Origin of the sequence: Spirosoma endbachense, from assembly GCF_010233585.1 — a bacterium.
GTDB lineage: Bacteria > Bacteroidota > Bacteroidia > Cytophagales > Spirosomataceae > Spirosoma > Spirosoma endbachense.
This window is the reverse complement of record NZ_CP045997.1, coordinates 2,755,424-2,813,094: the sequence shown is the minus strand read 5'-3', so window position 1 is coordinate 2,813,094 and position 57,671 is coordinate 2,755,424. Positions and strand designations below refer to the sequence as shown.

The 57,671-nt window shown below is 47.1% G+C and carries 48 protein-coding genes, 2 tRNA genes and 1 pseudogene (1 of these 51 cut by a window edge); 31 read left to right on the top strand and 20 right to left on the bottom strand.

Annotated features, from left to right (window positions below; translation table 11 throughout):
• Positions 1-517, bottom strand: partial view of a glycerol kinase GlpK gene (glpK, locus tag GJR95_RS11145; protein ID WP_162385933.1) — the 5' portion only. 983 nt of this gene lie to the left of the window's left edge; only the first 517 of its 1,500 coding nucleotides appear in the window; its start codon is at positions 515-517; its stop codon lies beyond the left edge, outside the window.
• 199 nt (positions 518-716) lie between these two features.
• Here glpK and GJR95_RS11140 point away from each other — a divergent pair, with 199 nt between their 5' ends.
• On the top strand, positions 717-2,717 hold the full coding sequence (locus GJR95_RS11140) for an OmpA family protein (protein WP_162385932.1): 2,001 nt from the start codon (positions 717-719) through the stop codon (positions 2,715-2,717).
• A gap of 105 nt (positions 2,718-2,822) precedes the next feature.
• A complete protein-coding gene (locus GJR95_RS11135) occupies positions 2,823-3,629 on the top strand; it encodes a tryptophan-rich sensory protein (protein WP_162385931.1) in 807 nt (268 codons plus the stop codon).
• Between the two features lie 36 nt (positions 3,630-3,665).
• Here the strand turns inward: GJR95_RS11135 and GJR95_RS11130 are convergent, their stop codons facing one another.
• Together GJR95_RS11130 and GJR95_RS11125 are read right to left on the bottom strand one after the other, a co-directional pair.
• A complete protein-coding gene (locus GJR95_RS11130; protein WP_162385930.1) occupies positions 3,666-5,087 on the bottom strand; it encodes a T9SS type A sorting domain-containing protein in 1,422 nt (473 codons plus the stop codon).
• Positions 5,088-5,424: 337 nt separating this feature from the next.
• Positions 5,425-5,862 carry a peptidylprolyl isomerase gene (locus GJR95_RS11125; RefSeq protein WP_162385929.1) on the bottom strand — a complete coding sequence of 146 codons (438 nt, stop codon included), beginning with the start codon at positions 5,860-5,862 and terminating at the stop codon, positions 5,425-5,427.
• A 172-nt stretch (positions 5,863-6,034) separates the two neighbouring features.
• On the opposite strand from GJR95_RS11125, the gene GJR95_RS11120 reads away from it, so the two are divergent.
• The 9 genes from GJR95_RS11120 to GJR95_RS11080 all read left to right on the top strand — a co-directional run bounded on the left by GJR95_RS11120 (position 6,035) and on the right by GJR95_RS11080 (position 17,355).
• A complete protein-coding gene (locus GJR95_RS11120) occupies positions 6,035-6,955 on the top strand; it encodes a bifunctional helix-turn-helix transcriptional regulator/GNAT family N-acetyltransferase (RefSeq protein WP_162385928.1) in 921 nt (306 codons plus the stop codon).
• A 255-nt stretch (positions 6,956-7,210) separates the two neighbouring features.
• Entirely contained in the window at positions 7,211-8,143 is a 933-nt protein-coding gene (locus GJR95_RS11115; protein WP_162385927.1) for a helix-turn-helix domain-containing protein, read from the top strand.
• A 169-nt stretch (positions 8,144-8,312) separates the two neighbouring features.
• On the top strand, positions 8,313-11,489 hold the full coding sequence (locus tag GJR95_RS11110) for an efflux RND transporter permease subunit (RefSeq protein ID WP_162385926.1): 3,177 nt from the start codon (positions 8,313-8,315) through the stop codon (positions 11,487-11,489).
• A 2-nt stretch (positions 11,490-11,491) separates the two neighbouring features.
• Complete coding sequence (locus GJR95_RS11105) at positions 11,492-11,815, top strand: DUF952 domain-containing protein (RefSeq protein WP_162385925.1); 324 nt, start codon at positions 11,492-11,494, stop codon at positions 11,813-11,815.
• Complete coding sequence (locus tag GJR95_RS11100; protein ID WP_162385924.1) at positions 11,812-12,912, top strand: efflux RND transporter periplasmic adaptor subunit; 1,101 nt, start codon at positions 11,812-11,814, stop codon at positions 12,910-12,912. Before GJR95_RS11105 ends, GJR95_RS11100 begins: the two co-directional genes overlap by 4 nt.
• Positions 12,909-14,396, top strand: a complete 1,488-nt coding sequence (locus tag GJR95_RS11095) for an efflux transporter outer membrane subunit (protein WP_232541152.1) — start codon at positions 12,909-12,911, stop codon at positions 14,394-14,396. Before GJR95_RS11100 ends, GJR95_RS11095 begins: the two co-directional genes overlap by 4 nt.
• Positions 14,397-14,589: 193 nt before the next feature.
• Positions 14,590-15,675 carry a mannose-1-phosphate guanylyltransferase gene (locus GJR95_RS11090; protein ID WP_162385923.1) on the top strand — a complete coding sequence of 362 codons (1,086 nt, stop codon included), beginning with the start codon at positions 14,590-14,592 and terminating at the stop codon, positions 15,673-15,675.
• 159 nt (positions 15,676-15,834) lie between these two features.
• On the top strand, positions 15,835-16,371 hold the full coding sequence (locus GJR95_RS11085) for a hypothetical protein (protein ID WP_162385922.1): 537 nt from the start codon (positions 15,835-15,837) through the stop codon (positions 16,369-16,371).
• Between the two features lie 69 nt (positions 16,372-16,440).
• Positions 16,441-17,355, top strand: a complete 915-nt coding sequence (locus GJR95_RS11080) for a serine hydrolase (protein ID WP_162385921.1) — start codon at positions 16,441-16,443, stop codon at positions 17,353-17,355.
• A 6-nt stretch (positions 17,356-17,361) separates the two neighbouring features.
• Here GJR95_RS11080 and bla read toward each other — a convergent pair whose 3' ends face one another.
• The 5 genes from bla to GJR95_RS11055 all read right to left on the bottom strand — a co-directional run bounded on the left by bla (position 17,362) and on the right by GJR95_RS11055 (position 21,342).
• Positions 17,362-18,111, bottom strand: a complete 750-nt coding sequence (gene bla / locus GJR95_RS11075; protein ID WP_162385920.1) for a subclass B1 metallo-beta-lactamase — start codon at positions 18,109-18,111, stop codon at positions 17,362-17,364.
• A gap of 91 nt (positions 18,112-18,202) precedes the next feature.
• Complete coding sequence (locus GJR95_RS11070) at positions 18,203-19,087, bottom strand: cyclase family protein (protein ID WP_162385919.1); 885 nt, start codon at positions 19,085-19,087, stop codon at positions 18,203-18,205.
• A 50-nt stretch (positions 19,088-19,137) separates the two neighbouring features.
• On the bottom strand, positions 19,138-19,653 hold the full coding sequence (locus GJR95_RS11065) for a DinB family protein (protein WP_162385918.1): 516 nt from the start codon (positions 19,651-19,653) through the stop codon (positions 19,138-19,140).
• 54 nt (positions 19,654-19,707) lie between these two features.
• The gene (thiL, locus tag GJR95_RS11060; protein ID WP_162385917.1) at positions 19,708-20,739 is read right to left on the bottom strand and encodes a thiamine-phosphate kinase; all 1,032 of its coding nucleotides are present in this window, start codon (positions 20,737-20,739) and stop codon (positions 19,708-19,710) included.
• A 153-nt stretch (positions 20,740-20,892) separates the two neighbouring features.
• Entirely contained in the window at positions 20,893-21,342 is a 450-nt protein-coding gene (locus GJR95_RS11055; RefSeq protein WP_162385916.1) for a hypothetical protein, read from the bottom strand.
• 107 nt (positions 21,343-21,449) lie between these two features.
• On the opposite strand from GJR95_RS11055, the gene GJR95_RS11050 reads away from it, so the two are divergent.
• The 3 genes from GJR95_RS11050 (at position 21,450) to GJR95_RS11040 (ending at position 23,813) form a co-directional block, all read left to right on the top strand.
• A complete protein-coding gene (locus GJR95_RS11050; RefSeq protein ID WP_162385915.1) occupies positions 21,450-21,701 on the top strand; it encodes a cytochrome b5 domain-containing protein in 252 nt (83 codons plus the stop codon).
• A gap of 58 nt (positions 21,702-21,759) precedes the next feature.
• Positions 21,760-22,614: a BadF/BadG/BcrA/BcrD ATPase family protein gene (locus tag GJR95_RS11045; RefSeq protein ID WP_162385914.1), complete on the top strand. Its 855-nt coding sequence runs from the start codon at positions 21,760-21,762 to the stop codon at positions 22,612-22,614.
• A gap of 128 nt (positions 22,615-22,742) precedes the next feature.
• A complete protein-coding gene (locus GJR95_RS11040; protein ID WP_162385913.1) occupies positions 22,743-23,813 on the top strand; it encodes a ferredoxin--NADP reductase in 1,071 nt (356 codons plus the stop codon).
• A 58-nt stretch (positions 23,814-23,871) separates the two neighbouring features.
• Here the strand turns inward: GJR95_RS11040 and GJR95_RS11035 are convergent, their stop codons facing one another.
• Complete coding sequence (locus GJR95_RS11035; RefSeq protein ID WP_162385912.1) at positions 23,872-26,082, bottom strand: M56 family metallopeptidase; 2,211 nt, start codon at positions 26,080-26,082, stop codon at positions 23,872-23,874.
• A 30-nt stretch (positions 26,083-26,112) separates the two neighbouring features.
• Positions 26,113-26,493: a BlaI/MecI/CopY family transcriptional regulator gene (locus tag GJR95_RS11030; protein WP_162385911.1), complete on the bottom strand. Its 381-nt coding sequence runs from the start codon at positions 26,491-26,493 to the stop codon at positions 26,113-26,115.
• Between the two features lie 216 nt (positions 26,494-26,709).
• Here GJR95_RS11030 and GJR95_RS11025 point away from each other — a divergent pair, with 216 nt between their 5' ends.
• The 8 genes from GJR95_RS11025 to GJR95_RS10990 all read left to right on the top strand — a co-directional run bounded on the left by GJR95_RS11025 (position 26,710) and on the right by GJR95_RS10990 (position 35,677).
• On the top strand, positions 26,710-28,458 hold the full coding sequence (locus GJR95_RS11025) for a M3 family oligoendopeptidase (protein ID WP_162385910.1): 1,749 nt from the start codon (positions 26,710-26,712) through the stop codon (positions 28,456-28,458).
• Between the two features lie 96 nt (positions 28,459-28,554).
• Positions 28,555-28,833, top strand: coding sequence for a hypothetical protein (locus tag GJR95_RS11020; protein ID WP_162385909.1), 279 nt, complete (start codon positions 28,555-28,557; stop codon positions 28,831-28,833).
• A 243-nt stretch (positions 28,834-29,076) separates the two neighbouring features.
• Positions 29,077-30,150 carry an NAD-dependent epimerase/dehydratase family protein gene (locus tag GJR95_RS11015; RefSeq protein WP_162385908.1) on the top strand — a complete coding sequence of 358 codons (1,074 nt, stop codon included), beginning with the start codon at positions 29,077-29,079 and terminating at the stop codon, positions 30,148-30,150.
• 57 nt (positions 30,151-30,207) lie between these two features.
• Complete coding sequence (locus GJR95_RS11010) at positions 30,208-31,887, top strand: hypothetical protein (RefSeq protein ID WP_162385907.1); 1,680 nt, start codon at positions 30,208-30,210, stop codon at positions 31,885-31,887.
• A gap of 72 nt (positions 31,888-31,959) precedes the next feature.
• Positions 31,960-32,892 (top strand): glycoside hydrolase family protein, encoded by a 933-nt coding sequence (locus GJR95_RS11005; protein WP_162385906.1) that lies wholly within the window; start codon positions 31,960-31,962, stop codon positions 32,890-32,892.
• 71 nt (positions 32,893-32,963) lie between these two features.
• Entirely contained in the window at positions 32,964-33,788 is an 825-nt protein-coding gene (locus GJR95_RS11000) for a hypothetical protein (RefSeq protein ID WP_162385905.1), read from the top strand.
• Between the two features lie 81 nt (positions 33,789-33,869).
• Positions 33,870-34,826, top strand: coding sequence for a glycosyltransferase family 2 protein (locus GJR95_RS10995; RefSeq protein ID WP_162385904.1), 957 nt, complete (start codon positions 33,870-33,872; stop codon positions 34,824-34,826).
• Between the two features lie 80 nt (positions 34,827-34,906).
• Complete coding sequence (locus tag GJR95_RS10990) at positions 34,907-35,677, top strand: glycosyltransferase family 2 protein (protein ID WP_162385903.1); 771 nt, start codon at positions 34,907-34,909, stop codon at positions 35,675-35,677.
• A gap of 54 nt (positions 35,678-35,731) precedes the next feature.
• Here GJR95_RS10990 and GJR95_RS10985 read toward each other — a convergent pair whose 3' ends face one another.
• Positions 35,732-36,178 (bottom strand): hypothetical protein, encoded by a 447-nt coding sequence (locus GJR95_RS10985; protein WP_162385902.1) that lies wholly within the window; start codon positions 36,176-36,178, stop codon positions 35,732-35,734.
• A gap of 52 nt (positions 36,179-36,230) precedes the next feature.
• On the opposite strand from GJR95_RS10985, the gene GJR95_RS10980 reads away from it, so the two are divergent.
• Positions 36,231-37,202: a YheT family hydrolase gene (locus GJR95_RS10980; RefSeq protein ID WP_162385901.1), complete on the top strand. Its 972-nt coding sequence runs from the start codon at positions 36,231-36,233 to the stop codon at positions 37,200-37,202.
• Between the two features lie 114 nt (positions 37,203-37,316).
• Here GJR95_RS10980 and GJR95_RS10975 read toward each other — a convergent pair whose 3' ends face one another.
• The 7 genes from GJR95_RS10975 to GJR95_RS10945 form a co-directional block, all read right to left on the bottom strand.
• Positions 37,317-38,195 carry a MerR family transcriptional regulator gene (locus GJR95_RS10975; RefSeq protein ID WP_162385900.1) on the bottom strand — a complete coding sequence of 293 codons (879 nt, stop codon included), beginning with the start codon at positions 38,193-38,195 and terminating at the stop codon, positions 37,317-37,319.
• 189 nt (positions 38,196-38,384) lie between these two features.
• Positions 38,385-39,032, bottom strand: a complete 648-nt coding sequence (locus tag GJR95_RS10970; protein WP_232541151.1) for a carotenoid biosynthesis protein — start codon at positions 39,030-39,032, stop codon at positions 38,385-38,387.
• An 85-nt stretch (positions 39,033-39,117) separates the two neighbouring features.
• Positions 39,118-39,193, bottom strand: a tRNA-His gene (locus GJR95_RS10965).
• 96 nt (positions 39,194-39,289) lie between these two features.
• Entirely contained in the window at positions 39,290-39,904 is a 615-nt protein-coding gene (locus GJR95_RS10960; protein WP_162385898.1) for a superoxide dismutase, read from the bottom strand.
• A gap of 58 nt (positions 39,905-39,962) precedes the next feature.
• Positions 39,963-40,400, bottom strand: a complete 438-nt coding sequence (locus tag GJR95_RS10955) for a nucleoside deaminase (RefSeq protein WP_162391663.1) — start codon at positions 40,398-40,400, stop codon at positions 39,963-39,965.
• Positions 40,401-40,515: 115 nt separating this feature from the next.
• Positions 40,516-44,184, bottom strand: a complete 3,669-nt coding sequence (locus tag GJR95_RS10950; protein WP_162385897.1) for an Ig-like domain-containing protein — start codon at positions 44,182-44,184, stop codon at positions 40,516-40,518.
• 161 nt (positions 44,185-44,345) lie between these two features.
• Positions 44,346-47,411, bottom strand: a complete 3,066-nt coding sequence (locus tag GJR95_RS10945; RefSeq protein WP_162385896.1) for a glycoside hydrolase family 3 N-terminal domain-containing protein — start codon at positions 47,409-47,411, stop codon at positions 44,346-44,348.
• A gap of 276 nt (positions 47,412-47,687) precedes the next feature.
• Between GJR95_RS10945 and GJR95_RS10940 the strand changes: the two genes are divergently transcribed.
• Positions 47,688-48,188, top strand: coding sequence for a rhodanese-like domain-containing protein (locus GJR95_RS10940; RefSeq protein ID WP_162385895.1), 501 nt, complete (start codon positions 47,688-47,690; stop codon positions 48,186-48,188).
• Position 48,189: 1 nt separating this feature from the next.
• Here GJR95_RS10940 and GJR95_RS10935 read toward each other — a convergent pair whose 3' ends face one another.
• Both GJR95_RS10935 and GJR95_RS10930 read right to left on the bottom strand, forming a co-directional pair.
• A complete protein-coding gene (locus tag GJR95_RS10935; protein ID WP_162385894.1) occupies positions 48,190-48,438 on the bottom strand; it encodes a hypothetical protein in 249 nt (82 codons plus the stop codon).
• Positions 48,439-48,648: 210 nt separating this feature from the next.
• Positions 48,649-49,479: a T9SS type A sorting domain-containing protein gene (locus GJR95_RS10930; protein ID WP_162385893.1), complete on the bottom strand. Its 831-nt coding sequence runs from the start codon at positions 49,477-49,479 to the stop codon at positions 48,649-48,651.
• 212 nt (positions 49,480-49,691) lie between these two features.
• On the opposite strand from GJR95_RS10930, the gene GJR95_RS10925 reads away from it, so the two are divergent.
• The 7 genes and pseudogenes from GJR95_RS10925 to GJR95_RS10890 all read left to right on the top strand — a co-directional run bounded on the left by GJR95_RS10925 (position 49,692) and on the right by GJR95_RS10890 (position 57,566).
• The gene (locus GJR95_RS10925; RefSeq protein ID WP_162385892.1) at positions 49,692-51,596 is read left to right on the top strand and encodes a sensor histidine kinase; all 1,905 of its coding nucleotides are present in this window, start codon (positions 49,692-49,694) and stop codon (positions 51,594-51,596) included.
• 60 nt (positions 51,597-51,656) lie between these two features.
• Positions 51,657-52,355 (top strand): response regulator transcription factor, encoded by a 699-nt coding sequence (locus GJR95_RS10920; RefSeq protein ID WP_162385891.1) that lies wholly within the window; start codon positions 51,657-51,659, stop codon positions 52,353-52,355.
• A gap of 105 nt (positions 52,356-52,460) precedes the next feature.
• On the top strand, positions 52,461-53,432 hold the full coding sequence (gene hemB / locus GJR95_RS10915; protein WP_162385890.1) for a porphobilinogen synthase: 972 nt from the start codon (positions 52,461-52,463) through the stop codon (positions 53,430-53,432).
• Positions 53,429-54,766 (top strand): dihydroorotase, encoded by a 1,338-nt coding sequence (locus tag GJR95_RS10910; protein WP_162385889.1) that lies wholly within the window; start codon positions 53,429-53,431, stop codon positions 54,764-54,766. Before hemB ends, GJR95_RS10910 begins: the two co-directional genes overlap by 4 nt.
• A gap of 82 nt (positions 54,767-54,848) precedes the next feature.
• A tRNA-Leu gene (locus GJR95_RS10905) sits at positions 54,849-54,932 on the top strand.
• Between the two features lie 278 nt (positions 54,933-55,210).
• Positions 55,211-56,590, top strand: a pseudogene (locus tag GJR95_RS10900) (N-6 DNA methylase).
• Between the two features lie 7 nt (positions 56,591-56,597).
• A complete protein-coding gene (locus GJR95_RS10890) occupies positions 56,598-57,566 on the top strand; it encodes a restriction endonuclease subunit S (protein WP_162385888.1) in 969 nt (322 codons plus the stop codon).
• Positions 57,567-57,671 lie beyond the last annotated feature (105 nt).

The window sequence follows — 57,671 nt, the reverse complement described above, 5'->3', positions numbered from 1 at the left end:
TCAAATTCCAGACGACGAAGGTATCCATGTTGCCGAAAAGCGCATCGCCCCGTTCGGCATCGTCTCTTAAATCGGGCACATTGTCCAACAGCCACTTCAATTTCAGGCCACTGAAATAAGTGGCCAGTGGCAAACCGGTTTGAGACCGAAAGCGGTCTTGACCTCCTGCTTTGGCAAATTCGATAACCAGATCGGCCGTTCGCATATCCTGCCAGACGATGGCATTGTAGTAGGGTTTGCCCGTCCGGCGATTCCAGACAACGGTCGTTTCGCGCTGGTTTGTGATACCAACGGCTACAATGTCGTGCACGGAGAGTTTCGCCTTGATGCGAGCCAATGCAATGACTTCCAGAGTATTACGCCAGATTTCTTCTGGATCGTGTTCAACCCAGCCAGGTTGTGGATAGATCTGCTTGTGTTCTTTTTGAGCCAGCGATACAATCTGGCCCTGCCGGTCGAACACAATGCAGCGGGTGCTGGTTGTGCCCTGGTCAATGGCGGCTACATAAGTGGGCATAAGGATAGGAATAGTCAAAAACACATAAATGCATTCGGGTCGGCAATTTACTGGTAATGGTTTGTAACTTGCCATTGCGATAGGGCAAGTTTTTCCTTCTTAAACAATCCTCAATAAATACAGATTGTATTCGTTAAAAGTAAGACTCGCCCAAATTTGCCTATCTTGGGCGCGAAAATGCCTTTGCTTCATTATCTATATGAGAATCAATACGTTGTCTGTTTTGCTGGTAGCGCTGGGGTTGGCTACCGGACTGGCGGGCTGCAATTCAGCCATGCAGGCGTACAAAAAAGGCGTTCGTCATTACGACGCTGGGGAGTACAATCTAGCCTTAACTCAATTCGAGAAGGCAGCCAAAGGAAGCATTGATCCGGCCCGATTGAATTACTATGTGGCCGAATCCTATCGCCTGTCGAATCGGTTTGGCGATGCTGTTCCGTTCTATCAGAAAGCCATCGAAGCCAAAACCGCCGAACCCGAAGCCCGCTTCAATTATGCCTACGCATTAAAGTCACAGGGTAACTATCCAGCTGCCTTAGAGCAGTTGCAGCAGTACGTAGCCAATGCACCCAGAACCACTGCTAAACCTATACTCGATAAGGCAAAGCGCGAAATCGAAACGCTGAAGGCCATCGACATAATCGCGAAAAACAAGTCGCTCATTACCCTGAAGAACATGGGTAATCTTAACTCGCCGGGAACGGAATTTGCGCCCGTTGTGCGAGGAGAGGAATTGGTTTATACAGCTTCGAAAAAGGAGCAGGTTTATAAAAACAATGGCTTGCCCATGCTGGGTCTTTATAAAGCCAAGCTAAATCAAAATCCTGATGAGACCGGAAATCTTGTATCGACAGGGCAGCCTGAGTTGTTTAGCAACAACGTATTTCAGGGTGATGTGAATGAAGGAACGCCCGCTTTCTCGAAAGATGGCAAAACCATGATTCTGGCTCGCGGTAATAATGGCAAACGCAAAGGCGGTCAGGATGTTGATCTGTTTATCAGCCGGTTGGGCGACAACAGCACCTGGAGCCAGCCACTTCGGTTGCCCATCAGCGATTCGACTGCCTGGGATGGCTCTCCCGCTTTCTCGGCAGATGGAAAAACGCTCTACTTTGCATCGAACCGGGCTGGCGGAGCCGGAGGTATTGATCTGTATCGAACCAGCATCGACGCTTCGGGCCGATTCAGCCGTCCGGTCAATATGGGTCGTGACATTAATACACCCGGTGATGAGATGTTCCCGTACGTTGGTCAGAACGCCAAATTGTATTTTTCTTCTGACGGGCATCCTGGACTCGGCAAATTAGATGTATTTGTCGCAACGCGTTCGGGCGGAGTTACACGGGTCGAGAACATGGGGCAACCGATCAACTCACCCGCCGACGATTTTGGCCTGATTTATACCGACCCGACTAAAGGGTTTCTGGCATCGAACCGAACAGGTGGCAAGGGTGACGATGACATTTATTTCTTTCAGGAGGGGCCTGCTGCCGATACGACGACTATTGTACAGAACAAACGCAATGGACCTAAAATGGTACGCTACTTCCTGGCTGGAACCGTTTCAGCAAATGAAACCCCTATTGCCCCGCTCGATTCGGCGCGGGTTCGTATTCTGGACGATGCTACGGGGCAACCCATTGCCGAAGTGACAACGGGCCAGCCGGGCACGTTTGGCAAATATCCATTGCAGGAAGGCAAAGACTACACCATACTGGCAGAACGCAAAGGCTATCTGACCCGCCGGGAGCAGTTTACGATGCAGGGCAAGAGTATCCCGGATATTTTCCTGACTAAACCCGAAACCGATACCACATTCAACGTGGCAATTCTGCTCGACAAGGCGACGCTTAACAAAACGTTCGTGCTGGAAAATATTTATTACGATCTCGATAAGTACAACATCCGGCCGGATGCCGCCGAGGAACTCGATAAGCTAGTCACAATTCTGAAGGACAACCCGACGCTAAAGATTGAGTTAAGCTCACATACCGACGTGCGGGCACCGGATGCATACAACATGAAGCTATCGCAGAACCGGGCCAAGTCAGCCGTAGACTATATCGTATCGAAAGGGATCGATGCAAGCCGGATGGTTGCGAAGGGGTACGGCGAAACCCAACTGATTGTTAAAACCGCCAAAACTGAAGAAGAACATCAGCGTAACCGCCGGACGGAGTTTAAGATCCTGGAAATGTAGACGGGTAAGCCTGTCATTCAGTTAAAAGGGTAATTGATAAGCAACGCCATAACAATTTGGCCAGTTTGCCAATTACCCTTTTAACTGTTTAACCATTTACTCGCCATGAACGATAAACTTCGCCAATTTCTCGTCGTTTTCAGCATCATCTCGCTGATTGTGATGAACTACCTATCCAATACAGGCGCGTTTGGAGGGAGAACCAACGCCAATATATCCGATAAATATCACACGATGATTACGCCTGCGGGTTATGCCTTTTCGATCTGGGGAATCATTTTCCTGGGTCTACTGGCATTCGCAATCTTTCAGGCGCTACCTGCACAGCGAACAAATCCGCGCTTTCGGTCAATCGGCGGGTGGGTTATTCTGAATGCGTTCTGCAATGCAATCTGGAGTCCGCTGTTCAACAATGAACGGATTGGCCTGGCCTTGATCGTTATTCTGGTTATGCTGTTCTCGCTGGTTGTTATCGAGCAACAACTCCTTGAACGTCGGCACGAGTCACTGCTACCTACTGACCCCGATGCAACATTGCCTGAATCAGCAGCCTCTCCCGCAGAAACCTGGATAGCCCGTATTCCGTTTTCAATTTACTTCGGCTGGCTGACTGTTGCTACAATCCTTACTGTCGCGGTTTATCTGAAAGCGACGGATTTTAGCCTGATGGGGCTAAGCGAACAAACATGGGCCATCTCGATACTATTCGTTGGACTGCTTGTTGGAGCATTGGTATTTAACCGGTACCGGAGTGTGGCCTATATTCTGGTGTTTGCCTGGGCTTACGTGGCTATTGCCGTGGAGCAGTCAGGAAATGGGCAACTACCGCTAGTGGCCGGGGCTGGGGCAATTGTAGCGGTAGTGCTGGCGATTATAGGATTGATCTCCCGAAAAACTCCCTCGTATAGCTGAGCCGTGGCCATCAGGTTGCCTATTCGATGAATGAGGCTAATTGATCATCAACTTGGTAAAATGACGTTTTCCATTGATGTAGGCTATTATAAAATAGATGCCTGCTGACGGTTGCATTTTGGGCTGTATCAGCAATTCCTGTTTGTTAATACGCGATTGATTGACAGGAATTTCTACACCTAACACATCAACCAGATGCACGTCAGTTGATACAGCTTCATCGATTAGCAGCCTGAATGGAATGCTTTTATTAATTGGGTTAGGGTAAGCCGACAAGCCATTGACCGATGCATTGTTGTCGCGATGAACAGAAATTATGCGTGAAGTTTGTCTAACTCCATCAGTGTCAATCTGGATCAAACGATAGTAGTTATCACCCAAAGCAGGAGTTTCGTCTGTAAATGCATAGGCTTGTCGTTGAGCCGTATTGCCTTTTGATTTTACGCTTCCCAGGCTATTGAAATGCTCTATATCCGTACTATGCTGTATCAAAAAATAGTCGGCATTTTTTTCCCAGGCTGTTTCCCATTCGAGCTTGACCGTGTTCTGCTCAAGGTGGCCTTTCCAGAAGGTTAAACTTACTGGTAATGCGCTGTTTTCAATGCTAAACGTACAAGCTGCACTACTGCTTGGATCTGCAATGTTCATAATAACCAGCCGGGCTGGCAAAGCGCCACAGGGGGTGTAGCCTGTGCCAATTTTGACACCAATGCCTAAGAATCCTTCGTTGCCCGCTGGCGATCGATCATCGTTAAAACCTGAAAAGCCACTGGCATCTACATTCTGGATCAGAACCGTTTCACGGTGCCCCCAGGCTGAGCCCAGATCCTGATAGAGCCAGCTAAAAATGGCCTGTTCCACCACAAATGTTGCTCCACCCCCGCAGGACTGATAAGCATTTTCGGCACGCCCCATTGTATAGTTACCCGATCCATTCCGTTGTAGGCAATTGGCTGGATAAGTAGCTTCGACCCGCTGAAAAGGCGTGCTGCCATCGGCTCCAGTATGACCAAATGTATTGGTTGTAAATAAGTAATCAGCATGCCCTTGTGCGGTATTGTCCAGGGCTGTTTCTATGCCTTCCAATGGCTTGCCCAATACGGGGCCGCTTCCATAGTTAATGCCTGCTCTGGCCTGACGTTCAGCATTTATTAGAAACACAGCCCGCTGATTATCCGTAAAAGCAGCATAGCCTGCTGGTAGTACTAAGGTGCCCAGGGAATTAGCAGCCAGCCCTAGTTGGGTTTCCTCTGTGCGCCGGGCTTTATTGAAAGCCGCTGCAATTTGAGATGTGGAAGAGAAGAAAGCAAAAGGCGCAAAATCGGTCTCCGTCGTAGCGGTTAAAACTACGTCTGCCGTTAAGTTCGCAGGAGCTTGAGCTTTTAGGCTATCTACATACAATTGGAACAATACCACCAGTAGGCAGAGTGAGGGCTTAGGATATAAAAATAACTTCATACAAGTAGGGTTAGATTAACGAAATAAAGGATTGATTCGTGTAATAATCCCTACAAATATATTGTACATTATTTGGTATATAATATACTAATCGATGTATGATGTTTATTTTAGTATAATTTATTTGAACTGAAGTTATTTAGACCTTGGGAAAGCGCAGAGAAGCGATTATTTTTTATCATTTCAACGAGGTTGGAATCCTAAAGAGAGACCCTATTTCATACTATTATCGAAGATGATACCCTGAGCGAAAACCCTAATTGGGCCGGGTAGAAAATAAAAAAAACGCCCTAACAGAGTTCTCTGTTAGGGCGGCTGTGTCAGCAGTCAGAAATCGTTATTCTTCCAGTATGGTGATGCTGTTGATTTTATCGCCCTGGCGAATCTCATCAATCACATCTAATCCTTCCACAACTTTGCCGAAAACGGTATGGTTACGGTCGAGGTGTTGCGTATTCTGGCGATTGTGGCAGATGAAAAACTGCGAACCACCTGTATTCCGCCCACGGTGTGCCATCGATAAAACGCCACGGTCATGATACTGATTATCGCCGGTTAATTCGCAATCAATCGTATAACCAGGCCCGCCAGCGCCAGTACCGGTTGGGTCACCGCCCTGAATCATGAAGTTAGGAATGACTCGATGGAATTTAACACCATCGTAAAATCCTTTTTTAGCAAGCGTGATGAAATTATTAACCGCTTTAGGGGCATCTTTTTCGAAAAATTCGATCAACATTGTTCCCTTGTCGGTATTCATTTGTGCCTTTGGCATGACTAGAATCAATTTTGTTGTGACTGCAAAATTACGATGAATTCTGGTCTTGATGACAAACCTATAAGGTTTCAGAAACCTTATAGGTTTAAATGGGCCGAGCCTTAGTTTAAATTGGTTGACTTTGTCAAGTATTCTGACTAATCTTGCCGTTACATGACTAGTGTTACCTATGGACTCCATTGCCAGCGTTCGGGCTTTTAACCGTTATTACACGAACATTATTGGTATTGTTGATCGTCACGTCCTGAACAGTAACCTTTCACTGGCCGAAGCCAGGGTATTGTTCGAAATCAATAACCAGCCTGACTGTACCCAAACGCACCTGATTGATCAGCTTAACATAGATGCTGGCTACCTCAGCCGGATTATTAAACGTTTTGAGCGGGAGAGCTTTCTCCTGCGTAATCGATCTGCTACTGATGCCAGGACCAGTTACCTGACATTGACAGATACCGGGCAACAGCTGTTTCAAGCCTTGAATCATGCGTCGGAACAGGAGTTAAATACGTTAACGAACCACCTGACCACCAGCCAGCTGGAGCATTTAGTGAGTAGTATGAAAACGATTCAGGCGCTGTTAGATACCCCCGCCGATTTGCCGTCTGTAACCATCCGACATGACCTGCGACCTGGCGATCCCGGATTGATAGTGCAGTATCATGGTGTCTGGTATGCACCCGAATTTGGGTATGATGTAAGCTTTGAAGGCTATGTGGCCAAAACACTGGGCGAGTTTGCCGAGCATTATTCACCCAATAAAGATCGGTTGTGGATCGCCGAAGCAGACGGTAAGTTTATAGGGTCTATTGCCGTTGTGGGTCGCCCTGATCGAGTTGGGCAATTGCGGTGGTTTCTGTTGGATAAGGCATTTCGAGGACAGGGTATTGGCAAACAACTGGTCGACCAGACCCTGGCGTTTTGCCGGGAGCGAGGGTATACCAGCCTCTATTTATGGACAACTGCCGATCAGGTAACGGCCCACCATTTATACAAACGTGTTGGTTTTGTATTAACCGAAGAGCGCGAACCAGTTCAGCTGTGGGGACAAACTATTCAGGAACAACGCTACGAAATGAGCCTACAGTCTTAATGGTTTATAAAGTATGTTTCAGCGATGGTTGATAAATTTATTCTTTGAATAAGTCAATACTTTTGATTCGTTTTTTTAGAATAATGCAACTAAATTGCCTGATAGTAAGTTAAAAACGAAAATCGCTTCGTATCAACTTCTTGATTTTATTCAATTATACTTAGTGCTGTTTTTGATTGGTGAGTAGTATTACTACGTAGGTTTCACTAGTCGCTCGTCATTGCCGTTTCGTGTTTGTATTTTCGCCAGGCTGCCGTGGAAACTCAACCAATTCCCTACTACGATAATCTGCCCGATTTTTTGAAGGCAGTCAAATCGATTGACTCGACAAATCGTTGTTTTGGTATTTTTCCGTTCGAACAATTCGGCGGTCCGGGTGAGGTGATTCCGCCTTTCCGGAGTAGTACGTATGTTGCAGCGTTAGTGACCGAGGGCACTGGCTCGATTCATCTTGATGGCGTTCCCTACCATGTTCAGCCGGGCACCTTGTATTTCCTGCGTCCCTGGACGGTTCGGGCAATCCGTAAGAATGATCAGTGGCACGGCTATGTACTGATGTTTACGTCGGAATACGTGGCCAAACGGTCGGTTCTGTCTGATCCGATGCGGGAGTATCCTTTTTTCCGCAAGGGCGCGCAACCGTTGATTCATATCACGCCGGATGAATCAAACGAATTGCACAATCAATTTGAGTCGATTGATACTGAATTTGGTCACCCAACGCGTTCCAAAGCGGATCGGCTGGATCTGGTGTATCATTTGCTTCAGGCATTGTTTATTAAGAGTCGGCATATATACCGTGAAACGCTCTCAGCCATCGACTATTCGCAGCCTGTGTCTTTAGTTGAGCGGTTTCAGAGTTTGCTACAGATGTATTATTTGCCTGATCCCAATCAGGAAACGCCGATTGTTCTGACCGTACATGAAGCGGCTGATCGACTGCATATCCATCCGCATTATTTGAGCGATATTCTAAAAAAATATACGGGTAAAACGGCGCTTCAGCACATTCGCGAGCGAACAGCATTCGAGGCTCAGAATTTAATTCGAAATACAGATCTGACCGTAGCCGAAATAGGGTACCAGCTCCGTTTCGAAGACCCTTCGAATTTTACCAAATTTTTTAAGAGCATAACCGGCGTAACCCCCCGTGCCTACCGCGAACAACTGTATGCAATAGCAGCATAACGTGCTTTACTGGTAGTTATTCCAGAGCTAATTTTAGGAATCTGCATTTTTTACCAGTGAATCTACCAAACCTACCTGTTTTGGCGATAGGCAAGCATCTAATTTTGACCCATTACTAGATAGAGTTAAAACTTAATTCTGTGAGTACAAATTACTTGCCCGCTTTATCATGTGGATTGTTCGCTTAGCACTTGAAAAAAAATACACCATCGCCGTGATGGCGCTGTTGATTATGATCATGGGCGGGCTATCGGTTACGCAAATGCCAACCGATATTTTTCCCAAGATCAACATTCCGGTCGTATCCGTATTATGGGGCTATACCGGCCTGTCGACCAATGAAATGGAGAAGATGATTACCAACTTCTCCGAGACTTCCATCATCAACAACGTTAGTGATATTCAGCGGCTCGAATCGCAGACGTATAATGGTACGGCTGTTCTGAAAATCTATTTTCAGCCAACAGTAAAAATTGAGGAGGCCATTGCGCAGGTAACGGCCATTTCGCAGACCATTCTGGTTCGGATGCCGCCCGGCACGCAGCCGCCACTCATTGTGCGCTATAATGCCACCGATGTACCGGTACTGCAATTAGGATTATCGTCGGACAGTTTGACCGAACCTCAGATAACGGACTATGCCCAGACCCGCGTTCGCCCCCAGATTTCGACCGTTCCGGGCAGCCGGTTATCGCAGGCATTTGGTGGTAAAACCCGCCAGATCATGGTCGATCTGGAGCCCGATCAGCTGGTTGCCTATAACGTAACGCCCGAAGAAGTCCTGAGTGCCGTTGCCAATCAGAACCTGACACTGCCGGGTGGTTCGCTCCGGTTGGGTGAGCGCGAATACAATGTCCGCCTGAATTCAAAGCCGGACGTCATCACGACCTTAAACGATGTACCCATCAAGGTAGTGGGTGGTTCAACCGTTCACATGCGCGATGTGGCCAATGTGCACGATGGAGCCGCTGTGCAGGCGAATATCGTCAAGCAGGACGGCAGTAAAGGGGTGTTGATGAGTATCGTTAAGACAGGTAATGCATCAACCACGGAGATCGTCGATAAGATTCGTAACCAGATTTTGCCCACTGTTCGTGCTGCGGCCCCGTCGAACCTCCGGATTCAGGAACTGTTCGATCAGTCGGTATTCGTGCGGGCATCGATCAAAGGTGTGTTGGTTGAAGGTTTGATCGCGGCTCTGCTTACGGCGGCTATGATTCTCTTGTTTTTGGGGAGCTGGCGCAGTACGCTGATTGTTGCCATCTCCATTCCGTTGTCAATACTGGCGTCACTGATTACGCTCTACTTACTGGGCGAAACCCTGAATATTCAGACGCTGGGCGGCCTGGCACTTGCAATCGGTATTCTGGTCGATGATGCCACTGTAACGATCGAGAACATTCACCGGAACGAGGAATTAGGCATGCCCTTGCGGCAGGCAATTCTGGAAGGTGCCCAGCAGATTGCCACGCCAACGCTTGTTTCTACCCTAACGATCTGTATCGTATTTACGTCGGTACTTTTTCTGGAAGGCCCGGCCCGATTCCTGTTTGGACCGCTGGCCGAAGCCGTCGTATTCGCCATGCTGGCATCGTACCTGCTTTCGCGGACACTCGTTCCGGCGCTGGCTGACCTGATGTTACGCGGAGAATCGCACGGAGCAGGCGGCTCGGAACACGGAACCACGCAACGGACATCGTTCTTTGGTCAACTATATAAAGGATTCAATGCCGGATTTGACCGCTTTCAGACTCGTTATATAAGTGCGCTGGAATGGGTGCTCAATCACCGTCGGGCGGTATTGGCATTATTCGTCGCTATTGTGGCATTTACGGTTGTGTTGGTGCCATTTGTTGGCCGTGATTTCTTCCCACGAGTCGATGCCGGGCAAATTAAACTGCATTTGCGGGCACCGGCCGGTACACGACTCGAAACGGCTGAACAGGTCGCTGCACAAACGGCTGAAATTGTTCGGGAGGTTATTCCGGAAGATGAAGTTGGGTCGATTATCAGCAACATTGGTCTGACCTCAGAACGCTATAACTTTATCTTCACCGATAATTCGTCGGTAGGGTCGTCGGATGCAGAGCTTCTTATTTCGCTCAACGAAGAGCGATCGCACCCAACCGATGACTATGTGCGGGAGTTGCGGGCGCGTTTGCGGGAGGAAATGCCTGATGTTACCTATTTCTTCCTGCCTGCCGATATTGTTAGCCAGATCCTGAATTTTGGCTTGACGTCGGCTATCGACGTGCAGGTTTCGGGTTTCGATCGGGCTAATAATCTTAAAGTAGCCCGCGAAATGCGGGATAAAATTGCTCAGATTCCCGGCGCAGTCGATGTGCATTTGCATCAGGTGCTGGATGCGCCCGAACTATTTCTGGATGTTGACCGCGAACGGGCCGGGCAGTTTGGCCTGACGGAGCAGCGTATTGCGTCGAACCTGAACATCTCGCTCAGCGGTACAGGTCAGACGCGCCCCAACTTCTGGCCCGATCCGAATACTGGATTCCCGTATCTGATTGCTGTACAGACGCCACCTTATAAGCTCGATTCGTACGAAAAATTGCTGCGGACGCCAATTGTACCGGGTCAGGTAACGCCCCAGCTACTGAGCAATGTTACATCGGTGAAACGGACAGTGGCACCCGTCATTATCAATCGAGTGAACACCCAGCCGAGTTATGATGTCTATGCATCCGTTGAAAAAACGGATTTGGGGTCGGTGGCGAAAGCATTGGAAACACTCACGGCAGAGTATAAAACCCAGCTCAAGCCGGGTAACGTGATCACGCTTCGCGGGCAGGTCGAAAGTATGGAAAGTGCATTCAGCCGACTTGGATTAGGTATCGTGTTCGCGGCTTTGTTTGTATACCTGCTTATGGTTGTCAACTTCCAGTCGTTCCGGTATCCATTCATTATCATCACCGCTTTGCCGGGTGCTTTGTGCGGCATGGTCTGGATGCTTTTCCTGACCGGAACAACCTTCAGTATCCCGTCGTTGATGGGAGCCATCATGAGTGTGGGTGTTGCAACGGCCAATAGTATTCTACTGGTTAGCTTTGCAAAAGATCACTTACCTGAGGTTGCTGGGAATGCCTACGAAGCGGCTCTTGAAGCAGGTCGGACGCGGCTTCGGCCGATTTTGATGACGGCTATTGCCATGATTATCGGGATGTTACCCATGTCACTTGGCTTGGGTGAAGGGGGTGAGCAAAACGCTCCACTTGGCCGGGCGGTTATTGGCGGATTGATTCTGGCAACCTTCACAACCTTGTTGTTTGTTCCGGTTGTGTTTAGCTATCTGGCTCGTAAAACAACAAAGCCCCAACCTTCTGAAGCGTAACAATGGACTTGATTTATCATATCGTTTCAGCGTCGGTCTGGGCGAACTACGAAACAGAATTGATTTATGAAGCCGACAGTTTAGGGACTGAAGGCTTCATTCATCTGTCTACAAAAGAGCAGGTGCCGGGTGTGCTGGAGCGGTATTATCAGAACATACCTGATTTATTGCTGCTCCATGTCGATCCGGCGCAGTTGCTCCATGAGTTAATCTATGAGGTTTCGACCAACAACGAACGTTTTCCGCATCTCTATGGCCCACTTAACAAAGATGCCGTTATGACCGTAGAACGTTTGAACCAATTGCCTATCAATCAACCTGTATGAAAGCGTTACGAGTTATCATTCCCCTGTTGCTACTGATCGCGCTGTTTGTGTTTGCGGGTGTATTGCCGCGCATAAAGAACAGCCAGGAGCTGAAAGCTGCGGCCACTGAAGAACGAAATCGTGAACCGATTGTAAACGTCGTGTCGCTCAAACACTCGTCTGACACGACCGGTTTGACGTTGCCCGGACAGATTCAGCCCTATCGTCAGACACCCCTTTATGCCCGAACACAGGGTTTTTTGCGTCGCTGGTATGTCGATATCGGTGCGCAGGTAAAGCAAGGTCAGGTTCTGGCAACGATCGATGCGCCTGAGCTTGATCAGGATATTGTTCGGGCCAAAGCCGACCAGCAACTTGCACAAACGAATCTGGAACGCTTACAGAGCGTTCAGTTGCCGGGCGCAGTTGCGAAGCAGGATGTCGATACCCGTCAGTCGGCCGTTGCTGTAGCACAGGCAACCCTGGGTCGCTTGCAGGCCCTGAAAGATTTACAGCAGGTGCGTGCTCCATTCAGTGGTGTCATTACGGCCCGGACGGCTGAAAATGGGACACTAGTGTCGCCAGGCACAGGACAACCACTTTTTACGATCTCCGAATTAGGTACGTTGCGGGTTTTCGTCGATGTACCACAAACCTATTATCAGTCTGTGAAGGTTGGTATGCCGGCAACGGTTGTCATACCAGAGTTGAAAAATCGAACATTTCTGGGAAAAGTTGTCCGAACATCGGGCACGTTGCGCAGCGATTCGCGAACTTTGCTGGCTGAAGTAGCGATTCCGAATCCGAAGCAGGAATTACCATCGGGATTATACAGTCAGGTGCGATTTGATATGATTGCCGCCAGCTCGCCCGTTCTGATTCCGGCGAATGCGTTGCAGATGACTTCGGACGGTCCACGGGTTGTGGTTGTCGAGTCGGATCAGCGCGTACGATTTGTGCCGATTACACTTGGTCGCGATTACGGAACAACGCTCGAAGCATCGAGTGGTCTGACTGGTCAGGAACGTGTCGTAACCAATCCTAATGATCGGCTCCGCGATGGCCAGAAAGTCCGCTTCCGCAAACCAGTTGCTGAAAAAACTGTAGCCCAACGATGAATAAAAGTATAATGTATAGTTTTTTGCGGTCGGTACTCCGATTTGTTGCCGTTGTCACTCCGATTTATTGTTATACAGCAAAGGCTCAAACAGCACCCCTTAACGCGCCGGGAGGGTCGGTAACCGTGCAACCGGGTTCGGCTCCAACGGGAACGGCTGCTCCTGCCATGTCGTCCGTTACGGCACCAGATCCTAATGCGCCGGTGCCCGCCTTGACAATTAGCGGCTTCAAGCGGTTTGGTGATCCTATGCTTGAGTCGCTTATTCAACTGGGTTTGGAAAATAGTCCGAATTTAAAGGCGGCTTTAAGTCGTTTGGAAGAGTCGCGGATTCGGGTTAAAGTGGCGCAATCATTTTTGTCGCCATCTCTACGGAGTTCATTGCTCGCTACAACCCAGAGTCTATCCGAACATCGTCCTCTTTCGGTTGCAACGGCGGCACCCGATCAGGTTCCTCGTTTTCAGTTGAATACGCTCCAGCTGCTACCGATCGATGCCAGCTATGAACTGGATTTGTTTAAGCGGATTCGAAGCAGTATTGCCGTCGCTGACTTGCAGGCGCAGGCCAGCGATGCCGATTATCAGTCGTTCCGGCTCACGCTGGCTTCCGATATTGCCCGCACGTATATGCTTATTCGGGGAAACGATGCTGAGCAGGCTGTTTTTCGCCGGAATATTCAGTCTCGCGATACAACGCTGTCTATCATCCGTGAACGATTTCGGGTTGGGCTGATCAATCAGATCGATGTACAACGGGCCGAAACGGATTATGCGACGCTGCAAGTGACGCTTAAAGGACTCGAACGAGCACGTACTGAGCTGGTCAATGGTCTGGCCCAATTGTGTGCTCAGGACCCTACGCAGTTTTCGATACCAGCCGGAACGTTGCCCGCAACAGTGCCAACCTATCCGTATGCGGCTGTTCAGGTTGATCAGCTACAGCGCCGTCCGGATCTGTTGCAGTTTACACGGCAGAATCAGATTGCCGCTGCTCAGGTTACTCTTCAGCAGGCCAGTACATTGCCAAGGGTAACGCTGGTTGGATCAGGTGGGGTGCTGTCGGGTCGACTTGGGCCATGGTTTACACCGAGCAGTGCAACATATATTGTTGGTGTCAACGCATCGGTTCCGTTGTATGAAGGCCACCGGGCACGTCAGAATATCCTCCTTTCCAAACAGCTCACGCAGACCAGCCAGCAGACCTATTTGCAGGCATTGCAGCTGGCGCAGCGTGATGCCGAAACGGCTTTGGATAATTTAACCCTCTTACGGCAACAAATAGATTTGCAGGGGCAAACACTGACACTGGCCCGCCGAACAGAACAATACAATCGTGAATTATATGTTCGTGGACTGGCAACTTATCTGGAAGTTCTGGATGCACAACGGACAATTTTAACGACTGAGCAACAACTGGTCCAGCTTAGAAGCCAGGAAACCCAATATGCCGTAGCGCTGCTAAGAGCTGTGGGTGGTGACTGGTAGTTAAGGTATTTTTTATTTAAGTAACATAAATAATCGAATAGATGGCGGAGTTCGCTATTTGTTCGATTATTTTTGTTAGTCGGTCAGGCTGTTACGTTTATCATTTACTAAGAATCCTGAACTATTCTGGCGTTTTTAGGTAAGATAGTAGCAACTTTACCACATTGTCCCTATTCTTTTACGAGCATTACCAATGAATCATACGTATGTTATCATTATGGCAGGGGGCGTCGGAACGCGGTTTTGGCCCTTTAGCCGGACAAGTTATCCAAAGCAATTTCATGATGTTTTAGGCACTGGCCGAACACTTCTTCAACAAACTGCCGATCGTTTCAACGGTGTTTGCCCTCCCGAAAATATCTTCATCGTAACCAGTTCTTTATACAAGGATCTGTGTCAGCAACAACTGCCGCAGCTTACCGATGATCAGGTATTGTGTGAACCCATTGCGCGCAATACGGCTCCCTGTATTGCCTATGCGTGTTATAAAATTGCCCAGCACGATCCGGAAGCGAACATTATCGTCGCTCCAGCCGATCATATTATTCTGAAAGAGGAAGAGTTTCAGCGCACGATTCTTACCGCTCTGGAAGCCACAAAAAATCAGAATATTCTGGTAACGCTGGGCATTCAGCCGAGCCGCCCCGACACCGGTTATGGTTATATTCAGTACATCCCGGAACCGGATCAGGCGAACAGCAAGCAACATCCGTTGAAGGTGAAAACTTTTACCGAGAAACCGCACCTTGAACTGGCGCAACAATTTGTTGAAAGTGGTGAATTTGTCTGGAATGCCGGGATTTTCGTCTGGAATGTACAGTCGATAATCAAGTCCTTCGAGAAGTACCTGCCCGAAGTTGCCGAAATTTTTGACGAAGGGAAAGAAGATTATTATACCGAAAGCGAGGCCGCTTTTATTGACAAAGCCTATTCATTGACGAAGAGTATTTCCATTGATAACGGTATCATGGAAAAAGCGGAGAACGTTTTTGTTGTGCTGAGCGACTTTGGCTGGTCAGATCTGGGTACCTGGAAATCATTGTATGAAGTATCGGACAAAAACGACGACTTCAACGTGATCGATGGCCATGTTTTACTGTACGATACTAAAAACTGCATTATCAAAACGCCTAAAGATCGGCTGGTCGCCATCAATGGGCTGGATGGGTTTATCGTAGCCGAATATGACAATGTGCTGATGATCTGCCGCAAAGAAGACGAGCAGAAAGTTAAAGCCTTTGTTGCCGACGCTAAAGAAAGAGGCACACATTTTGTATAGTTTTAGTATAGGAGCATGGCCGAGAAGCATCTATGGCTCTCTGCCATGCTTTTGTAACGAATACCAGACTGGTAAACCCGCCAATCTGATAAAAACTATGTAGTCAGAGCAATCCTGAAGAAAATGCTTTCGTTAGTTTTGCGAACTGCCAACTGACTTGTGAAAAAATTCTTCCTATCCTTCTCTGTTTGCCTGCTGGTAGTCGGTTTTCTGGCCGACTGCAAAGATCCCTATCAGGACTTTTCGCCCGGTGCGGGTGATCCGCGTATTACGGGGACCTGGCAGCTTTATGAGCGGCAGTTTCCTAAGGACTCACTACTGTATACGAGAAATTATACATACGGCGTAATCATTGTCGATAAACGCGAAGTGAAGGTAGTGCGTGATTCGACACTTACCTCCCGCGATACATTATTCTTTGCCCGTCGGAGATACGGAGCGGTTCCCGCTCAAACGCTCACCTTTGCTCCTGATGGAAAACTGACGGCCAGTGGTGATGAAATGAGTTACTATAATCCGATTAAACTGTATGATGTTGATTCAACGGAACAGGACGGATTAGGGGTCAAGCTCTATGTCAATACCAATCGGGCTAATCAGTACTTCCGCCAGGGTGTGTTGTTCAAGCAGGATACATTGCTATTGAGGCCTAAATGCGATGGCGACTGCTATCTTAAGTTTTTTCGAGTACGATAAAATCGCCGTTTCTCGCTTGATAAGCCCCATATTTGGCTAAATTGGCTGACTATAAATCATTTTGTACCTATGGCGCTTTTGACTTACCGGCCTATCGGGCTGACGGTTATTTTATTGTGTTTATCGGGGTTGGGAGTGGTTGCTGTTTGCCAGTCCAGAACAACGCTCGATCAATTGCGGCAACAAATCAATCAGGAGCTGGCGAAGCAGAGTGGTGTCTTTGCCGTTGCTTTTAAAGACTTAAGTACGGGCCAGGAACTCTTCATTCGGGAACACGATGTCTTTCATGCCGCCAGTACCATGAAAACACCCGTCATGATCGAGGTCTATAAGCAAGTGGCGCAGAAACGGTTGTCGTTAGCTGACTCTATCCCCATAAAAACCGAGTTTAAAAGTATTGTCGATGGGAGTTCGTACAGCCTGAAAGCGCAGACGGATAGTGATACCAACATTTATAAGGAAGTCGGAACGAAACGGACGCTGGCGTCGCTGGTTTACGACATGATTATTCTGAGCAGTAACCTGGCGACAAACCTGGTTATTGAACAGGCAGATGCCCAAAAAGTAACGCAAACGATGCGTGAATTGGGGGCAAAAGACATACAGGTCCGGCGCGGTGTTGAAGATTCGAAAGCCTTTGAACAGGGGCTTAACAACACAACAACGGCCTACGATCTGATGGTGATTTTTGAGAAAATCGCTACCGGTCAGGCGGTCAATCCGGAAGCGTCAAAAGCAATGATTGACATACTGCTCGACCAGCGCTTTATGTCGAAGATTCCGGCCAAACTACCGAAAGAGGTCAAGGTTGCGCATAAAACAGGTTCCATCAAGGGTGTTTCCCATGACTCTGGCATTGTTTTCCTGCCCGATGGCCGCCAATACGTCTTGGTACTTTTATCGAAAGATCTCAAAAACGATCAGGCTGCCGATAATACACTGGCAACGGTTTCGGAGTTGATTTACCTCTATGTGAAAGGGTAAATTGTATCAACCGCCTTTACGGTCCAGTAGATTTATTGTACGCTGCAAGGCCGGATGGCCGAAAGGAATTGCGATTGACGTATCGTTTGTTTTCCAGCTTTGATGCCCCGGAACGAGTACATCGATCTTGGGAAAGCGTTCGTGTACGCGACGGATCGTTGCAGGCCATTCGCTTAGATCGGCGTCGGCAATATTGCCTAATCCACTGGCTTCAACGCTTTTAATCAGGCATCCGCCGAAGAGAAGTTTCTGTTTCGGTAACCACACGACGATATTGTCGGGAGAATGGCCGCGGCCCGGAAAGTAGGTTTCAATTCGTACGCCACCTATGTTCAGCGTGGTGTCATTCGGTAAAATAGCATCAGGAACGGGGTGGTTTTTCGCTTTGGCCAGTCTGGCCGTTAAGGGTGTGCAAATCACCCTCGCCCCTTGTCGTCTTAGTAGTTCTGTACCGGCCAGCCGATCATCATGAGCGTGGGTAACAATGGCTAATAAGACGGGCCGCTTCAGGTTGGTACTGATCCAGTCGAGAAGCTGGCGTGTTTGTAGGGTATCCCAGGGTGTATCGACCAGAACAACGCCTTTTTTCGTTTCAATGACTAATCCATTTGACGGAAAAGGCTGGCCACTATACAGCATGTAGGACGTGTGAACATAAACGGAGGGCTTGATCGATTCGACCCGGAATTCTGGCGATTGAGCGTATAGCGATTGTCCAATCAGGAAACTGATCAGCGCAAAACATAAATACCGCATAAGCGACGTAAGTTGATCTGGACTTTTCTATTAAACGTAAACCTAGCCAAAAACGTAAGCATACGGGCGATAATACGAGCGATCGGTCGCGTCAGTTGAGCTTAGCCAGAGCCCTCACCGGAAATGTACCGACGCCTTTAAATTTTGGCGGGGCAGCACTAAACGTGAAGCCGTCGGTTGGTAGCAACGATAAGTTACAGAGATGCTCGACTATTAAAATGTCGGAACCCAGTAAAGTAGTGTGAACCGGACGGCTTTTACCACGTGTATCGTCAATATTGTGCGAGTCAATACCAACCAGCTTTACACCACAATCACGCAGATACGTAGCGGCCCCGGCCGTCAGGAAAGGGTGGTTTTCGTAATAGGTTTCGGTATTCCAGAATTGATCCCAGCCGGTACGAATCAGAACGGCGCGATTTCTGATTTCATAGTTTTGTAAATGACTCTCCGTAACGGCCAGCGTTTCGGTATAGGGAACATGAATAACGGTGCCTTCTAAGTCCGTAAATGCTTCCAACCCCACTTCCGACAGGTCTTTGCCCTGTTCATACCGGTGAAAAGGACAATCTATGTACGTACCGGTATTGGTAACCATCTCAATCTTACCAATCTGAAATTCTGTCCCCGCTTCATAAAATTGCCGGGAAGTCTCACGGCTTAGATAATCGCAGACAATGGGGGCAGGAAGACCTTTATACGTGACAAGGCCATCTTCGATCGTATGGCTCAGATCGATCAGCCGACTTTGTTTTGCTTCACGGATAGGGGTTCTTTTGTGGGCTTCCGTCAGAATTTCTTTGTTGAGAATGTTGGCCTTGCCGACCATCAATAAGCGCAGATCGGCAATGATATAGTCAATCAAAGCCTGCTCTGAAATGTCGTCGCCTTCAATATCTAATCGAAAGTCTTCTCCCTTTAGGCTGCCACCATTGGTGAAATACAACTCAAAATCGAATTTGACACGCTTTTGCATTTTATGATTGATTTTGCCGACTGGTAGTAAATCAGGCGTTCTACGGTCTGCTAACTGAGCGTATTTGATTGCTCCACTCGATTGTTCTCGTTGAAAAAGAGAAACAGTTCTGTCACTACAGGCTGATACCCCAACATTCTGACCATATTTGTGATTTGTCCCCGGTGGTAAGTGCCGTGGTTAACCACATGATTAATTGTTTGCCACAGCAGGAGCGCGAAGGTATCTCCTTTTTTCGTCGTAAACCGAACGCTTCGTTCCAGTTGGTCAGGCAGGCATACCGAAAAATAGGCGTCTATGTCATCCTGAATTGGCTCCCAAATTGCCTGAATCGATTCGACGGCGTTCGTCTCCCAATGAGTAGGAAGCGTAGCCAGGGGTTCACCCTGCCATCGTTTGAGCCAAATCCAGTCTGATTCAAGTAAATGCCGTATGGTTAACTTTAGGGAAGGAAAGCTGCCACCCAATTCTTTCTCAAATTCATGCTGAGGGAAATCCCGTAATTGAGCTAAAACACGTTGGTTTGACTGGATGTTGTACTTAATTAAGCTTTTGTAGTGATCCATACTAACCTGATACTAAGAATCAGGCGCACCACTCAGGCGGTGCGCCTGACATTTTTATGACTTCGCTAAACTCTCCCAGCCCTGTGCCCGAATGGGTGTCTGCTGGCCTGCTTTGGTCGCCAGAACAACCTGATCCGGATTGGCCGTTAGGTAGCCGATTGCCGTTATTCGGGCGTTGGTCGACAATTTATCGAACTCCTGTGGGCGTACGGTGAAGAGTAATTCATAATCCTCTCCACCATTCAGGGCAGCCGTGATCGGGCTGATTTTAAATTCGTCAGCGGCTAAGTGGGTCTGATCATCAACCGGGATGTTTTCGTCAAAAATCACAGCACCTGTGCCCGATTGTCGACAAATGTGAAGTAACTCAGACGCCAAACCGTCCGAAATATCAATCATCGACGTCGGGCGAATGCCCAGATCGCGGAGTTCATGAACAATGTCGGTGCGGGCATCGGGCCGGAGCTGACGCTGGATCAGATACGACCGTTCTTCCGATAAATTGGGCTGCATGTTTGGATCGGCCAGATAAACCTGCTTCTCTCGTTCCAGTAACTGAAGGCCAAGGTAAGCCGCTCCCAGGTCGCCCGTAACGCAGACCACATCATTAGGCTGAGCGGTATTCCGATAAGTGATCAGGTCTTTAGGGACTTTACCCAGCACCGATATCGAAATAATCAGCCCCGACCGCGAGGCCGTTGTGTCGCCACCTACTAAATCGACATTGTAGGCCTCACAGGCCATTCGAATGCCTTCGTATAACTCATCGACGGCTTCGACCGGAAACCGGCTGCTCAGCCCAATAGATACGGTAATCTGAAGGGGCAGGCCATTCATCGCTGCAATGTCTGACACATTAACGGCTACGGCTTTATAGCCAAGGTGTTTTAAGGGAACATACATGAGGTCGAAATGAATGCCCTCAACGAGCATATCGGTCGCCAGGAGGCCATAATCATCGCCCCAGTTAAAAACAGCCGCATCGTCGCCGATACCACGAATGGTATCAGCGTGTTTCGGCGCTGGCGTTGCCTGTCGGATACGTTCAATCAGGCCAAATTCGCCAATGGTATTAAGATCAGTCATAATAATAAGCAGTTAACAGCCAGCAAGTGATTGGGAAGGACTTTCGCCGGGAGCTATTGGTTCGGGCCACTGCCGGGACTGCTAACTGATAATAGAAAAAAGCCGTTCCACTTGACCTATGGAACGGCTTAGATAAAAAAAAGATTGCGAAACCTACGGATTTGACAGCGTGTATTTTACTATTTTATTACCTGTCTTCTGACTGGTTTTCGTCCGGGTTATCACTAATTCTGAGTCGCTGATCGAGTTAATTGTAAATTCGATCGTACCGTTATCACCAGTTGGTGGAGGGGTTAGATTTGAGAGTACAAGACTGGTTTCGGTAGGAACAGAATATTGCCCTGTAAATTTACTCCCTTCGAACTCCGTATTTGAGACGGTAGGCGGTGCACTTAAATCAAGCCGATAATTGGAGTAACCGGGCTGCGGATTGCTCGTTGCCCCTTTCGTATAAACCGTTACATTGTCCCATTCAATCTTATTGGCTGTCCACACTTTAGCGATGCGTTCAGAAACGGGAGGAGTTTTGGTTCCACCACAACCCGTTAACAGACTGACAAGCACCGTTAGGGAAAGAAAAGCGATAAGGGTAGTCTTTCTCATTGTAAATTGTTGCATATAAACAGAAGTGGCTAAAGTTACACTATTTTTGTTGTCACCCGCAAATTTCATGCCCTCAATAATTGCTGGTTTGACTGAACGGATCACAAATGTCTATTGACCCGCTTTTGCAAAAAAACTATACCCGAGCACAACTGGCCCTTCGTAATGGTTCTGATCGTGATGAGATCTGGTGCGCCTATGCTGGTATTATCTACGACGTATCGACCTCACGACTCTGGCGAAACGGCAAACATTACGAACATTGGGCTGGTCAGGATCTTACCGCCGAACTTGTCGATGCGCCACATGCTGACTGGGTGTTTGCTAAATTCCCAATCGTAGGGCGTCTGGTCTATTAGGTTTACGGTTTTGGGCCGCAAGGCATCACAAAAGATCGTAAATCGTAAACACTAAATCATGAACGATATTCTTATTGCTGATAGCGGATCTACCAAAACCGATTGGCGACTTGTTAGGGCTAATGGCGTGACCCGCGCTATTCAAACGAACGGTTTTAATCCCTATTATCAAACAACAGAACAGATTATAAGCACGCTACAGGCTCAGTTGCTACCCGAACTGAGTGGTGCAACCATAACGTCTGCCTTTTTCTATGGTGCCGGGTGCAGTGGCCCGCCCGTAAATTACATCATATCAGATGCCTTACGGGCGGTTCTTCCTGATCTGGCAGTCGTCGAGGTAAACAGTGATATGCTGGGTGCCGCACGGGGAGCAACCGGGCGTGAGCCTGGAATCGTTTGTATTTTAGGAACCGGATCAAATGCCTGTTGCTATGATGGACATTCTATTTCGCGCGGTATTCAAACGCTGGGATTCTGGCTTGGCGACGAAGGGAGTGGTGGGTATTTGGGCAAAACCATAGTTCGGGATTTTTTTCAGGAGCGCCTGCCCGTTCATTTGAAAGCGGCTTTTCAAAAACGGTATGCACTCGACCGTCCGACGCTGCTGGAAAACGCCTATCAGAAACCCTTCCCGAATCGTTATTTCGCGTCGTTTACCCCGTTCCTGTCCGAGCATATCGCAGACGCCTATATCGACCGGCTGGTGACAGATGCTTTCACTTTATTCCTGTCGACATACGTAACTGGTTTTCCTGAAGCCGATCTGCAGCCGGTTCATTTTGTTGGATCAATTGCTCATTATTTTGCGGAACAATTGCATAAGGCCGTCAAACAAACCGGTTTAACAATGGGTCGTATCCTAAAAGCGCCTGCCACAGAGTTGGTTGATTTTCATAGGCAAGCTGTGTGATGTACCTTTGTGATTGGTTTATAGGTTTACAGTTTTTGGTTTACAGTTTTGGGCATTCTGGTAGTGGTAGGCCGGACAACCGTAAACTAAAAGCCAGAGATCATAAACTGGCAACAACCTGAATAGTAATGGCAAATCGGTATTTTTTAAAAATAAAAGAGGTTGTTCGGGAAACACCGGACGCTGTAACAATCACCTTCTGGCATCCGCTTAACGAAGAAGTACGCTATCAGCCGGGTCAGTTTTTGACGTTTCTGCTGAACATAAATGGACAGAAAGTAAGGCGATCCTACTCCATGGCATCTTCTCCTCATGTCGATGTATCGCTGGCGGTGTCGGTGAAACGGGTGCCGGGTGGGTTGGTCTCCAATTATTTGTATGACCATGCCAAAGCGGGCGATATTCTCGAAACACTGGAACCAATGGGCACCTTTGTGCCAAAACTGGACACTAAAAATCGACGGACGCTGGTTCTGATAGGAGCAGGAAGCGGTATTACACCGCTGTTTTCGATGGCTAAATCGGCACTGCACGTTGAGCCGAATAGCCGGATCTGGCTTATCTATGGCAACCGTAGTCAGGAAACGATTATCTATAAGGCACATCTGGACGCTATGGAACAGGCCTACGGTTCCTCGCGCTTTCGGGTGACGCATGTGCTAAGCCAGCCAACCCATAGCTGGACGGGTCCTGAAGGTCGGTTGAATCAGCATACGATTACAAAACTAATTGATTCGCTGCCGTATGCCGATCGTCAGAATGCCAGCTTTTATTTGTGCGGCCCCGATGGTATGATGGCCGAAGCACGTTCTGCCTTATCGCTGGTTGGCATTCCAACCGATCGTGTCTTCAAGGAAAGTTATATGACTACACCCGTTGCCGCTGGCGAGGTGGTTGAAGAGCCGTTGACCGCTGGTGATGAGGGTGCGCCTGAAGTTACGGTTCTGTATGAGGGCAGCGAGTATAAATTTACGGTAGGTCCGCATCAGACTATTCTGGAAGCGGCTCTGGATCTGGATATTGACTTACCTTATTCCTGTCAGGCTGGTATGTGTACGGCCTGTATGGGGCGCTGTATTTCGGGTAAAGTGAAATTAGATGAAGAAGATGGCCTGTCGGAATCCGAACTGAAAGCGGGCTATGTACTAACCTGCGTGGCTCACCCTGTTGGCAGAGATGTTGTGATTGAAATAGAGTGATCTTCTCCAAAAGTGCTGTAAAAATGAAACCCGACTCTTGCTGAGTCGGGTTTCATTTTTATTTATTGGGCTTCGGTGCCGGAGCAACCTTAGGCACAGCCCGTGGAGGAGCTGACCGTGACCGGGCCGGTGCTGGGGCAATAGAGGGCACGGGTGCAATCGCCGGTGCTGGCACCGGCGATACATGTACGGACGGCACAGCAGGCGCTGCGGGTGTTGCCAGACGGCTACGCACGGCTCTTGGTGCCCGCGGAGCCCGGAATAACCGGGTAGGGGCAGTTGATCGGCTATACGAAAAACCGCTGTGATCCATGTCATCCAGGGAAATCCGTGCCATACCTTCGCTGTATCTGCCCATTTCTCTGGAAAGTTTTTCCATTTGTCGGTCTAACTGTTCGGCTTCCCGTTCCAGTTTTTCCATAGGTTGCCGGGTTGTTTCCAGCTTTTCCCGTGCTTCTTCGAGCTGTTTGTCTAATTCGCCAATGCCAAGCTCCTGTTTTTTTATTTCTGGTTCGAGCTGTTCAAGCTGCTTTTCAATAGTTACCGGATCAACTTTCACCTTTCCATCGCCCGATGAATTCAGGATCTGCTGCCGTTTTTCGAGAATTCGCTGCCGTTCCTCCAGGAGTCGTTGTTTGCGCCATTCGAGTGTTTCCTGATTGCGCCCAAACTCTTCAATCGGGAACCGAAGCTTCTCCATTTGGCGGTGTAGGGCCTCCATCTGTTTGGCTTGCAGCGCCATGAGCCGACTCAGGCTGTCAATTTGGGCCTGGTGCAACGTGCGCAGCCGATCGAGCGAATCGGAGAGCGGTTGCAACTGCGACAAAGAAGCCAATGCCTGATTGGTAATGTTGTCGTAGTTGATCTTATTCAGGGTAGCTAGTGAAGCCTCTATACCAGTCTCGGCCGAAACCGCAATGTTATCGTAATCGATATGAGCCAGGCCTTCGCTTAATGCGTTCATTCCCGAATCGAACCCATTGTTTTTTTCGATAATAGTCAATAGAATATCGCGATCCGACTGCGGAATGTTATCGAGCGAAAGCTGGCCGGTCTCAACCTGATCGAGCTGACGTTGTAGCCGGGCAACGCGGGCTGCCGGTAGTTTTTGGCCTTTCCAGATTACGTAGCTGACTTTCTTGCTATCGACCATGCCGTACTCCGAATTGCTGTCGATTTTATGTTTACGCGTAGCCTGTGGCTGCTTATGCCGCGGTTTCGGCTGTTGCTGGATGGCGTAAACCGATGCGCTGACCAGTAAAAGTGTGGCTAATGTTAACCCCGCCAGACTACCGTTTGAGACAACTGGGCGCGTGGGTACACCCAACATTCGCCGAACCCGGTGAAGAAGTAGTTGACGCTTTGTAGTCAACGCCATTGCCAGCGAAGGGGTCATACTCGATTGTGCCAGACGTAGTTCTTCAACGCGGGCCAGCGCCTGCGCTAATGTGCGACCATCGCCCCCACAGGCCTCTACCGCCAGATCATCGCAGCAATGTTCGCGTTCTTCCCGTACTCGCGCTGATAGCCACCAGATGGCTGGATGGAAGAAATAAAGCACTTCCATAACCGACTGCAGGAGATTTACCGCATAATCATGCCGTTTAACATGCGCCAGTTCATGAGCCAGCACGGCTTCAATTTCACGCATCGACAGGTTGGTAGCCAGGCCGATAGGAAGTAGCAAAACGGGTTTTATCGTGCCAACGACCATAGGAACAGCTATGCGGGCAGATTCACGAACGTGCACAATTGATCGGATAAGCAGCGTTGACCGCAGCCGATTGGTAAGCTCCCACCAGCGATCTGAAACGGGTTGGGTAGCGGTTCGGCTGAGGTGCTGCAAATAAAGCCAGCCGCCGGTAAGACGTAGGCCAAAAAGGGCAACGCCGATTAGGTAAATCAACACAAACTGGCTCAGGTGTGCATCCAGAAAGAATTGGATCTGCTTATGCCAGGGTAATGTTTGCGATACGGTTTGCCAGTGGATAGCAAATGATCGCATCGGCAACGTAGCGTCAGGTGTAATGGGTGTGCTGGGCATAATCGGTTTATAGTACCAGCCAAAGGTGCCGGCGGAGGCCACTACCTGAGCAAGCAGTGCCATTACGCCTACCCGGTAACGGACTACACTCGAGTGGCTACGGAGCGTATGCAGTAGTAGAGCCGTAGACAATACCAGAGCAAAACCCTGCCAGAGGGCGTGGAATAGAGTCCAGCCCAACGCATAGATGACTGGACTCGACAGATGATAAGTGATGCTGTTCATGACAAAACTTTGTTAATCAGTTAAATCCAATCAATCCCGATTCAAATCATTAAGTAATTTTTTAATTTCATCCAGCTCCTCGCGCGATGTCTTGTGCTGGCCCAATACCTGCATGACGAGCTTGGAGGCCGATCCGCGAAATGCCGTTTCAACAAAGCGATTGACAAGCCCCCGCTGCGTATCCTCTTCACTGACTGCCGCCGAATAGGTGTGTGATCGGTTCGGTCGGCGATCGGGTTCTTCTTCACGGCTTAATAAGCCTTTTTCATACATAATCTGCATGAGCTTTAGGGCGGTTGTATAGCCAATATCACGGCTCTGACTCAAATGCTCGTGAACCTGACGGACAGTGCTCGGACCGCTGGCCCAGAGTACATGCAGGATTTCCAGTTCGGCATCAGTTGGCTTCATAAAGTGTCTACGAATAGTTTCGTAGCAAACATATACGAAGGACTTCGTAGTTGCAAGTAAATGAACAAAAAAGTTTTACAATTGATTAATTTTAGGGCTTTCGCTGCGGTGGCACGCTTCGCAGCGAAAGCCCTAAATTTGTAACGGGACAGGAAAGCCCCTTGCTTTGCCAAACGTAAACGATAGACCCTAACGGCATTCTGGCCGAATTACTGTATGACCCCAAACGAAATCTTGCCGATTCCAACTCGTCCAGTGCGTAATTTCATGGGCGAAGACCGCTTCAATGATCGTACGGAACTGAAAAGCTGGGACGATGTAAAACCCCTTTATGATGAGCTGCTGAACCGGCCTATCGAAAATACTGGCGATCTGAAACAGTGGCTGCTCGATCGGAGTGAGTTAGAATCGTATTTGTCCGAAAATTTTGCGTGGCGCTATATTCAGATGACTTGCGATACGGCTAATGAAGAGTTGGTGAACCGACTCAACTTCTTTATTGCCGAAATTCAGCCACCGATGACCGCTTATGGGAATGATCTTGATATCAAAACCATTAACAGCCCCTATTTGAGCCAACTGACTGATGACGGGTATTCCGTTATGGTGCGTGGCATGAAAAAAGCCATTGAAATTTTTCGGGAAGAAAATATTCCGCTTCAAACGGAAATCCAGACCGAAGAACGTAAGTATGGTGCGATTGCCGGTGCTATGACCGTTGTCATCAATGGGCGTGAAATGACGCTGCCGGAAGCCAGTGATCTACTTCAGGTAACAGATCGGGCCGTTCGGGAGAATGCCTGGCGTACGATTTGGGAACGACGCTATCAGGATCATGATGCCCTTGACCAGCTTTTCGACCGACTGCGTGACCTACGCCATCAGGTAGCGGTTAATGCCGGATTTGCCAACTTCCGTGACTTTTCGTTTGCTGCCCTCGGCCGGTTCGACTATTCGCCCCAGGATTGCTTTAATTTTCATGAGTCAGTCGCTGATGCGGTTGTGCCACTTTTGGATCGATTGGCTCAGGAACGGAAACAGCGGCTCCAGGTTGATCCATTGCGTCCGTGGGATGCAAAAGTGGATGTGGAAGGTCGTGCACCGCTAAAACCGTTTGAAACGGGTGCAGAGTTGCTCGAAAAAACAATTGCCTGTTTTGATCGACTCGATCGCTCGCTGGGCGACGATTTGCGTATTATGCGGGCAATGGGCCACCTCGATCTGGAGTCGAGGAAGGGAAAAGCGCCTGGCGGCTATAATTATCCCCTCGAAGAAATTGGCGTGCCGTTTATTTTCATGAATGCAACATCGAGCCTACGCGATCTGGTTACGATGGTTCACGAGGGAGGGCACGCCGTTCATTCATTTCTTACGCGTGAATTGCCGTTGAAAGCTTTCCGGAATCCTCCGATGGAAGTGGCCGAACTGGCGTCTATGAGCATGGAACTGTTGTCAATGGATCATTGGGATGTGTTCTTTACGAATCCGGATCAACTGCGCCGGGCTAAACTTCAGCATCTCGAATCCATTATTGAGACATTACCCTGGGTAGCGACAATCGATAAGTTTCAGCACTGGATTTACGAAAATCCAACCCATACCACTGCCGACCGGCGCGAAAACTGGCTGACGATTTACGAAAAATTTGCCGATAATGTAGTTGACTGGTCAGGTCTTGAGAAGCTGAAAGAATATATATGGCAGCGCCAGCTGCATTTATACGAAGTCCCGTTTTATTACATCGAATATGGTATCGCTCAATTGGGGGCCATTGGTGTCTGGCGGAACTACCGGCGCGACCCTAAATCGGGTTTAGCGGGGTATAAAAATGCATTAAGCCTGGGTTATAAAGCGCCCATTCGCGAGATCTACGCGGCTGCTAATGTACCTTTCGATTTCTCTCGTGAGCACATTCGGGAGTTGATGGAATTTGTCTGGGAAGAGATCGAGACGCTCAAGAAGTAAGGAATTGAGAGAAAATTGGTAAAAATCTAACGACGAACAGCCTACGACTAACGACTCTTTCGTAAGTTTGCAGAATCAATTCGTAATCAAGTGGCTATGAAACGCGTATTCAGTGCAGGATTAATGGTAGCAACCGTGCTGTCGCTGGCATCCTGTGACTATCAGAAAAATAACACGATCCGTCAGGCCGATTACCGGGCAGGCGATTTCCGGAGTAATTATCGTGCTGGTGATCCTGAAGTATACGGAACCGGTAAGGATTCGGCCGCTGTGCAGACGAAATACAAGTATACTCCAAACCCGGAACTGGAGCAGCGGACCCAGAAAATCCGTGAAAAACTATTTGGAGCGGGTGCTAATAGCCAGGGAGCCTAATTCATCAGTAAATAGTACCCTCAGGTAATAAAAGCTGCTAGAACATAAACGTAGCCGCAACCAGTTGAGTGTTTCTATATAAACTGTACTCAAAAGCGACGCATTGGTCAACCTGACCGATGCGTCGCTTTTGAGTATAAGGCATAGTACTATCTATTTTTTTTGCGTTACTTTGTCCGATTGAAATACAGAAGTTTATAGTACTTTTTGAATAAGTAAATCGCCACAAACAGCATAGACGCTATGAATATTGCATTAGTAACAGGCTCGGCTGGACTCATCGGTAGCGAGGCCGTTGCCTTTTTTGCCGATAAATTCGACCTGATCATCGGTATCGATAATAACATGCGCCAGTACTTCTTCGGAGCCGATGGATCGACCGAGTGGAACCGGAATCGCCTGTCTGATACCTACGCTTCCTATAAACATTACACCGCCGATATCCGCGAAGTATCTCAATTGGAGCCTATTTTCCGCGAATATGGCACCGACATTAAATTGGTATTGCACACGGCTGCTCAGCCTTCGCATGACTGGGCCGCTCGCGAACCCTTCACCGATTTTGGCGTTAATGCTGTGGGTACACTCAACATGCTTGAGATGACCCGGTTACATAGCCCGGAGGCTGTATTTATCTTTACCTCGACCAATAAAGTTTACGGCGATAATCCCAACTTCCTGCCTCTGATCGAGACCGAAACTCGTTGGGAAATTGACCACAGTCATCCTTATTTTGAGAATGGGATCGATGAGTACATGAGCCTTGATCACACCAAACACTCAGTTTTTGGTGCTTCTAAAGTAGCGGCTGATATTATGGTGCAGGAATATGGCCGTTATTTTGGCATGAACACGGGTGTATTCCGGGGTGGTTGCCTGACGGGTCCTAACCATTCGGGCGCTCAGTTGCACGGCTTCTTATCGTACCTGATGAAATGTGCCATCACCGGGAATCAATACACCATATTCGGTTATAAAGGCAAGCAGGTTCGTGATAATATTCATAGCTGGGATCTGGTGAACATGTTCTGGCATTTTTATCAGAATCCGCGTCCGGGCGAAGTGTATAACGCAGGTGGAGGCCGTTATGCAAACTGTTCAATGCTGGAAGCAATTGCATTGTGTGAGCAGATCTCGGGCAATAAGATGAATTATCAGTATTCGGAGACCAACCGGAGTGGCGATCATATCTGGTACATTTCGGATCTAACCAAATTCAAGGAACATTATCCGGGCTGGAACTGGACGTATGATTTGAAAGAAACGATGGTGCAGATTCACGACAGCATGGCTGCCCGGTTATCGGTCCTGAAATAATATTTTATTGTACTAAAAATGCCAGTCGAATACACTGGCATTTTTAGTAGTACGTCCATGCCGCATTTCGATACCTACCCGACATTATACTGGTTTCCTGTTTATGCCCTCTGCTGGGTGCTGATCTGGTTGGCTACCCGGCCTCAGATTAACAAACGGGTATTCATTGCCTTAGCATTGCTAATGCTATTTCTGCTTCGGTTACCCAGTATTGTATTCGACTATGAAATCAATCCTGACGAGAGCCAGATGATCACGCAGGCACTTACGCTGCGGCATGATCCGGTCTATTTTCGGTCGGTGGATGGTACAACAGGAGGCCCCCTGGATAGCTATTTTCTTATTTTACCAAGTTTTCTGGGATTGCCGTTCGACTACATTACGGCTCACCTGACCGCATATGCATTAATCGCGGTATGTCTGTGGTTGCTGTTTAGAACCGCAAAATTATGGTTTGGTGAGAAAGCAGCCCGGCTGGCCATGTTGCCATTCGTATTCATGCTTGGATTAACGCAGAATGGCGATTTCTTACATTACAATAGTGAGCTTATAGCCCTGCTATTGCTAAGCTGGAGTTATTACCTCTATGCTACTCAACTGACTCAAAAAGTGCCATCGTTGTTTAGGATTGGTCTGATTGGTTTGTTGTTGGGGATGGTTCCTTTCGGAAAACTCCAGGCCGTTCCTCTTGCGGCCGTAGTTGGCCTATTTGTGGGTATCGACGTTTTGATACGTAGGAATCTGAGCATTTTGGCTAAGGTTGGGCGTCTTGCCGTGCTGGGGGCAGCCGGAGTCGCATTCCCGGTACTAGTCATTATTCTGACTCGACTAAACGGCGTCTACGATGATTTCATAACGTTCTATATTGTAGGAAACTTCCGCTATGCAGGCAACACGAATCAATGGCAAAGCCTGATGCGGTTACCCGACTTTTTTCAGAAGGGAAGCGAATTTGACTGGCTTGTTAAGTTTGTGGCCTTGATAGGGATAGCGGGTCTGGTGATGGCTTTTCGACGGAAGGTTCAGTTGAGTGTAAATTCGATTCAAATAGGGGGTTTCGTTGGTTTATTGTTGATAGCAACACTGTTTGCCATCACCCGAACGGGCTCCGAATATGTGCATTATCTATATTTCTTAACCGGACCGCTGCTATTTGTTCTGGCTTTTGGCTGGCAGCAACTTACTGTTGTTGAGCGTTCCGGTCAATGGATTGCCATGATTTCTACCGGGGTCTTCCTGCTTTTATTTGGGGTACAGACCGGCCAGAAGTTTTTGAAAAAAGTGCCTGTAAACCCCTATTCTTCTGAAAATCAGGATGGTTGGGCTGTACAACAATCACCGGTAGCTAAGGAAGTATTGAAATATGCCCGTCCCGGCGAAAAATTGGCCGTTTGGGGCTGGCGCTGTGATTATTACATACAAACGCAAATGCCACAGGGAGTGGCCGAAAATCATACAATCCGGAGCGCATTCAACCATCCGATGCTAGCCGACTATCAAAAACGATATGTCAGCGATTTTATGCGTTCGGTTCCGCCCGTGTTTGTTGATGCGGTTGGTAGTCAGAACCTTTGGATGAACGACCGAAAAACGCAGGGGCATGAACTTATTAAGCCACTGGGGCAATTTGTTAATACGCACTACAAATACGTAGGACTCATTAATGATACCCGAATTTACATCCGTAATGACCGGGCTAATGGCTTATCCTTTGATAGTCAGCCGGAAACTCACTAAAATAATTCATATTTTTGAGCTAAGTTCGCACTGAGCCAAGCCCAAAACTGATCAGTCAAAAACAGTTTTTCTATGTGGACAAAACAAGGACTCATTTATAAACCCAACGGTTCTCAAGCATTCAGCAGAACGCACGCTCAAGTGCCTTTTGGTTATCCTATGGCTGACAAATTACGTGTCTATTTTTCCACACGTGATGAAAATATAGCGTCCGCTGTATCATTTGTTGAGCTAAATCCCAATAATTTATCTGAAGTAACGTATATTCATAATAAGCCCTGTTTAACAAAAGGTGCCGTTGGCATGTTTGATGAAACAGGCACGATGCCATCCTGGTTTTTACCCGTAGGCGATGAAATCTGGCTGTATTATACCGGATGGAATAAGAGCGAAACCGCGAGCTATCGCCTGGGTATAGGTCTGGCTATCAGTCGCGATGGCGGTTTGACATTCCAGCGAAAATACGATGGGCCTTTACTTGACCGTTCTATTTACGATCAGGTATGGGCCGCTCAACCCTGCGTAATCCGCGAAGGTGACCGATGGCGGATGTGGTACCTTTCCTGTACCAAAATTGAGGTTATCAACGGTCACCCTGAACCATTTTATGATGTGAAGTACGCCGAGTCGACGGATGGTATCAAGTGGGAACGAACAGGACAGGTGTGCGTTGGCTACGATGAGTTTACAGATGCTATTGGTCGTCCGACGGTTTACAAAGATGGAAATTTGTACAAAATGTATTTTTCGTACCGAAACGCGACCAATTACCGAACCGATGTGCAGCGTAGTTACCGTATCGGTTATGCCGAATCCAGCGACGGTATTACGTGGGAACGTAAGGATGAACGGGCAGGTATTGAACGCTCAGCAGAGGGCTGGGATTCACTCATGATGGATTACTGCCATATTTTCCCACATCGTGACCAATGGGTTATGCTGTATAACGGTAATGGCTTTGGCGCATCAGGATTTGGGTATGCAACTCAGCCTACCACATACTAAATCGTATGTAATGCATTTGTATTTTAGGTAGATTGCGAGCTATTTTGTATTGAATTCACACGTATGCAACCATGAAAGAAGCAGCAAAATATTTAATTAAAGTGGACGCCGAATTCAGAGATGGCCAAATCGTTCCTGAAATTTCTTATGATGATGTGATGCGATTGGTAAATGAGCCGAACATTGTCATTGTCAAAACGGGCATTCCTTCTGAACTATTGACTAAGGTCATTGAGGGTACCCGCCAATGGGCTGCTCAAACGCCTTTGGCAGAAGGACCCGATACGTTTGACAATAACCAGCATAAACAACGGCTACACATTGCTAAAATCCAGCAGGCTCCCCAGTTATTTCACGACCATACATTCGACGCTATTGTAGAACTGGAGTCAACATTTAAGCAAACGCTGCTGAGTGTTTTTGACCCTATGCGTAATTTCTGGAATAGCCTGACCAGCAACGACGAAGCCTTCGGTATTCGCAAAGGCGAACCATATTTTCACCCACAAGTGACTCACTATCCGTTAGGAGGCAGTTTCTTTGGGCGACACTGGCACCCGCTTAACCCGCAAAAAGTGGGTATGATCCTGGCCCTGAATCAATACGGCAAAGATTATACGTCTGGTGGAACCGGTTATGTGATCAACAATCATATTGTTGAAACAGAAGGATACCATGATCTTGGCGATATGATTCTATTCCGCTATGATCTGCCTCATTGGGTCAGTCCATCCAGTTTTGCCGATCGCTTTAACTGGGATGATCCAGCCGGGCGTTGGGTATCTATTCTGCCGTTCTATGATCCTTGGGCAACACCAGCAGAAAAGAATGAGCCACAAGGCTGGAAAACCCAGATCCAATCGGCCAGAAACTCTCCTTCCAAGGCAACTGTTTAGTTTATGGTTTACGGTTTGCTACTAGGTGGTAGGTAACCGCTCGCGATCCGCAGTAAACCGTAACCTGAAAACTTACTCTCTATGGTTAAAGTTAGTGTTCTGATTATCACTTACAATCAGCATAAATTTATTCGTGCCGCTATTGATAGTGCGCTCGCACAGCAGACGACATTTCCTATTGAAATTTTAGTTGGTGATGACTTTTCAACGGATGGAACACGGGAGATTATTCAGGAATACGAACAGAAGCATCCTGGCTTAATTATTGGTGTTTTGCACCCCTATAACATGGGGAAAAACGGAGGGATAAACTGTCTTGAAACACTGAAATTAGCTAAAGGTGAGTACTATGCCTTGATGGATGGAGATGACTACTGGACTGATCCACTTAAGCTTCAGAAACAAGCGGATCTACTGGACGCACATCCTGACTATTCGACGGTCTTTAATAATGCTCTTATTACATACGAAGACGGATCGCCTTCCCATTTACTGAATGGACCTGTTATGAAGCCATTCTATACGATGGACGATCTGATTGGCGAAGACGAAATCTGGTTTATGGCTACATCCAGCACCATGTTTCGGAACAATATTAAGGAATATCCTGCCTGGTTTCGAGAGTCATCAAGTGGCGATATTCCAAGGCTGATTCTGAAGGCTAAACTTGGGAAAATTGGCTATATTCCCGATGTAATGTCGGTTTATCGTAAAAATCGGGGAGGAGCCAGCTTTGCGGACAACTATACTGATGAGACATTTCTGCGGAATCGTATCCAAATGTATAGCGATATTAACCGGGAACTGGATTATCGATACGACCGTGTCTTACGCCGGAATATTGCCCGGTATTACCGGATGATGCTCGATGCAAAACAGTATAAGCATAGTTATTTTCGTCGAGCCCAACTGGCGTTGAAATATCTTTACTTAGGAAAACCCGACTGGCAAAAGACGAAAGATGTAATTCGGAATTATATTGTTCCTCAGCCGCTGGCAAAGCTGTACAGTACAATTCGGTTATTACCACATCGGTAAGTTCTATTGACTGTAACTCAGCGATTATATAATACCGAAAATTAGCCATAAACATACGGGCTGAATCCGTAGCTATACTTATGAAATTAAGCGTTGTCATACCGGCTTATAACGAAGAAGAGTCGCTCCCTCCAACACTGCGTGCATTGTATCAGACGTTAGCCAAACATGGCATCCCGCACGAAATCTGTGTTACCAACGATAACTCGAAAGACGGAACGCTACGTGTTTTGGAGGAAATGGCGGCTACTGAAATTCCAACATTGGTGCCATTCACAAATCCAGGCCCTAACGGCTTCGGTTATGCGGTTCGGTATGGTCTCGAACGGTTTTCGGGCGATTGTGTCGCCGTTTTCATGGCCGATATGTCCGATGATCCGGAGGATCTGGTGAAATTTTATAACAAAATGCTCGAAACCAACGTCGATGCGGTATTCGGTTCACGTTGGGGTAAAGGCGGAAAAGTAATTGATTATCCACCACTCAAGAAGTTCATTAATCGTGTTGCCAACTTCATTGTGAAGATGGTGATGGGAATCAAATACAACGATACAACTAACGCGTTTAAACTGTATAAGCGCGAGACCATAGAGGGTATAAAGCCGTTTCTGGCACCTCACTTTAACCTAACCGTTGAACTTCCACTCAAGGCTATGGTGCGAGGCTACAGCTATGCTGTTGTGCCTAATAGCTGGACAAATCGGAAATACGGCGAATCAAAATTGAAGATTAAAGAGATGGGTAGCCGTTACTTCTTCATTCTGATGTATTGCCTGATTGAAAAATACTTCTCCCGTGGCGATTTTAACAAGAAACCTGCTACGCCAATCGCGCAGACAGTTAGCCGGTAGTTGCTTGATTATCTACTAGTTACACCCGATAAGCCAGCCATTGAATTGGTTGGCTTATCGTATAAATAGACCCTTCAATCCTGGAATCTGGTATACGGCCAGCGTTTGAATAATGGCCCATAAAATACCGCTAATAAGCATGTAAAGGAGAAGTTGTCCGCGCCCCACGCGAAAAGAGACTGCCAGTGCCGTTCCGCCAATGGGCGTTAAAATCAAAGGCGTCAATAGCGCGATACCCATTAAACCAAAGCGTTTCCAGATTCGAATGGCAAAGCGTGTTCGGCGGGTGAATAGTTTGGGCCGTTGTTTGCGATAACGGTCCACAAGTGCCTGTATGGCAGCTCCGGCATAAGTAATCACTACAACGCTGAGCATCATGCCAAAGGTGGTGCAAAGAGACGTTTCAATCCAGGAGAGCCCCAATGTCGCGCCAGTTAATGGCCCACCAATGAATTTGATGGTGCTGGCAATAATGACCGAAACGTATTTGGCAAGGTGCATAAAAAGAAAGCTGTCTTGAAACAACGACTTAAAAGTAGCTGTTGTTTACAATATGCCACTGCTAAATTCTTCATATTCCGGAGCACCCGCTTATCTGTACAATGGCCATCTGCAAACGATTGTTCCAAGCCTGACCCGCAGAGTGACCGGGGTTACGTACGAACGAGAACGATTGACTCTTTCGGATGGCGATTTTCTTGATCTTGACTGGATTGACGCTGGAAAAAAACGATTGGTTATTCTAACCCACGGCCTGGAAGGAGATAGCCAGCGTCAATATATTCTTGGGGCCGCCCGATTGTTCTCAACGAACGGTTTCGATGTACTGGCCTGGAACTGTCGTTCGTGTAGTGGCGAAATGAACCATGCTTTCCGGCTTTATAATCACGGCGAAATCGGGGATATTGCCGAAGTTATCGAGCATGCTTTGCAGACTAAATCGTATGAAGAAATTGTGCTTGTTGGTTATAGCATGGGCGGAAATATTACCCTGAAATACCTCGGTGTTCATGGGAAAAAGCTCCCTGCTGTTATTAAACGAGGCATTGCTATATCGGCCCCGACCGATCTGGGGGCTAGTGCTTTGTTGCTCGATCGACCGTCGAATCGATTTTACCGGAATCGGTTCATGAAAAAGCTGATCACAAAATTAAATCAGAAGGCTGATCGATTTCCGGGCCGGCTGGATATGACAAAATTACGTCAGGTGAAACAATGGCGTGATTTTGATGACTTTTTCTCCGCCCCCGTTAATGGCTATCGGGATGCCAGCGACTTTTATACCCAGGCATCCGCTGTTAATTTTATGCCAGATATCGCCGTGCCGACATTGCTTTTGAATGCACAAAACGACCCGTTGTTATCGCCCGAATGTTCGCCGGGCTGGCTGGCAGAGAAACATCCGTTTGTATTTCTTGAAACACCTAAAACGGGCGGTCACGTTGGTTTTCTGATTTTGCGCGACCCGTATACGTATGCTGAAAGGCAAGCACTGGCATTTGCAAAGGGATTTATCAGCCAATAAAGCACTGAAAGCGGTTACACGAATAGGGCCCTAGTCCGGGTTAGCCTGGCTGAAACCATGTCTCAGTATTTAGCAACATAATCGTTATAATTGCCTGACAGTGATTATGATACTCTACGTACTGGCAATGCGAATCAGATCTTCAATTTGATTGATGATGGTCGCATTTTCAGGAATATCGATGTCCTGCCCAACTACCTGATAGCCGGTCATGAGCAGGTGAGCATCTGGAAATGCTTTAACCAAACGGTTAACATAGGGCTGAACCTCGTGATTAGCAGGTACGGAGGTTAAGGCAGTAAAAATGTAGTCGGGCTTATGGAGATTGTAGGCAAAGGCTAATTCGTTGAAGGGTAGGCTTTGCCCCAGATAAATTACTTTATTAGAGCGAGCCCGGATAATGTAATTACCAAAAAGCAAACTGATTTCGTGGAGCTCGCCTTCTGGCAAAAAGAGCATGTATTTTTTACCGTCGGGTCGTTGCTTGCTCACCTGACCATCAATGGCAACGATAATTTTCTGCCGAATCAGGTTTGTAATAAAATGCTCCTGTGCCGGGCCAATAGAACCAGTTACCCAAAGTGTACCAATCCGCCCCAAAAACGGATAGATAATATGGATCATCGTGTTCTCGAAACCGAATTGCAAAATGTTGGTACTAATAATTTTTTCGAAACGGTCTTCATCCAGATCGATCATCGAGATCGTAAGCGCATGAATCTGATCGGGGTAACTCAGTTGACGATCCGAGATTTTAACCACTTCACGGTACATCTCTTCTACCGACAACTTTGAAATTTCGGATATTTTATAGCCGTGATCTTTTAGCAATGAAATGTTCAGGACTAACTTAAGGTCCTGATCGTCGTAGGTCCGGATATTTGTATCCGTCCGTTTGGGCGTAATAATATTGTAGCGCTGTTCCCAGATCCGCAGCGTATGGGCTTTTATGCCCGACAGTTGCTCTAAATCTTTGATGGAGTAACTACTCATGGAACAAGTTTTTACGAATTAATAAGGTTATGCTACTAATACCTATGAAAAGTTCTAGTAAGCGTTTTTGGCTTAAATTAACCTCTAAAGTACTAGTAGTTTGTCGGGAAACAAATACAGGCTAACACGTCCACCGCACAATCACTGTAGTTGCAAAACAATAAAATTTGATTTTTGTTTAACAGTATGCTAGAAAAAGATAAACAAGAATTGCCCAATGAAGAATATAAACTGAAGCATAAGTAGCCATTTCGCCAGGCGATTTTCTTTACTGAAAGGCAACAAAAACCAGATTGTGAATAATATGGCCGATATAATCCACCAGCTAACGTAATTCTGTAAAGGCACTGGTTTATCAAACCAGGTCCAGAAGTGTAACTGAACGGCCACAGGTTCGATAAATAGATCCAACACAACCATCAGTGTAGCGGCTGCCAGAATTTTAAGCCAGGTCGGAACAGAAAGCTGATTACAGACTGACCCGCTGCAATAAGAGAGTAGTAGCCAGTTGATCCCAATTACTGGAGGAACCGCCCAAACTTTGACACCCAGCCCCCATCCGTAGGCATAATGGCCAAAAATACTGCCTGTATGAACGCCAAGTACTTCAATAAAATAACCGATTGCTAACGTGAGGATAAGATAAAGGTAGAAAGAAGGCCGCCAGTCGGTATGATAGACGAGTAAAACGGCCAGCGAGCAAACGAGTGTAACCGGACTTAGAGGCCGGAAGTAGTCAGTCAGTGCAGGTAACTGCAAACCGATAATGCCTGCTACATAGGCCAGTATCAGCACCGTTCGAACGGTTTGGTGATATCGGGTAGTTATGGCGAGCATGAGTGGCATCAACGGACAATAACCTGAATGAACCCGTCCTGGTTCATGAAAAAAGCCCCCCGAATTTTCGGGGGGCTTTTGTGAAGGGTGAAAGACGGGGCTCGAACCCGCGACCTTCGGAACCACAATCCGACGCTCTAACCAACTGAGCTACAATCACCATTTTTGAGAGTGCAAATATAGAACTTAATGCTGAATGATGAATGATGAACGACGTTTTTTTTTGCGAATTCATCAGTCATCATTCAGCATTGAGATTATGCTTGTTTGCCCTGCTGGTAGCGTTTTTCAGCCGCATTCCAGTCAACTACATTAAAATAAGCAGCGATATATTCGGGCCGGCGGTTTTGATATTTAAGGTAGTAAGCGTGCTCCCATACGTCAAGACCAACGATAGGGAACCCTTTTACGTCGGCAATGTCCATTAGCGGGTTATCCTGATTCGGCGTTGAGGTAACGGCCAGCTGACCTTCCGGCGTAACAATAAGCCATGCCCAGCCCGAACCAAAACGAGTGGTAGCGGCCTTGGTAAATTCTTCTTTAAACGCGTCGTAAGAACCAAATTTCTGATTGATAGCCTCAGCCAGCTCGCCGGTTGGCTGGCCGCCACCACTGCCAGAAATAGTGTTCCAGAACAACGTATGATTATAGTGCCCGCCACCGTTGTTGCGCACGGCTACTGGAGCCTGGCTTACGGTTTGGAGCAATTCTTCGATCGATTTATTTTCCAGTTCTGTGCCAGCGATAGCGTTGTTCAGATTCGTAACATAGGCATTATGATGCTTGTCATGGTGGATTTCCATGGTTTGCTTGTCTATGTTTGGTTCGAGCGAATCGCTGGGGTAGGGTAGTGGGTCTAATACAAAAGCCATTGGACTAAAGAGTTAAAATGGATGTTCTTTACGGTTGGAGTAACACGACTCCCTTGGTTTATGTTCTTAAGCGTCGAAAAAACTTAGTCAACAAATCCTGGCTTTCGCTGGCGAGAACCCCTGTTTCGAGACGAGTTTTAGGGTGAAGCAACAGACTCTCTATACGGCTATACCCTCGTTTAGGGTCAGGAGCGCCAATAACAAGCCGCCCAAGTTGCGTCCAGAATAAGGCTCCTGCGCACATAACACAGGGTTCCAGTGTGACATAGAGTGTGCAATCGGTAAGGTATTTCCCCCCAAGATATTGCGTTGCGGCCGTTATGGCAAGCATTTCGGCATGGGCCGTAACGTCCTTAAACTGCTCCGTCTGATTACGGCCTTTTCCGATAATCCGGTTGCGGCAAACCACAACAGCTCCAACAGGAATTTCGCCATCTTCGGCTGCCTCTTCAGCCAGATTCAGTGCAATTTCCATGAAGTAGTCATCGGAAAACATCAATTTGGGATCAGGTAATTGAGTAATCAAGTTAAATGACAATTGGAGAATACCTGGTAGTGGGGCTCTTTGAATTACCCGGTCTGCAAATTACCGATTTACCTCAATTACTTATTCATTGTTTAAGCACCTTTCGTACCGATTGCCGATCGCCGATCTGGATACGAAGCAGATAGACTCCCGCTGGCTGGCTACTGAGATCAAGCTCCGTTTGCCGGGATCGGGTAGTCAATTGATGGATAGGTCGTCCTCGCAGATCTGTGAGTGAGAGTTCTGCCGGATCTCGCGTTAATGATACATCAATGTCAATGGTTAATGTCGTTGCTGTAGGGACTGGATATACGCGAACCAATGGGTCAAGAGAAGTGTCTTCAACACCCAGTACGGTTTGTACCAAAATTGTCGCCGTACCCGATATGGTCCCTGATCCACAGGTATTGCTCACATTATTAAGTTTATAGGTTGTCGTTCGGGCGGGCCTCACTTCCGCAATATATGGGTTCGTTGTTGTGGTTGCCGAGAATGAACGGACACTATCTGCATAGGTTACTGTCCAGGGACCGTCGCCACCAAAGCTGATGGTTAAGTTTGCGGGTGTACCTACATTTATGGTCTGATTGCCCGTTAATGTAGCGGCTGGTTTAGATCGAACCGTTATCGTTGTAGGGCTATTTGTTCCCAGAATTCCAATATCCGGATTCGATCCTTTTACACGAACATAATACTGGCCGCCGGCCAATGTAGCCGATAGGGCGGCAGTAACAGGGCTACTGGCACTGCTCGTAGGAAGTTCAAATTTTTTGCTCGTATCGGCCACACTGATCAACTCGGCCCGGAATAGATTTCCACTGGTAAAGGAGCCAATCGTTGTAAACGGTACGATGAGTGCTGAACCAGCGCACAGGGTATTATTATTGACGGCACTAGTGGTAATGGTCGGTGCCTGAACGAGTACGATAGCAGTGGCTGGATTGCCTGGTAAACCGATACCACAACTGTTAGTGACGGCATTGACCTGATAGGTTGTATTGCCTCTGGGCAAGACCGAAATAGTTGTATCGGTGGAGTTTGATATGCCTGAGTTACCTCCTGTTAGCGTATAACTAAAAGGTGGATTCCCCGTAAATTTTAATCGAAGCGGGGTTTTCTGCCCTAAATTAATACTAGCAGATCCGGTTAGGGATAACGTCGGTATCGTATTGACAATGACCTTGACAATTGAACGGCCGCTATAACAGCCATTGTTTATCTGATAAACATAATAAATATCACCACCTGGCTCTACATTCACATTCAGCGTTGGCGGGACTGGATTGCTTGTTGTTTCCCGTCCATAAGGGTCAACCCACCGCAACGTGCTGCCTGGCTCTCCAACAGCCTCCAGCGGAGCCGCTTTTTCGTCAAGACAGTATGAAACTACGGGTTTTGGCACGGTTGGAGCAGGTGTTGTCCGTACCGAAACCTGGATCGTGGCCTTGCTACTTTCGCAGTTATCAACTGTTTGAGTCACCAGAAAGCTGAATGTACCTGACTGCGTAACAGGAGGTGTGGGTGCGCCTTGATACACATTGCCATCAGCATTATACCAGCGAAGGTTCTGACCATTTGCCGTTAACGGAGGAATCGCCTGAACGGGCTGATCTTTCTGCGCCTGACAGTAGGTTAGATTAGTTACACCGGGCAATGCGGGCAGCGGTTTAACACTAACGGTCAATACGGCTTTAGCACTTTCACAACCATTTACCGTTTGGGTTGCTTTAAAGGTTTGATCGCCCACATTATTGGTCGCGGGCGTAGGAACTCCATTGATAAGCTTATCCGAAGCATCATACCACTTAATGTTCGTGCCAGTTGCCGTTAATTGTTGCGACGGAACATTGTTGCAGTAACTGACTGAACTCACTCCAGGAACAGAAGGTGTCGCTTTTACTGTCACCACTAAACTTGCCTTTGGACTTGGGCAGCCATCCAGACTCTGACTCACGTAATACGTTGTTTGCCCTGGCGTGCTGTTCTGCAACAAAGGGGGTGTTTGCGACCCCGTATTGCTGGCGGCATCAGTATACCAGCTGGCTGTTGCGTTGGCAACGAAAGTGGCCGTTAAAGCAGGTACTGCCGAGTTTTGACAGAACTCAAGAGGGGCTGTACCAGGCGCATTCGGTGCATCTTTTACGATTACCGGAATCACCGCCCGGTCGCTTTCACATCCGTTAACGGTTTGCGTAACATAGTAATTTGCTGTACCGATAACAGTAGTATTCGGCACTGTTGCAACGGATGATGGCGTTCCCCCTTCCGGGTTTGTGCCATACCAGCTCAGACTTTGACCTGTGGCGGTTAAGGAATTTGGTTTGCTTCCTTCACAATAGGGACCAGCGGCTGCAACAATGGGTTTGCCCGGTACTGGATTAACTGTAGCCGTTAGGCTAGCCCTGGGGCCTTCGCAGCCATTGATACTCTGACTAACATAATAAACGGTCGAGCCAGTAACACTGGTAGAAGGTGTTGGTGCTGTGGCTGATGCCGTTCCGCCCGTAGCGTTGGTTCCGTACCAGTTTAAGGTGCCACCGGGCGTTGAGATAGCCGTTAACGGATTTGCTACCCGGTTTTGGCAAAAAATAATCGGGCTTGTGGTGATTGGGGCCGCTGGTTTTGGTTTTACCTGAACAGAAATGATGGCTCGCGGGCTCTCGCAACCACCAATCGTTTGGCTTACGTAATAAAAAGTTGTTCCAGTCGTGCCGATATTGGGTGTTGTTGGTGTAGAAGAGGCAACACCTCCGGCCGCACTGGTGCCATACCAGTTTAAAGTGCCATCGGCAGAAGCCGTTGCCGACAAAGGAGTGGCTGTTCCACTCTGACAGTAGGTCATCGCTAAAGGAGCAGACGGCGTAGTTGGAGCAGGTTTTACGGTTACGACAATAGAAGCTCGGGGACTTTCACAACTGTTTATTATCTGACTGACGTAATAGGTAGCCGTAGCCTGACTACTTGGAACCGTTGGTGTAGTCGAAAAAGAGCCTCCACTGGCGTTGGTTCCCCACCACCGCAAGGTAGCACCGGCTGAAGCGGTAGCCGTAAGTGCTGCTGAAATCACTCCCTGACAGATTGCCGCCGGAGCCGCAGTTTTGGGAGCCGCCAGACTACCACTGACCGTTACGACAAACGAAGTTCGGCTACTTTCGCAGCCATTGAGAGTCTGACTAACATGGTAAGTTGTTGAACCCGCTGCCGTAGTAATGGGTGTTGGTGCCAGCGATGAGGCATTGCCACCGACAGGACCCGCATACCAATTTAACGTTGCGCCTGAAACGGTTGTGGCCGACAAGGGTCCAGCTACTTCACCTACGCAATACGATTTGTCACTAACTCCAGGCGCATTAGGTATGGCCTGGATTGATAGAGGTTGTGCGTTTGTGCTGGTTCGGGCAGGAGTGCTGGCAATGACTCTGATTCTATAGTTTGCGCTGGCGGTTAATGTTTTAGGTATCGTTGCTGTGATCGTAGCTGTTGTTGGTATTATGGGAACAAGAGCGAGCGTTCCGATGGGAGTAGTTGTGCCTGAAAATACGCCGTTTGGGTCGGAAATCTGGGCTGTAAATACATTGCCAATCAGGAATATGCCGGTGGTAGAAAATGGAACGGATAGGGTGCCGCCAGAACTTCCGCAGAGGGCACTTACAGACAACGCATTTGTCGTGATAGTCTGGGCAACACTACGGATTGTAGGCCCGGTAAGACACAAGCAAATGAAGAGATAGGGGTAAATTAAACGTCCCTTCATAGAGTTAATGGAATAAGGCTTTTAAAGTCCTAAAGTTAGGAAATTTGTACTGTTCGTATACAGGGGCCATTGATCATAGCGCTTAGGAACCACCACAATAAAAATGCCACTTTTCACAGTGGCATTTTTATTGTGGGGAAAGAGCCCTGAAAAGCTGGAGGTTACTGTACAGCACTGTAAATCAATTCATGAATATGCCGACGCAGCTTAGTCGTATTAATCGAATTATTGCCAGCAGTAGGATAAATCCGATTTGAGAGAAAAACGAAAATCAGTTCTTCATCAGGGTCTACCCAAACAACATTGCCCGTAAAACCAGTGTGTCCAAAAGATCGGGGAGAGGCTTGTTCGGCCAGATAAACGCTGCTCGTACTTTCTGCATTGGGTTTATCCCAGCCTAATGCCCGATGGCTACGATTGCTTAACGTTTGAGTGAAGTAAGGAACTGTCATCGGTTGAAAAATGCGCTCAGTACCATACATGCCCTTCTGCAGGTTCATCTGGAGCAGGGTGGCAATATCATGTGCGTTCCCGAATAGTCCGGCATGGCCCGAAATGCCCCCCTGAACAGCTGCCATCTGATCGTGTACCGTACCAACCAGTAACTGATTTCGATAATAGGTGTCCTGTTCAGTCGGCGCACAATGAGGATTTTTCAGCCGTTGAAGCGGAGTAAAACCAAGCTGATGCAGCCCGAGTGGTTTATAAACGTTCTCCGTCACAAACACATCGAGGGGTTGTTTACTAACCCGCTCCACAATTTTTTGTAGCGTCAGAAAATTCAGATCGCTGTATACGTAAGCAGGCTTTCCTGATTCATCTACCTTACGAGACATTGGTGACTGAATCACCCATTTCCAGACTGAATCTTTTAAGGCAGGTGTGGCCCAAAGGGTTGGGGCTATTTGGAGCGTATGCAGCGTATCACGTGTTGCACTGTAATACTCGGCTTTCAGACCACCTCCCGGTGTCCGTGTTCGGTCCCAGGTTGTCGGGTAATAGGATACCATGCCCGACTGGTGCCAGAGCAAATCCTGTATGACAATATTCTGTTTGTTGGACCCTTTCAGTTCGGGCAGGTAGAACGATGCCTTTTGGCTCAAATCAATTTGTTTTCGGTCGTAAAGAACCATTACACTTTGAAGAGTAGCCAGCACTTTGGTCAGCGATGCCAGATCGTACAAGGTTTCGTCTGTAACTTTTTCGGCACCGGCACTGTAGGTTAATGCGCCAAAGTTCTTGCTGTACACAACTTTTCCTTTTCGGGCTACCAGAATTTCACAACCTGGCACGACATGGTTACGAACGGCGTTTTGGGCAATAGCATCAATCTTGGCCAGTGTGGTTGATTTCATGCCAACGCTCTCTGGCGAACCGGCAGAGAGTCGACCTTCGGGGTTCACGGTTTCGCCAAGCCCCACTTTCAGATCGCCAGTCGAGATGGGTAGCATCCCGCGCGAGCCTAAGCCGCCAAATAAAATCTGTGGCACAACGCGCTGCATCTCTTCCATTTCCTGATAAGCACAGACTAAACCGTCGGCGTCGGAAAACTGAGTAAGGCTATACGGAGAGCCAAAGACCGTAACGATTACTTTAGCCCCGCGTTGTTTCAGCCGGGTTACTAAGTCGAGGGAAGTTTTGGTAATGCCAAATTTCCGATAAGCCGACTCACTCATTTTATGGAAACTTACAACAACCGTATTAGCCGTACTGACCTGAGCCAGTGCGTCATTCAGTTCCGTTTCCGTAACAAGTTTATTCGGATAAACCAGCGTCTGGAAAGGAGCATACTGATTTAGTGTTTTCTGAAACGGGTTATCAACATCGGCACCAATCGCTATCGATGCCAGTCGTACGGTATCTAAGCGTCCGATCGGCAGCAGATTATCACGATTTGTGGCTACTGTAACCGATTGTTCGCAGAGTTCCTGTTTCAGCAGCTGGGCCTCGGGCGAATTCAACTCGGATGATAAACCGGCCAGATTGATAGGCTTATATTTGCTCAATCCTGCCCAAAACTTGGCCCGGAGAATTTTCTTAACCTTTTCATCGAGGAATTCCTGGGAGATAATGCCTTGCTGAACGGCATTCAGGATATTCTGGGTAGCCTCACGAACATTTTCCGGATAGAGCAGAATATCATTTCCGGCCATTAATGCCCGCAAATTAACGTCCATCGCCTTGGGCGAACGGCTAATACCCCCCATATTCAGCGCATCCGTAAAAACCAGCCCCCGGAAACCGAGTTCTTTCTTCAGTAATTCCGTTACGATTTTTTCTGATAATGTAGCGGCCAGGGCAGGTGTGTTGTCCATTACCGGCACGTGCAGATGGCCCGTTACAACGCCCATCAGGCTATCCGCAATGAGTTTCCTGAACGGATATAAGTCAATCTCGCGCATCTGCTCTGATGAGCGGCTAACGGTCGGGAGCGTGTGGTGCGAATCGGCATTTGTGTCGCCGTGGCCGGGAAAGTGCTTGGCTGTGGCAATAACGTGGGTTTGTTGTAACCCACGCATATAGGCCGATGCCTTCAAGGCTACATTTTCTTTCGACTCCCCAAACGAACGAACACCAATAACCGGGTTTGCCGGATTGCTGTTAATGTCGGATACCGGAGCGAAGTTGATATGAATACCTAACCGCTGGCATTGTCGGCCAATTTCGGCTCCCATGCGGTAAATCAATTCATTGTTTCGAATCGCTCCGAGCGCCATCTGCTTCGGAAAATCCATGGCGCTGTCTAACCGCATGCCAAGTCCCCATTCGCCATCAATTCCGATGAGGAGTGGGACTTTTGATAGGGCCTGATAGCGGTTTGTCAGAACAGCCTGCCGATAAGGGCCGCCCTGAAAGAAAATTAAGCCACCAATATGGTTCGTCTGAATGAGGTGTTCGATGTACTGGTAGTGGTTATCATGGCGGTTCGAGAAGGTAGCCACCATAAAAAACTGCCCGATTTTTTGTTCGGCAGTTAGCGTCTGGAAAACGCTATCGACCCAATGCTGGCCACTATCCGACATGGTAAACACCTCAACTGGCCGGGCATGAGGATACACACGCAAAACCGGCGCGACCACCCGTTTGGGTTTCGCCTTATGAGAATGTGACGACGGTGTAAGCCGAGTCCATAAATTACGTCCTGGCTTCGTTAAGCCAAACGCAGTCAATAAACTGACGGACAGCAGACCGACGAGCAGGATCGGTCGTACAATATTGTTCCGCATGGGTACTCAATTGGGTAAAAAAGGTACAGTCAGCTATCGGTGGTTTAGAGCCAAAACATAAAAGTAGCCAAAGCCCATCTAAATCAATAGCCCATGTTTGAATTATCTAACTTTTTAACGAAATAATATAGGCTAATTGTTTCCGGACTAGGATTAATACAAAATTAAAAAATAGGAATGATTATCTTCACATCGTAAAAAGTAAAGAATTCCTTGATAATCAATACTTCCTTAGTAAGCTAAAACAAAAAGTAGACCAGTTGCAGAGTAATGACAATGAAGCAAGTGTGGATTTTCTTGTGCGCGGTCTTAACGACATCCCTGACGGGTTCGGCGCAGACTACCAGTAAAGCGTATAAGACGATGCTCGAAGCGATGTATAAAAAAACAGTTCCCTTAATCAATGTGGCAGAACTGAAAAAAATGCCCGAAGCGGTTTTGTTAGATACCCGAAGTAAAGCCGAATTTGATGTGAGCCACTTGCCAAACGCACATTGGGTTGGCTATGATGACTTTGACTTGAAGCGGGTTCAGGCTATTCCTAAAGCAACAACTGTGGTAGTGTACTGTTCGGTTGGCTACCGGAGCGAACGAGTAGGAGAGAAATTATTGGCGGCCGGTTATCAGCATGTAAATAACCTGTATGGTAGCCTGTTCGAATGGGTTAATCAAGGTAACCCGGTTGTAGATAATCAGGGAAAACCAACTCAGCGTGTTCATGCCTATTCACGACTGTGGGGTGTCTGGCTGAACCGCGGAGAAAAAGTATACGAGTAAATCAGTATGAACGCGAAGGGCGTACACTTGCCAAAGCTGTCAGCAAACGCTTACTCAGTTCAGCTTTGTTGATGTTAGCCAGTGGCTGCCAGCACGACGAGGTCGACGATACTTTCGGCTTGTGCACCAGGGCCGATGCTTTGGCTCGCATCTGTTTCCGGGCAGCAAAAATATTGTGCGGATGGCCCATGCTCATAGCCTGTCCGCTCATTCCTACCAGTAACGTTCCGACAATCAGTAAGGTCTTCATTGATTTGTTGTTTTTTATTGACAACACAAAGATATGGGCTTTATTTGGTATCTTGCAATACATAGTACTAAATTTTTCAAAAATATTTTCGATAGTAGAAGAAAATAGATCGATTATTAGGTAAATTCTGGTTTATCGGTTACTTATTTGCCTTAGGACTTTCGCTCATAGCCATGCTCCACGGCGAAAGTCCTAAGTTCTATACCTTACTTAGTTCGTATCGATCACAATTCGTTTTACCGCGCCGTCTTCATTTTGGGTAACGGTAATGAAATAAGCGCCTTGTGTATTCTTGCCTAAATCGATCTGGCCAACAAATTCGCCGGAGAAATCTTTTATCTCACGTCTGGCTACTTCTTTGCCTTTTGGGTTCGTAACGATGATGCTTACATCACCTTTGGCCGGAGCGGTGAAACGAACATTCAGCTGACCACGATCGGGGTTGTTTGGATAAGCGTCCAGACCGCGAATCGTCGATGGTTTGCTCGTAAAATTACGTGACCAGTCTTCGAAAGGACGAACGAGTTGCTGATCCCAATCGCGGGGTATTTGCATCTTGAACCGATTGAGCCGATCAGCCAGTGAGTCGGCACCCCGGCGGAACTCATAACGCCAGGTTTGGCCATCTTTGCCCCATTGATCATTCTGTAAACGAGGGATTTTACCCCGTTGTACATAAATGTCGTTCGGAGCACGCTTTATACGGGGCGTAATGCGTTCCCGCTTCACAATCCGATCGCCGTCGTTATCTTCGACAATAATCGTCATCTGGCGTTTGCCCCCCTTATCTTTCCGTGCGGTTTTAAGGGAGTCTACCAGTTTCATAACCAGGCGGTCACGTTCTGGGTCAGTCAGGCCATTAACATGATACGTTCGTTCCGTTTCGCGGACCTCATCGCCGTTCCGTTCGATAATCCGAACGTTAACTTCATCGTTCTTAGTCGACGAACCAGCTTTCTGAGCGGTAGCGATTCCACTCACACTGCCAATAATGAACAGGGCCGGAACGAACCGTCGTAGCAGAATTACTGTTTTTTTCATGATAATACACGTTAATGAGTGAATAACGGAATGCGCTGAAAGCCATTGAGAGCCGGGTTGTTAAAGTTTGTTAAAGGCTCAATGACTGCCTGCTGGTGTTCGTACTTTTACGGATAACCCAATCGAAACTGACTTGATTTGTGCCAATTCAGATCAGCTTGTTTACCCATAGATGAAAAAAAAGGCCAAAGGTTGCATGAGGGCCGAAAAAAATGTCGACACAACGCATACGATGGATTGTTGCACTGATGGCAGTAGGATTGCTGGGCCTCGTTGGTCTGCAATGGTACTGGATTAGCAGTGCGCTGCATTTGCAGAAAGAACAGTTCGACTATAAAGTTACCGATGCTTTGCAGGAAGTCGTTCGAACACTCGAACGGCAGGAGATCTGGTACCTGACCAAACAGCGTATTCAGGCCCGCGAGCATCAGGACCGCCTGATGGCTATTGCCAAAAAAGAAGGAAAAACGCCGGTTAAAGAGGCCGCTGTTGCGAAAAAGACACCTGATCTAACGCAGAACAAAGTCGCTTCTAACCCCAACAGGGCCGTAAATCCTCAGCCCGACCCGCAGCGGATACCGTATGGAATGGCACCGGCTGGGGCAGTGGTTGTTCAGTCGGATGTTTTGCACCCGGTTGCGCACCCGCTTTCGGCTGAGCAGATGGCGGTTGTGGAAGAGTTTTTTCGGCAGCAGGACGAATTGATGGCGGTTGGTGACTGGCAGACACAATTGGCTCAACAGCAGCAGTTTAACCAATGGGTCGATCAGATACTGGTTAATGAGCTGAATCAGATTAACGGACAGGTCGCAACGGCACGAAAACAGGATTCCCTGGCCCGGATAAAAGCGGTCAGAAACCGACTCCGACAGGCCGCTCAGCAACGAAAATTACAGAAGGCCGCTCAAAAGGATTCTGCACAGACAGATTTAGCGGTAAGTCGCCCGGCCAGTTTCACTCCCCACAAAGCCGGAGAGCAGTCGAATATGATCAAAGATGTGCTCAAAGGGCTGCTGCTCTCCGATCGTCCTATTGAGGATCGGATTAACCGACTGGCTCTCGATACATTATTGCATCAATCATTACAGGAGCGGGGTATCAGCATTCCGTTCGCCTTTGGTGTTCGCACAAAATCGCAGCCTGCTTTTCTGTTCACATCGCTGGGAATGAATCCTCAGCAATTCAGAGAGGGAGGTTATAAGGCGGCCTTGTTTCCCAACAACATGCTCGAAACGGGCAACTACGTCTATATTTATTTCCCTACACAGAAAGAGTTTATTCTGAGTCAGTTATGGTTTACATTCAGCGCATCAGCCGTGCTGATTCTGGTAATCCTGGCTTGTTTTTATATCGCCATCAGTACCATTGTTCGACAGAAGAAACTGGCCGATATCAAAAATGACTTCATCAATAACATGACCCACGAGTTTAAAACGCCAATTTCGACCATCTCCTTGGCCGTTGAAATGGCGCAGGAACAGGTGCGTCATCCGCAAATGACAATGGGCGCGGGTGCGGATGATTCGTCCGTAAATGAACGACTTTCGCGCTACATGGGCATTATCCGTGATGAAACCCGGCGACTGGGTTCTCACGTCGAGAAAGTACTGCAAATGGCCTTGCTGGATCGGGGCGAGATAAAACTAAAATTGTCTTCGGTCAACGTGCATGATGTGATCGAGAAAGTACTGAATAACATGAGTTTGCAGATTGAGCAGCGCGAAGGTGAGCTTGATTTGCAGTTCGATGCCGATCGGGAGGTCATTGAGGCTGATGAGGTTCACGTAACCAACATTCTGTATAACCTGCTGGATAATGCGCTTAAATACTCGCCCGAAAGTCCGCACATCGCGCTCATTACACGTAGCCTGCCCGAAGGCGTAAGCATTACGGTGGCCGATCATGGATTAGGGATGACGAAAGATCAGGTAAGTCGGATTTTTGAAAAATTTTATCGGGTTCCAACCGGCAATCGTCACGATGTAAAGGGCTTTGGCCTTGGGTTGAGTTACGTAAAAAAAATGATTGATGAGCACCACGGCCAGATTCATGTTGAGAGTGAATTAGGCAAAGGCAGCTCGTTTGAAGTGATTTTACCATATAAACAAGAGGTATGATGTACTGGGTGGGATGTGGTTTTAATTCCTGCCTAATAGATCATACGCCATACATTCTCTATGCCGACCATACTTCTCGTTGAAGACGATCCGAATCTGGGCCAGCTGGTGCAGGAATACCTGATCATGAAAGGTTACCCTACCGACCGTGTTACCGATGGTAATCAGGGCCTGCAAAAATTCATGGCTGGCACCTATGACTTATGTATTTTCGATGTGATGATGCCTAAGAAAGACGGTTTCACGCTCGCTAAGGAAGTTCGGATGGCTCAACGGGAAGTGCCTATCATTTTCCTGACAGCCAAATCAATGCAGGAAGATACCATTCAGGGGTTCAAGGTCGGTGCCGACGACTATGTGACAAAACCTTTCAGTATGGAGGAACTGTTACTCCGCATACAGGCGATCCTTCGCCGATACCAGCGTTTGACCGACGCTACCGAGCCGACGACTTATAAAATCGGATCGTTTTCGTTTGATTATCCACATCAGTTATTGAGTCGGACGGCGGAGAGCGAAAATGAATTACAGCCGCAGAAACTAACCAGCAAGGAATCTGAGTTATTAAAATTGCTGGCACAGAACCTGAATCAGCCCGTCAGCCGTAGCTTTGCGTTGAAAATGGTCTGGGGCGATGATTCTTACTTCAACGCCCGCAGCATGGACGTGTATGTGACGAAGCTCCGTAAGTATCTCAAAGATGATACAAGTGTTCAGCTCGTTAATGTACACGGCGAAGGGTTTAAACTGATTGCTTAACGGTATTCGGTTTTAGGCTATACGGTTTACGGTGTTCGAGCAAATAAATACAGGTCGACAACCAGATGCCGGGAACCTACATCCGGATACCGAAACCAGAATACCATGAATTTAATACGTCGTCCGCGTCGGAGCCGTCAATCCGCTGCTATTCGTGACATGGTCCAGGAAACACGCCTGTCTGTCACCGATTTTATTCTGCCTGTTTTTATTATGGAAGGGCAGAATGTTCGTTCCGAAGTGGCTTCTATGCCAGGAATACATCGCTTTTCGCTCGATCTGTTGCTTGATGAAATACAGGAGTGTGTTGATTTAGGCATTAAAACATTTGATCTGTTTCCCAATCTGCCCGAGTCGAAAAAGGATAAGTATGCTACCGAAAGCTATAATCCGGATGGGCTCTACCTTCAGGCCATTCGTGCCATTAAAGATCGATTTCCTGACGTGATGGTTATGACCGACGTGGCCATGGACCCCTATAGTTCAGATGGACACGATGGTATTGTTGAAAACGGCAAAATCCTGAACGATCCAACACTTGAGGTATTGGGCAAAATGGCCCTGGCGCAGGCACAGGCCGGAGCCAATATTGTCGGCCCTTCAGACATGATGGATGGGCGGGTAGGCTATTTGCGTCAGGTGCTTGATGAAGGCGGTTTCCATGAAGTAGCTATCATGTCGTACTCGGCCAAATATGCCAGTGCTTTCTATGGCCCTTTTCGGGATGCACTGGATTCCGCTCCGAAGTTTGGTGATAAAAAAACCTATCAGATGAACCCCGCCAATAGTCGCGAAGCCCTTATTGAAGCGCAGCTTGATTTTGCGGAAGGGGCCGATTTTCTGATGGTAAAACCCGCACTGGCCTATCTGGACATTATTAAGCTGTTGAACGATAATTTTCATTTGCCAATTGCGGCCTACAACGTCAGTGGCGAATACGCTATGATTAAGGCCGCTGCCCAGAATGGCTGGCTCGACGGTGAACGGGCCATGATGGAGGCTCTCATGTCTATCAAACGGGCCGGTGCTAGTGTAATTTTAACGTATTTTGCGAAAGAAGCTGCCCGTCTTTTATGAGTAAACTCTTAATTCGTAATGCCCGGCTGGTCAATGAAGGGCGTATCGTTGAAACAGACGTCCGGATTGAAGACGGATTCATCGCGCAGATCGGACAGGGATTATCTGATGCAGGAATTAGCCGGGTAATTGATGCCAGCGGGCAGTACCTGTTGCCTGGTGTTATCGATGATCAGGTGCACTTTCGCGAACCTGGACTAACCCATAAGGCCACTATTCATTCGGAGTCACGGGCGGGTGTAGCGGGCGGTGTTACCAGCTTTATGGAAATGCCTAACACCGTTCCGAATGCGCTGACGCAGGAACTATTGGCAGATAAGTATGCCATTGCAGCACATACATCGCTGGCGAACTACTCGTTTTTTATGGGCGCGTCGAACAATAACCTCGACGAAGTTTTGCGCACCGATCCTAAAACGGTTTGTGGCATAAAAGTTTTCATGGGTTCATCGACGGGTAATATGCTTGTGGATGATGAGCAGGTTCTGGACGGCTTGTTTCGAGAGAGCCCAATGCTCATTGCTACCCACTGCGAGGATGAGGCCACCATCCGTGCGAATACGGAACGTTACCGGATGGAATACGGCGATACGGCTACGGCAAATCTTCATCCGTTGATTCGTAATGAAGAAGCCTGTTTGAAATCGTCGTCGCTGGCTGTTGAACTGGCTAAGCGGCATAACGCACGGCTACACATCCTGCACATTTCGACGGCCGACGAGCTAAAACTGTTTACCAACGACCGGCCATTGACCGAAAAACGTATTACTGCTGAAGTATGCGTGCATCATCTTTGGTTCGACGCTAATGATTATGATCGCCTGGGCAATCAAATCAAGTGCAATCCGGCCATAAAATCCCCTACTCACAAAGAGGCTCTATTGGCCGCTTTGTTAGACGACCGGTTGGATATTATTGCTACTGATCATGCTCCGCACACCTGGGCCGAAAAACAGCAATCCTATTGGCAGGCGCCATCGGGTTTACCGCTGGTACAGCACCCGCTTCTGTTGATGCTCGATTTTGTGGATCAGAGTAAACTATCGATTGAAACGGTTGTGCGTAAAATGTGCCACGCTCCTGCCGACTGTTTTCAAATCGACCGACGTGGCTACATACGTGAGGGTTATTGGGCCGATCTGGTTCTTGTCGACGTAAATCAACCAACAACGGTTTCGAAGCAAAATATTCTGTACCAATGTGGCTGGTCGCCCTTGGAGGGCCATACGTTTGGTGCCAGCATAACGCATACGATCGTCTCAGGCGAACTCGTGTATGCTGCGGGTGAATTCTTGGCCGATCGGGCAGGAAAGCGGATGAACTTTAGCCGATAGAGCGAAAAAAATATAGCAAAAATCTTGCGCAGTCGGGTTGAAACGCCGTATCTTTGCATTCCCAAATAAGGGGAAACGTTCTGCCGAAGTGGTGAAATTGGTAGACACGCACGTTTCAGGGGCGTGTGTCTTTACGGACATGCGAGTTCGAGTCTCGCCTTCGGCACATACATAAGGCCGCAATTAATTGTAAATCAATTAATTGCGGCCTTTAAATTTATAAGTGGGGGAGAAAACGGGGGAGGAATTGAATTAAAGGTTATAAATGATATTTCTAAAATACGGAGAAATCTGTATAACCCTTATAAGGAGGTGGCTTACAATTAAATATATAGGAAATTATATATTTGTAGTATAACCCTGTATATGTTTAATCACAAATAACATGGCTAAAACCCTTGAGATGAAAAAACAAGGATAAATTTCTATTAGTCAGAAGACTATATGAACATAACAGCAAAACTTTGGAATTTCTGTCATATACTCAGGCATGATGGAATGGATTATGCCGATTATATTGAACAATTAACATACTTACTATTTCTGAAAATGGCTGATGAAATAGATATAATAATACCAGAGAATTGTAAATGGCAGCAAATGCTTAAGTTAAATAGCAATGAGCTAGCAATATATTACGAAAACGCATTAAATATACTAAAAAACGAAAATGGCTTACTAGGTAAGATTTTCCAAGAGCCTATTTCAAAAATTAAAAATGCTGACAATTTAAGGAGGATTATACATGGAATCGAAGAAATTGGCTGGACTAAGCTGGACAAGGATATACAAGGAGAGGCATTTGAGGGTTTGTTAGAAAAAACGGCTAGCGAGGGCAAAAAGGGGGCTGGTCAGTTTTTCACCCCTCGACCACTTATCCAAGCAATTGTTAATGTTACAAAACCAAATCCATTAGAAAAAAGAAAATTTAAAATAGCGGATGTTGCATGTGGTACCTCAGGTTTCTTAACTGTAGCCGCTGATTGGGCAGATAAACAACTAAAAAATAAAAAATTAACCAAAGCCCAGAGTGATTATATTCGTAAAGAGGCTTACTATGGACAAGAATTGGTTGTTAGACCATATCGCCTAGGGCTAATGAATATGTTTTTGCATGGTATAGAAGCTAATTTAACATTGGGAGATTCAGTATATTCAGAAAATGTTACTCCTGAGGTGTTCGATTGTATATTAACCAATCCTCCTTTTGGTACACGAGGTTCAATTGGTATTCCTAAAAAAAGGAATTTCCCAATAGAAACCTCAAATATTCAAATTAATTTCATACAGCATATATATCAAGTTTTAAAACCAAAAGGTAGAGCTGCTATAATTTTACCAGATGGAGCATTAAGCGAAAATAAAGCTAAAGAAGTCTGGAAACATCTGATAACCAAAGGTTTGTGTAATGTTCATACAATATTGTAACTACCGAATGGAACGTTTAATCCCTATGCAAATGGTGTTAGAGCATGTGTTATTTTTCTTCAAAAAGGAAATAAAACAAACAACATTTGGATATATGATGCACGGACAGATATTGATGATGTAACAAAAGCTTCAAGACCACTTAGTTACGAAAAGCATTTTTCTGAATTTGTAAATTGTTATGGAGAAAGCGCTGAGGGCCTAAGTCCCCGTTTCGAAACAGATAGATTTAAAAAATACAGTTTGAGCCAAATTGAAGAACGAGGTTATGACCTTTTGTTTACAAATAAATTTGACCCTGAACCTCTAGAAAATCCAGTATATTATGTAGATAAATTAATTGAAAATTTTGAACAACAAATAAAAGACTTATACAGACTAAAAGAACTTTTGTGATAACGACATGAATAAATTTCTTTACAAAATTCCATTGAAGATTCTAGTTGCATATCAGAAAGGAATTAAACCAATATTTTTAAGTGATAAACCATTTAAAAGAGGGATTCCATATCTTGATATAAATGCACTAGAGGAAGATAATATAACTCAATATACAAGAAAGGAAGTTGCCGAATTAACACAAGAGGGTGAAATACTTGTAGTTTGGGATGGATCAAGAAGCGGACTTGCTTTTAGAAGTAAATCTGGTGCAATTGGATCTACGCTGATGCGTTTAAAACCATTTTATCTTTTACAAGAATATTTGTTTTATTTTTTGAAATCACAATTTGAATATATAAACAAAAATACTTCAGGCGCAAGCATACCACATGTAGACTCAGAATTATTTTTTAATTTAGAAATACCTTATGCAAAAATTGAACAACAGAAAGATATAGTTTTGGAAATAGAAGAAAAATATCAACACAATTCTCTTCTATTAAAACAGCAAAAAGAACTAATGGAGGAAATATTATCAACAACTAATGTTGAGTATATTGATAATGAAGATATTGAAAAATCAATAAAGCAGTTTCGCCAAGCAGTTATCGAAAGGGCTATAAACGGTGACCTAACAAAAAAAGATCGTGAAAAACATAATATAGAATGGGAAAAAACAAGCATAGAACAAGTTTTATTTGATAAACCTAAAAATGGGTACTCACCTAAACCTGTTAATTATGAAACAATGTATAAAGTTTTAAACTTATCGGCCACATCTTCAGGTATATTTGATGAAAAACAATTTAAATATTTTGACGAAAGGATTGCGCCTGACTCTGATTTATGGTTAAAAAATGGTGATATTCTTGTACAGCGAGGAAATTCAATAGAGTATGTTGGAGTCCCAGCTATTTACACAGGAGGTGATAACGAATATATATATCCAGATTTAATGATCAGACTTAGAACTAGTACTCTTCCAATTTAATCCTTACATCAACTTGGATTACAAGCCGGATTCACCTGCTCATACCACCGCTTGAGTTTGGTTTCCGCTGTAACTGCGGTAAAACTCCAATGCACCTTCACAGCA

Bases quoted from the DNA above. Each gene is read 5' to 3' on its own strand.
- GJR95_RS11140 (WP_162385932.1), top strand. From the start codon at position 717: ATGAGAATCAATACGTTGTCTGTTTTGCTGGTAGCGCTGGGGTTGGCT.
- GJR95_RS11135 (WP_162385931.1), top strand. From the start codon at position 2,823: ATGAACGATAAACTTCGCCAATTTCTCGTCGTTTTCAGCATCATCTCG.
- GJR95_RS11130 (WP_162385930.1), bottom strand. From the start codon at position 5,087: ATGAAGTTATTTTTATATCCTAAGCCCTCACTCTGCCTACTGGTGGTA.
- GJR95_RS11125 (WP_162385929.1), bottom strand. From the start codon at position 5,862: ATGCCAAAGGCACAAATGAATACCGACAAGGGAACAATGTTGATCGAA.
- GJR95_RS11120 (WP_162385928.1), top strand. From the start codon at position 6,035: ATGGACTCCATTGCCAGCGTTCGGGCTTTTAACCGTTATTACACGAAC.
- GJR95_RS11110 (WP_162385926.1), top strand. From the start codon at position 8,313: ATGTGGATTGTTCGCTTAGCACTTGAAAAAAAATACACCATCGCCGTG.
- GJR95_RS11105 (WP_162385925.1), top strand. From the start codon at position 11,492: ATGGACTTGATTTATCATATCGTTTCAGCGTCGGTCTGGGCGAACTAC.
- GJR95_RS11100 (WP_162385924.1), top strand. From the start codon at position 11,812: ATGAAAGCGTTACGAGTTATCATTCCCCTGTTGCTACTGATCGCGCTG.
- GJR95_RS11095 (WP_232541152.1), top strand. From the start codon at position 12,909: ATGAATAAAAGTATAATGTATAGTTTTTTGCGGTCGGTACTCCGATTT.
- GJR95_RS11090 (WP_162385923.1), top strand. From the start codon at position 14,590: ATGAATCATACGTATGTTATCATTATGGCAGGGGGCGTCGGAACGCGG.
- GJR95_RS11080 (WP_162385921.1), top strand. From the start codon at position 16,441: ATGGCGCTTTTGACTTACCGGCCTATCGGGCTGACGGTTATTTTATTG.
- bla (WP_162385920.1), bottom strand. From the start codon at position 18,111: ATGCGGTATTTATGTTTTGCGCTGATCAGTTTCCTGATTGGACAATCG.
- GJR95_RS11070 (WP_162385919.1), bottom strand. From the start codon at position 19,087: ATGCAAAAGCGTGTCAAATTCGATTTTGAGTTGTATTTCACCAATGGT.
- GJR95_RS11065 (WP_162385918.1), bottom strand. From the start codon at position 19,653: ATGGATCACTACAAAAGCTTAATTAAGTACAACATCCAGTCAAACCAA.
- thiL (WP_162385917.1), bottom strand. From the start codon at position 20,739: ATGACTGATCTTAATACCATTGGCGAATTTGGCCTGATTGAACGTATC.
- GJR95_RS11055 (WP_162385916.1), bottom strand. From the start codon at position 21,342: ATGAGAAAGACTACCCTTATCGCTTTTCTTTCCCTAACGGTGCTTGTC.
- GJR95_RS11050 (WP_162385915.1), top strand. From the start codon at position 21,450: ATGTCTATTGACCCGCTTTTGCAAAAAAACTATACCCGAGCACAACTG.
- GJR95_RS11045 (WP_162385914.1), top strand. From the start codon at position 21,760: ATGAACGATATTCTTATTGCTGATAGCGGATCTACCAAAACCGATTGG.
- GJR95_RS11040 (WP_162385913.1), top strand. From the start codon at position 22,743: ATGGCAAATCGGTATTTTTTAAAAATAAAAGAGGTTGTTCGGGAAACA.
- GJR95_RS11035 (WP_162385912.1), bottom strand. From the start codon at position 26,082: ATGAACAGCATCACTTATCATCTGTCGAGTCCAGTCATCTATGCGTTG.
- GJR95_RS11030 (WP_162385911.1), bottom strand. From the start codon at position 26,493: ATGAAGCCAACTGATGCCGAACTGGAAATCCTGCATGTACTCTGGGCC.
- GJR95_RS11025 (WP_162385910.1), top strand. From the start codon at position 26,710: ATGACCCCAAACGAAATCTTGCCGATTCCAACTCGTCCAGTGCGTAAT.
- GJR95_RS11020 (WP_162385909.1), top strand. From the start codon at position 28,555: ATGAAACGCGTATTCAGTGCAGGATTAATGGTAGCAACCGTGCTGTCG.
- GJR95_RS11015 (WP_162385908.1), top strand. From the start codon at position 29,077: ATGAATATTGCATTAGTAACAGGCTCGGCTGGACTCATCGGTAGCGAG.
- GJR95_RS11010 (WP_162385907.1), top strand. From the start codon at position 30,208: ATGCCGCATTTCGATACCTACCCGACATTATACTGGTTTCCTGTTTAT.
- GJR95_RS11005 (WP_162385906.1), top strand. From the start codon at position 31,960: ATGTGGACAAAACAAGGACTCATTTATAAACCCAACGGTTCTCAAGCA.
- GJR95_RS11000 (WP_162385905.1), top strand. From the start codon at position 32,964: ATGAAAGAAGCAGCAAAATATTTAATTAAAGTGGACGCCGAATTCAGA.
- GJR95_RS10995 (WP_162385904.1), top strand. From the start codon at position 33,870: ATGGTTAAAGTTAGTGTTCTGATTATCACTTACAATCAGCATAAATTT.
- GJR95_RS10990 (WP_162385903.1), top strand. From the start codon at position 34,907: ATGAAATTAAGCGTTGTCATACCGGCTTATAACGAAGAAGAGTCGCTC.
- GJR95_RS10985 (WP_162385902.1), bottom strand. From the start codon at position 36,178: ATGCACCTTGCCAAATACGTTTCGGTCATTATTGCCAGCACCATCAAA.
- GJR95_RS10980 (WP_162385901.1), top strand. From the start codon at position 36,231: ATGCCACTGCTAAATTCTTCATATTCCGGAGCACCCGCTTATCTGTAC.
- GJR95_RS10975 (WP_162385900.1), bottom strand. From the start codon at position 38,195: ATGAGTAGTTACTCCATCAAAGATTTAGAGCAACTGTCGGGCATAAAA.
- GJR95_RS10970 (WP_232541151.1), bottom strand. From the start codon at position 39,032: ATGCTCGCCATAACTACCCGATATCACCAAACCGTTCGAACGGTGCTG.
- GJR95_RS10960 (WP_162385898.1), bottom strand. From the start codon at position 39,904: ATGGCTTTTGTATTAGACCCACTACCCTACCCCAGCGATTCGCTCGAA.
- GJR95_RS10955 (WP_162391663.1), bottom strand. From the start codon at position 40,400: ATGTTTTCCGATGACTACTTCATGGAAATTGCACTGAATCTGGCTGAA.
- GJR95_RS10950 (WP_162385897.1), bottom strand. From the start codon at position 44,184: ATGAAGGGACGTTTAATTTACCCCTATCTCTTCATTTGCTTGTGTCTT.
- GJR95_RS10945 (WP_162385896.1), bottom strand. From the start codon at position 47,411: ATGCGGAACAATATTGTACGACCGATCCTGCTCGTCGGTCTGCTGTCC.
- GJR95_RS10940 (WP_162385895.1), top strand. From the start codon at position 47,688: ATGAAGCAAGTGTGGATTTTCTTGTGCGCGGTCTTAACGACATCCCTG.
- GJR95_RS10935 (WP_162385894.1), bottom strand. From the start codon at position 48,438: ATGAAGACCTTACTGATTGTCGGAACGTTACTGGTAGGAATGAGCGGA.
- GJR95_RS10930 (WP_162385893.1), bottom strand. From the start codon at position 49,479: ATGAAAAAAACAGTAATTCTGCTACGACGGTTCGTTCCGGCCCTGTTC.
- GJR95_RS10925 (WP_162385892.1), top strand. From the start codon at position 49,692: ATGTCGACACAACGCATACGATGGATTGTTGCACTGATGGCAGTAGGA.
- GJR95_RS10920 (WP_162385891.1), top strand. From the start codon at position 51,657: ATGCCGACCATACTTCTCGTTGAAGACGATCCGAATCTGGGCCAGCTG.
- hemB (WP_162385890.1), top strand. From the start codon at position 52,461: ATGAATTTAATACGTCGTCCGCGTCGGAGCCGTCAATCCGCTGCTATT.
- GJR95_RS10910 (WP_162385889.1), top strand. From the start codon at position 53,429: ATGAGTAAACTCTTAATTCGTAATGCCCGGCTGGTCAATGAAGGGCGT.
- GJR95_RS10890 (WP_162385888.1), top strand. From the start codon at position 56,598: ATGAATAAATTTCTTTACAAAATTCCATTGAAGATTCTAGTTGCATAT.